Source organism: Clostridium sp. OF09-36 (genome assembly GCF_003481985.1).
Taxonomy (GTDB): domain Bacteria; phylum Bacillota; class Clostridia; order Lachnospirales; family Lachnospiraceae; genus Brotaphodocola.
This window is the reverse complement of the sequence record NZ_QUMD01000014.1, coordinates 1-57,671: the sequence shown is the minus strand read 5'-3', so window position 1 is coordinate 57,671 and position 57,671 is coordinate 1. Positions and strand designations below refer to the sequence as shown.

Annotated in this window: 58 protein-coding genes and 2 pseudogenes (1 of these 60 running past the window's edge); 45 read left to right on the top strand and 15 right to left on the bottom strand. The window is 44.8% G+C overall.

The genetic code is table 11. The features are described from left to right. Together DXA97_RS12175 and DXA97_RS12170 are read left to right on the top strand one after the other, a co-directional pair. A protein-coding gene (locus tag DXA97_RS12175) for a hypothetical protein (protein WP_015528507.1) crosses the window boundary here: on the top strand, positions 1 to 135 show its 3' portion. It extends 174 nt beyond the left edge of the window; the window shows 135 of its 309 coding nt (coding positions 175–309); its start codon lies beyond the left edge, outside the window; the stop codon is at positions 133 to 135. A 54-nt stretch (positions 136 to 189) separates the two neighbouring features. After that, the gene (locus DXA97_RS12170) at positions 190 to 1,605 is read left to right on the top strand and encodes a relaxase/mobilization nuclease domain-containing protein (RefSeq protein WP_118720347.1); all 1,416 of its coding nucleotides are present in this window, start codon (positions 190 to 192) and stop codon (positions 1,603 to 1,605) included. 222 nt (positions 1,606 to 1,827) lie between these two features. Here DXA97_RS12170 and DXA97_RS12160 read toward each other — a convergent pair whose 3' ends face one another. Further along, entirely contained in the window at positions 1,828 to 2,184 is a 357-nt protein-coding gene (locus tag DXA97_RS12160; protein WP_118720345.1) for a helix-turn-helix transcriptional regulator, read from the bottom strand. 170 nt (positions 2,185 to 2,354) lie between these two features. Here DXA97_RS12160 and DXA97_RS12150 point away from each other — a divergent pair, with 170 nt between their 5' ends. From DXA97_RS12150 to DXA97_RS12125, 6 genes are all read left to right on the top strand, one after another. Beyond that, a complete protein-coding gene (locus DXA97_RS12150) occupies positions 2,355 to 2,528 on the top strand; it encodes a helix-turn-helix domain-containing protein (protein WP_002576203.1) in 174 nt (57 codons plus the stop codon). Positions 2,529 to 2,532: 4 nt separating this feature from the next. After that, a complete protein-coding gene (locus DXA97_RS12145) occupies positions 2,533 to 3,243 on the top strand; it encodes a LytTR family DNA-binding domain-containing protein (RefSeq protein WP_117698252.1) in 711 nt (236 codons plus the stop codon). Next, a complete protein-coding gene (locus DXA97_RS12140; RefSeq protein WP_118720343.1) occupies positions 3,240 to 4,523 on the top strand; it encodes an ATP-binding protein in 1,284 nt (427 codons plus the stop codon). Before DXA97_RS12145 ends, DXA97_RS12140 begins: the two co-directional genes overlap by 4 nt. 155 nt (positions 4,524 to 4,678) lie before the next feature. Further along, positions 4,679 to 5,344, top strand: a complete 666-nt coding sequence (locus DXA97_RS12135; RefSeq protein ID WP_002576200.1) for an ABC transporter ATP-binding protein — start codon at positions 4,679 to 4,681, stop codon at positions 5,342 to 5,344. Positions 5,345 to 5,356: 12 nt separating this feature from the next. Further along, positions 5,357 to 7,918: an ABC transporter permease gene (locus tag DXA97_RS12130; protein WP_118720341.1), complete on the top strand. Its 2,562-nt coding sequence runs from the start codon at positions 5,357 to 5,359 to the stop codon at positions 7,916 to 7,918. A gap of 284 nt (positions 7,919 to 8,202) precedes the next feature. Further along, positions 8,203 to 8,754: a coproporphyrinogen III oxidase gene (locus DXA97_RS12125; protein ID WP_227108925.1), complete on the top strand. Its 552-nt coding sequence runs from the start codon at positions 8,203 to 8,205 to the stop codon at positions 8,752 to 8,754. Between the two features lie 53 nt (positions 8,755 to 8,807). Here the strand turns inward: DXA97_RS12125 and DXA97_RS12120 are convergent, their stop codons facing one another. Continuing rightward, the gene (locus tag DXA97_RS12120) at positions 8,808 to 9,164 is read right to left on the bottom strand and encodes a helix-turn-helix domain-containing protein (protein ID WP_009003386.1); all 357 of its coding nucleotides are present in this window, start codon (positions 9,162 to 9,164) and stop codon (positions 8,808 to 8,810) included. A 150-nt stretch (positions 9,165 to 9,314) separates the two neighbouring features. Here DXA97_RS12120 and DXA97_RS12115 point away from each other — a divergent pair, with 150 nt between their 5' ends. Continuing rightward, on the top strand, positions 9,315 to 9,833 hold the full coding sequence (locus DXA97_RS12115) for a nitroreductase family protein (protein WP_002576196.1): 519 nt from the start codon (positions 9,315 to 9,317) through the stop codon (positions 9,831 to 9,833). A 46-nt stretch (positions 9,834 to 9,879) separates the two neighbouring features. Here DXA97_RS12115 and DXA97_RS12110 read toward each other — a convergent pair whose 3' ends face one another. After that, positions 9,880 to 10,197 carry a metalloregulator ArsR/SmtB family transcription factor gene (locus DXA97_RS12110; protein ID WP_002576195.1) on the bottom strand — a complete coding sequence of 106 codons (318 nt, stop codon included), beginning with the start codon at positions 10,195 to 10,197 and terminating at the stop codon, positions 9,880 to 9,882. Between the two features lie 83 nt (positions 10,198 to 10,280). Here DXA97_RS12110 and DXA97_RS12105 point away from each other — a divergent pair, with 83 nt between their 5' ends. After that, positions 10,281 to 10,646 (top strand): metalloregulator ArsR/SmtB family transcription factor, encoded by a 366-nt coding sequence (locus tag DXA97_RS12105; protein WP_002576194.1) that lies wholly within the window; start codon positions 10,281 to 10,283, stop codon positions 10,644 to 10,646. 47 nt (positions 10,647 to 10,693) lie between these two features. Here the strand turns inward: DXA97_RS12105 and DXA97_RS12100 are convergent, their stop codons facing one another. Both DXA97_RS12100 and DXA97_RS12095 read right to left on the bottom strand, forming a co-directional pair. Continuing rightward, positions 10,694 to 12,574, bottom strand: coding sequence for a heavy metal translocating P-type ATPase (locus tag DXA97_RS12100; protein WP_118207867.1), 1,881 nt, complete (start codon positions 12,572 to 12,574; stop codon positions 10,694 to 10,696). Between the two features lie 101 nt (positions 12,575 to 12,675). Then, positions 12,676 to 12,894: a cation transporter gene (locus DXA97_RS12095; RefSeq protein WP_002576192.1), complete on the bottom strand. Its 219-nt coding sequence runs from the start codon at positions 12,892 to 12,894 to the stop codon at positions 12,676 to 12,678. Between the two features lie 41 nt (positions 12,895 to 12,935). Here DXA97_RS12095 and DXA97_RS12090 point away from each other — a divergent pair, with 41 nt between their 5' ends. The 8 genes and pseudogenes from DXA97_RS12090 to DXA97_RS12055 all read left to right on the top strand — a co-directional run bounded on the left by DXA97_RS12090 (position 12,936) and on the right by DXA97_RS12055 (position 21,452). Continuing rightward, positions 12,936 to 13,226, top strand: coding sequence for a hypothetical protein (locus tag DXA97_RS12090; protein WP_147355567.1), 291 nt, complete (start codon positions 12,936 to 12,938; stop codon positions 13,224 to 13,226). A 58-nt stretch (positions 13,227 to 13,284) separates the two neighbouring features. Continuing rightward, positions 13,285 to 15,863, top strand: a pseudogene (locus DXA97_RS12085) (heavy metal translocating P-type ATPase). 10 nt (positions 15,864 to 15,873) lie between these two features. Then, positions 15,874 to 16,137: a metal-sensing transcriptional repressor gene (locus DXA97_RS12080; RefSeq protein WP_044912385.1), complete on the top strand. Its 264-nt coding sequence runs from the start codon at positions 15,874 to 15,876 to the stop codon at positions 16,135 to 16,137. A 207-nt stretch (positions 16,138 to 16,344) separates the two neighbouring features. Next, entirely contained in the window at positions 16,345 to 17,718 is a 1,374-nt protein-coding gene (locus tag DXA97_RS12075; RefSeq protein WP_002576190.1) for an MATE family efflux transporter, read from the top strand. Between the two features lie 13 nt (positions 17,719 to 17,731). After that, positions 17,732 to 17,947 carry a FeoA domain-containing protein gene (locus tag DXA97_RS12070; protein WP_002576189.1) on the top strand — a complete coding sequence of 72 codons (216 nt, stop codon included), beginning with the start codon at positions 17,732 to 17,734 and terminating at the stop codon, positions 17,945 to 17,947. A 6-nt stretch (positions 17,948 to 17,953) separates the two neighbouring features. Next, the gene (gene feoB / locus DXA97_RS12065; RefSeq protein WP_005342311.1) at positions 17,954 to 19,993 is read left to right on the top strand and encodes a ferrous iron transport protein B; all 2,040 of its coding nucleotides are present in this window, start codon (positions 17,954 to 17,956) and stop codon (positions 19,991 to 19,993) included. 140 nt (positions 19,994 to 20,133) lie between these two features. After that, entirely contained in the window at positions 20,134 to 20,277 is a 144-nt protein-coding gene (locus tag DXA97_RS12060) for a FeoB-associated Cys-rich membrane protein (RefSeq protein ID WP_118720337.1), read from the top strand. A 203-nt stretch (positions 20,278 to 20,480) separates the two neighbouring features. After that, a complete protein-coding gene (locus DXA97_RS12055; protein WP_009003391.1) occupies positions 20,481 to 21,452 on the top strand; it encodes an AraC family transcriptional regulator in 972 nt (323 codons plus the stop codon). 79 nt (positions 21,453 to 21,531) lie between these two features. Here DXA97_RS12055 and DXA97_RS12050 read toward each other — a convergent pair whose 3' ends face one another. Then, complete coding sequence (locus tag DXA97_RS12050; protein WP_002576186.1) at positions 21,532 to 21,900, bottom strand: helix-turn-helix transcriptional regulator; 369 nt, start codon at positions 21,898 to 21,900, stop codon at positions 21,532 to 21,534. Between the two features lie 574 nt (positions 21,901 to 22,474). Here DXA97_RS12050 and DXA97_RS12045 point away from each other — a divergent pair. The 5 genes and pseudogenes from DXA97_RS12045 to DXA97_RS12025 all read left to right on the top strand — a co-directional run bounded on the left by DXA97_RS12045 (position 22,475) and on the right by DXA97_RS12025 (position 26,162). Continuing rightward, positions 22,475 to 22,894, top strand: a complete 420-nt coding sequence (locus DXA97_RS12045; RefSeq protein ID WP_347561591.1) for a sigma factor-like helix-turn-helix DNA-binding protein — start codon at positions 22,475 to 22,477, stop codon at positions 22,892 to 22,894. Between the two features lie 403 nt (positions 22,895 to 23,297). Then, positions 23,298 to 23,647: pseudogene (locus tag DXA97_RS12035) on the top strand (type II toxin-antitoxin system PemK/MazF family toxin). Between the two features lie 78 nt (positions 23,648 to 23,725). Beyond that, positions 23,726 to 23,887 (top strand): hypothetical protein, encoded by a 162-nt coding sequence (locus DXA97_RS20205; protein ID WP_002576183.1) that lies wholly within the window; start codon positions 23,726 to 23,728, stop codon positions 23,885 to 23,887. 55 nt (positions 23,888 to 23,942) lie between these two features. After that, the gene (locus DXA97_RS12030) at positions 23,943 to 25,892 is read left to right on the top strand and encodes a recombinase family protein (protein WP_118720335.1); all 1,950 of its coding nucleotides are present in this window, start codon (positions 23,943 to 23,945) and stop codon (positions 25,890 to 25,892) included. 24 nt (positions 25,893 to 25,916) lie between these two features. Beyond that, positions 25,917 to 26,162 (top strand): DUF6061 family protein, encoded by a 246-nt coding sequence (locus DXA97_RS12025; protein ID WP_117484580.1) that lies wholly within the window; start codon positions 25,917 to 25,919, stop codon positions 26,160 to 26,162. A gap of 67 nt (positions 26,163 to 26,229) precedes the next feature. Here DXA97_RS12025 and DXA97_RS12020 read toward each other — a convergent pair whose 3' ends face one another. The 6 genes from DXA97_RS12020 to DXA97_RS11995 all read right to left on the bottom strand — a co-directional run bounded on the left by DXA97_RS12020 (position 26,230) and on the right by DXA97_RS11995 (position 32,183). Further along, the gene (locus tag DXA97_RS12020) at positions 26,230 to 28,053 is read right to left on the bottom strand and encodes a HAMP domain-containing sensor histidine kinase (protein ID WP_147355566.1); all 1,824 of its coding nucleotides are present in this window, start codon (positions 28,051 to 28,053) and stop codon (positions 26,230 to 26,232) included. Next, positions 27,990 to 28,454, bottom strand: coding sequence for a hypothetical protein (locus DXA97_RS12015; RefSeq protein ID WP_118720331.1), 465 nt, complete (start codon positions 28,452 to 28,454; stop codon positions 27,990 to 27,992). The genes DXA97_RS12020 and DXA97_RS12015 overlap by 64 nt, the downstream gene beginning before the upstream one ends. Positions 28,455 to 28,456: 2 nt before the next feature. Continuing rightward, complete coding sequence (locus DXA97_RS12010; protein ID WP_117515285.1) at positions 28,457 to 29,128, bottom strand: response regulator transcription factor; 672 nt, start codon at positions 29,126 to 29,128, stop codon at positions 28,457 to 28,459. 85 nt (positions 29,129 to 29,213) lie between these two features. Further along, complete coding sequence (locus DXA97_RS12005) at positions 29,214 to 30,386, bottom strand: hypothetical protein (protein ID WP_117515287.1); 1,173 nt, start codon at positions 30,384 to 30,386, stop codon at positions 29,214 to 29,216. Positions 30,387 to 30,430: 44 nt separating this feature from the next. Next, entirely contained in the window at positions 30,431 to 31,063 is a 633-nt protein-coding gene (locus DXA97_RS12000; protein ID WP_021683574.1) for a hypothetical protein, read from the bottom strand. Then, positions 31,056 to 32,183: a DUF6076 domain-containing protein gene (locus DXA97_RS11995; protein WP_117552066.1), complete on the bottom strand. Its 1,128-nt coding sequence runs from the start codon at positions 32,181 to 32,183 to the stop codon at positions 31,056 to 31,058. Before DXA97_RS11995 ends, DXA97_RS12000 begins: the two co-directional genes overlap by 8 nt. 223 nt (positions 32,184 to 32,406) lie before the next feature. On the opposite strand from DXA97_RS11995, the gene DXA97_RS11990 reads away from it, so the two are divergent. The 14 genes from DXA97_RS11990 to DXA97_RS11925 all read left to right on the top strand — a co-directional run bounded on the left by DXA97_RS11990 (position 32,407) and on the right by DXA97_RS11925 (position 47,533). Further along, the gene (locus DXA97_RS11990) at positions 32,407 to 33,027 is read left to right on the top strand and encodes a CHC2 zinc finger domain-containing protein (protein WP_117552067.1); all 621 of its coding nucleotides are present in this window, start codon (positions 32,407 to 32,409) and stop codon (positions 33,025 to 33,027) included. Further along, the gene (locus DXA97_RS11985; protein WP_117552068.1) at positions 33,002 to 34,393 is read left to right on the top strand and encodes a phage/plasmid primase, P4 family; all 1,392 of its coding nucleotides are present in this window, start codon (positions 33,002 to 33,004) and stop codon (positions 34,391 to 34,393) included. Before DXA97_RS11990 ends, DXA97_RS11985 begins: the two co-directional genes overlap by 26 nt. Before the next feature lie 380 nt (positions 34,394 to 34,773). Beyond that, positions 34,774 to 36,063 carry a plasmid recombination protein gene (locus DXA97_RS11980; protein ID WP_118720329.1) on the top strand — a complete coding sequence of 430 codons (1,290 nt, stop codon included), beginning with the start codon at positions 34,774 to 34,776 and terminating at the stop codon, positions 36,061 to 36,063. Positions 36,064 to 36,078: 15 nt separating this feature from the next. Further along, positions 36,079 to 36,264 carry a hypothetical protein gene (locus DXA97_RS11975; RefSeq protein WP_007488117.1) on the top strand — a complete coding sequence of 62 codons (186 nt, stop codon included), beginning with the start codon at positions 36,079 to 36,081 and terminating at the stop codon, positions 36,262 to 36,264. Between the two features lie 89 nt (positions 36,265 to 36,353). Next, positions 36,354 to 36,584 (top strand): helix-turn-helix transcriptional regulator, encoded by a 231-nt coding sequence (locus DXA97_RS11970; protein WP_007488123.1) that lies wholly within the window; start codon positions 36,354 to 36,356, stop codon positions 36,582 to 36,584. After that, on the top strand, positions 36,565 to 38,241 hold the full coding sequence (locus DXA97_RS11965) for a recombinase family protein (RefSeq protein WP_118607221.1): 1,677 nt from the start codon (positions 36,565 to 36,567) through the stop codon (positions 38,239 to 38,241). Before DXA97_RS11970 ends, DXA97_RS11965 begins: the two co-directional genes overlap by 20 nt. 119 nt (positions 38,242 to 38,360) lie before the next feature. Continuing rightward, positions 38,361 to 38,870, top strand: coding sequence for a hypothetical protein (locus tag DXA97_RS11960; protein ID WP_049889967.1), 510 nt, complete (start codon positions 38,361 to 38,363; stop codon positions 38,868 to 38,870). Between the two features lie 562 nt (positions 38,871 to 39,432). Further along, positions 39,433 to 41,556 carry a penicillin-binding transpeptidase domain-containing protein gene (locus tag DXA97_RS11955; RefSeq protein WP_118720327.1) on the top strand — a complete coding sequence of 708 codons (2,124 nt, stop codon included), beginning with the start codon at positions 39,433 to 39,435 and terminating at the stop codon, positions 41,554 to 41,556. Then, positions 41,504 to 42,745 (top strand): DUF6070 family protein, encoded by a 1,242-nt coding sequence (locus DXA97_RS11950; protein WP_118720325.1) that lies wholly within the window; start codon positions 41,504 to 41,506, stop codon positions 42,743 to 42,745. Before DXA97_RS11955 ends, DXA97_RS11950 begins: the two co-directional genes overlap by 53 nt. Continuing rightward, on the top strand, positions 42,745 to 44,019 hold the full coding sequence (locus tag DXA97_RS11945) for a DUF6070 family protein (protein WP_118720323.1): 1,275 nt from the start codon (positions 42,745 to 42,747) through the stop codon (positions 44,017 to 44,019). The genes DXA97_RS11950 and DXA97_RS11945 overlap by 1 nt, the downstream gene beginning before the upstream one ends. Before the next feature lie 4 nt (positions 44,020 to 44,023). After that, positions 44,024 to 45,289, top strand: coding sequence for a DUF6070 family protein (locus DXA97_RS11940; protein ID WP_118720321.1), 1,266 nt, complete (start codon positions 44,024 to 44,026; stop codon positions 45,287 to 45,289). Between the two features lie 59 nt (positions 45,290 to 45,348). Then, entirely contained in the window at positions 45,349 to 45,789 is a 441-nt protein-coding gene (locus DXA97_RS11935; RefSeq protein WP_118720319.1) for a hypothetical protein, read from the top strand. Positions 45,790 to 45,805: 16 nt separating this feature from the next. After that, positions 45,806 to 47,035: a hypothetical protein gene (locus tag DXA97_RS11930; RefSeq protein WP_118720317.1), complete on the top strand. Its 1,230-nt coding sequence runs from the start codon at positions 45,806 to 45,808 to the stop codon at positions 47,033 to 47,035. A gap of 57 nt (positions 47,036 to 47,092) precedes the next feature. Beyond that, complete coding sequence (locus DXA97_RS11925) at positions 47,093 to 47,533, top strand: hypothetical protein (protein WP_118720315.1); 441 nt, start codon at positions 47,093 to 47,095, stop codon at positions 47,531 to 47,533. Between the two features lie 95 nt (positions 47,534 to 47,628). Here DXA97_RS11925 and DXA97_RS11920 read toward each other — a convergent pair whose 3' ends face one another. The 3 genes from DXA97_RS11920 to DXA97_RS11910 all read right to left on the bottom strand — a co-directional run bounded on the left by DXA97_RS11920 (position 47,629) and on the right by DXA97_RS11910 (position 50,360). After that, the gene (locus DXA97_RS11920) at positions 47,629 to 49,425 is read right to left on the bottom strand and encodes a BlaR1 family beta-lactam sensor/signal transducer (protein WP_118720313.1); all 1,797 of its coding nucleotides are present in this window, start codon (positions 49,423 to 49,425) and stop codon (positions 47,629 to 47,631) included. A gap of 1 nt (position 49,426) precedes the next feature. Beyond that, positions 49,427 to 49,813, bottom strand: coding sequence for a BlaI/MecI/CopY family transcriptional regulator (locus DXA97_RS11915; RefSeq protein WP_107001152.1), 387 nt, complete (start codon positions 49,811 to 49,813; stop codon positions 49,427 to 49,429). Between the two features lie 310 nt (positions 49,814 to 50,123). Next, complete coding sequence (locus tag DXA97_RS11910; RefSeq protein WP_243107645.1) at positions 50,124 to 50,360, bottom strand: helix-turn-helix transcriptional regulator; 237 nt, start codon at positions 50,358 to 50,360, stop codon at positions 50,124 to 50,126. Between the two features lie 28 nt (positions 50,361 to 50,388). Here DXA97_RS11910 and DXA97_RS11905 point away from each other — a divergent pair, with 28 nt between their 5' ends. The 8 genes from DXA97_RS11905 to DXA97_RS11875 all read left to right on the top strand — a co-directional run bounded on the left by DXA97_RS11905 (position 50,389) and on the right by DXA97_RS11875 (position 57,406). Further along, positions 50,389 to 50,886: an SH3 domain-containing protein gene (locus tag DXA97_RS11905; protein WP_347561590.1), complete on the top strand. Its 498-nt coding sequence runs from the start codon at positions 50,389 to 50,391 to the stop codon at positions 50,884 to 50,886. Positions 50,887 to 50,999: 113 nt separating this feature from the next. Next, a complete protein-coding gene (locus tag DXA97_RS11900; protein ID WP_081021313.1) occupies positions 51,000 to 51,740 on the top strand; it encodes a DUF5986 family protein in 741 nt (246 codons plus the stop codon). A 24-nt stretch (positions 51,741 to 51,764) separates the two neighbouring features. Then, positions 51,765 to 52,949: an XRE family transcriptional regulator gene (locus DXA97_RS11895; protein ID WP_118720309.1), complete on the top strand. Its 1,185-nt coding sequence runs from the start codon at positions 51,765 to 51,767 to the stop codon at positions 52,947 to 52,949. Between the two features lie 161 nt (positions 52,950 to 53,110). Continuing rightward, positions 53,111 to 53,401, top strand: coding sequence for a recombinase family protein (locus tag DXA97_RS11890; RefSeq protein WP_243107644.1), 291 nt, complete (start codon positions 53,111 to 53,113; stop codon positions 53,399 to 53,401). Between the two features lie 114 nt (positions 53,402 to 53,515). Next, the gene (locus DXA97_RS22230; RefSeq protein WP_347561588.1) at positions 53,516 to 53,917 is read left to right on the top strand and encodes a recombinase family protein; all 402 of its coding nucleotides are present in this window, start codon (positions 53,516 to 53,518) and stop codon (positions 53,915 to 53,917) included. 44 nt (positions 53,918 to 53,961) lie between these two features. Further along, the gene (locus DXA97_RS11885) at positions 53,962 to 54,795 is read left to right on the top strand and encodes a recombinase family protein (RefSeq protein ID WP_347561587.1); all 834 of its coding nucleotides are present in this window, start codon (positions 53,962 to 53,964) and stop codon (positions 54,793 to 54,795) included. Next, the gene (locus tag DXA97_RS11880) at positions 54,725 to 56,074 is read left to right on the top strand and encodes a recombinase family protein (RefSeq protein ID WP_347561586.1); all 1,350 of its coding nucleotides are present in this window, start codon (positions 54,725 to 54,727) and stop codon (positions 56,072 to 56,074) included. Before DXA97_RS11885 ends, DXA97_RS11880 begins: the two co-directional genes overlap by 71 nt. Before the next feature lie 93 nt (positions 56,075 to 56,167). Continuing rightward, the gene (locus DXA97_RS11875; RefSeq protein ID WP_243107643.1) at positions 56,168 to 57,406 is read left to right on the top strand and encodes a folate receptor family protein; all 1,239 of its coding nucleotides are present in this window, start codon (positions 56,168 to 56,170) and stop codon (positions 57,404 to 57,406) included. Positions 57,407 to 57,671 lie beyond the last annotated feature (265 nt).

Here is a 57,671-nt window from a genome sequence, read left to right as displayed (position 1 = left end):
AAGGAGCAGATTTCCTGGCTGAAAAACCGAATGAAAGATAAGCGCCCGGAAGTTCGTGCACTGGCAAAAGAACAATACGAGATGAGGTTTCCTCCGAAGCGGTTAGAGGACATCGAGGACGATTTTATAGAATAGCAAAAGCGGTCTGCATCATGCAGGCCGTTTCTTTTTTAGAAAGGAGGCCCTTCTATGGCAACCACACGCATCATGCCCCTGCATATCGGCAAGGGGCGCACTGAGAGCCGAGCAATCAGCGACATCATTGATTATGTGGCAAATCCGCAAAAGACCGACAACGGAAAACTAATTACCGGCTATGGCTGTGACAGCCGGACCGCCGATGCAGAGTTCCTTCTGGCGAAGCGGCAGTATATCTCCGTCACCGGGCGGGTGCGCGGGGCGGACGATGTGATCGCTTACCATGTGCGCCAGTCATTCAAACCCGGTGAAATCACACCGGAGGAAGCCAACCGCCTGGGCGTGGAATTTGCCAAGCGGTTCACCAAGGGCAATCACGCCTTTGTGGTCTGCACCCACATAGACAAATCGCACGTTCATAATCACATCATCTGGTCGGCGGTCAATGCAGATTGTGACCGAAAGTTCCGCAACTTTTGGGGCAGCACCAGAGCCGTCCGACGCTTGAGCGATACCATCTGTATCGAGAACGGATTGTCCATTGTGGAGGACCCGAAACCCCACGGAAAAAGCTACAACAAGTGGCTGGGCGAACAGGCCAATCCCTCCCATCGGGAACAGCTACGGGTGATGATTGACCGAGCGCTGGAGCAGAAACCGGCGGACTTTGATGCGCTGTTGAAACTGCTTACAGAAATGGGCTGCGAAGTATCTCGGCGCGGGAAAGCAATCCGGCTCAAAGCTCCCGGCTGGAAGAATGTAGCCCGCATGGATGACAAGCTGGGGGCCGGGTACAGTGAAGCAGAAATCCGTGCGGTGCTGGCCGGTGAAAAACGGCATACGCCCCGTAAAAATTCCGCCGTGCAGCCGGAGCCGCCCAAGGTCAATCTGCTGGTGGACATTCAGGCAAAATTGCAGGCCGGAAAGGGTGCTGGCTATGCTCGATGGGCCAAAGTTTTCAATCTGAAGCAAATGGCGCAGACCATGAATTACCTGTCAGAGCATAACCTGCTGGAGTATGCGGTTTTGGAAGAAAAGGCTACGGCTGCCACGGCACATCACAATGAACTTTCGGCGCAGATCAAAGCGGCTGAAAAGCGCATGGCAGAGATCGCTGTTCTGCGTACTCACATCGTAAATTATGCCAAGACCCGTGAGGTCTATGTGGCATACCGCAAGGCGGGTTACTCTAAGAAATTCCGGGGGGAACATGAGGAAGAAATTCTGCTCCACCAGGCTGCTAAGAATGCCTTTGATGAGATGGGAGTCAAGAAGATTCCCAAGGTCAAAGAGTTGCAGACGGAGTACGCGAAATTGCTGGAAGAAAAGAAAAAGACCTATGCCGAGTACCGGCGTTCCCGTGAGGAAATGCGGGAGCTTTTAAGGGCAAAGGCAAATGTAGATCGAGTGCTGAAAATGGAGGTAGAACAGGATGTTGAAAAAGAAAAAGACCACGGCCAGCGGTAAGCTGGTCCTGGTCAAAAGCGTTCGCAGAACGCGCAGCCACAGAATGAAATTCTGTGTTCAAAGGGGCTTGGGGGCGCTGCCCTCAACAAGCAAGCGGAGAGGAAAATCACGGAGGGATTTTCTTCTCTGCGGGCCTGTGTGTATTAACACAGGCATTGCTTGCCTCTTTTCTCCGAAAATGAAAAGAACCAGTGAGAGAATCGTTAAATTTCACTCACTGGCTCAATTCGTTTCAAATTTCTCGGACAACTCTGTCAGTTCTTTCACCGTTTCCTGTGTGTGATGTAACAGGGTGTCACGCATTTCTGGCGGACAGGTGGAATAAAGCATTTTCATCTGATTGACACCTTCATCTTCCAGAGAAATATCTGGATTTATAAGCGTATCTAAAGAGATGTGCAGGACCTTTGCCAATGCTCTTAAAATCAAATAAGAGGGATTCATTTTCCCCTTTTCGATATTGGCGATTTGCTTTACATAAACATGGCTCAGATCAGATAGCTCCTGCTGTGTTAGCTCTTTATTCTTTCGGGCTTCCCGCATTTTTTGCCCTAAAGCAGTTAAATCATCAATCGGCATAATCGTTCACCTCAATAATATTGTATTGTTCCGGTTTATATGATGGAATGACCTTATTATGCCTGACAAGATGTACGATTATATCGTTTTTCTTTTTTGACAGCATGGTTGCGGGCTTGTATTCTTCGAGCAAATGAAATATAATAAAATAAATTGTTAGAGGTGTGAACATGGATTACATGACGCTCAAAGAGGCAAGCGAAAAATGGGGCGTTTCGTCCCGTCAGATAAATTATTACTGCACCGATGGACGCATCCCCGGTGCTGTCAAAATGGCCGGTGTCTGGCTGATCCCCAAGGAGGCAGAGAAGCCAAAGGACAGACGGTATAACGAAAGCAGGTGATACAGTGCTGCATATAGCAATTTGTGATGATGAAAAAGACTTTGTTCAGTATTTGACCGACTTACTGAACCAATACAGCAAGGAAACAGGCCGGAACATAAAGATTACCCCGTACTATGACGGTATGGAGCTGATCGAGAAATACGATCCAACCATAGACCTGATTTTCCTTGATATTCAAATGAAGATGGTAGACGGACTTCATGCTGCCGAGCGCATCCGGCAGATGAACGAAACCGTGGGTATTATTTTCCTGACTACTCTTACACAGTATGGGCTTGAGGGATATAAATACCATGCGACGAACTACATCATTAAGCCCATGAAATATGCCCGGCTCAAATCAGAAATGGACAAATTCGTGGAGCGCAGCCAGAAAGAAGATATCCCTTCTCTGGTGATTACCAATGATACCGGCAAATATAAGGTGCCGCTGAAATCCATTCGATACGTTGAAACCTATAACCGCAATCTGATGTTCCATACCGAGCAGGAAAATATTATCTGCTATAAGAGCATGAAAGAGGTGGAACGGGAACTTTGCGACAAAGACTTTGTGCGCTGCCATACCAGCTATATTGTCAATCTGTTCTATGTGAAAGGCATCAAGAAGCTGGATATTGAATTGATTACAGGTGAGGTCATTCCCATCAGCCAGCCCAAACGGAAAGAATTTATGGAACGGCTGACGGACTATTGGGGGGATTTCTTATGATGCGCTTTTTTGAAATCCTCTCTTTTCTATTGGCATGGGGATATACAGCGGTTTTCTTTCTTATTCTGAAATCCTTTCTTCCTCTCCGCAAAAATGTGGTGCTGAAAGTTATAGCGTTTCTGGTTTGTGGCTATTTGGCTGATTCTATTATCTATTCCAATGATGCCGGAAGTCTGTTCGGTACGATGTTGTTGTTTTTTCTCTATGTTCTGCTGTTTTATCGCGGGACATTCATGGAGAAATTATCGGTCATACTTGTTTTTTATCCGGCACTCATTGCCATTAACTACTTAATGCTTGACACCGGGGGCCGATTATTCAAAATCGTAACCCAAGCAAGTTATGAGGAGGCTTTACAATCCTCAACACTCATGCTCACCAGTACAGCCATTCATACGGTGTCCCTTTTGCTGCGGTTACTGTTCTGGATCGGTGCATGGTTGGTTTTGCGGAGGTTTTTGGAAAAAATTCCGTCCCATCTGAACATAAAGACATGGCTGATTATTGATATGCTGATTCTTGCCTCATTTGTGGCAATCTTCACAATTATCTACTTTATGCCTGAAAATACTGTGATTGTTTATCCCATCTGTGGGGCTTCTATTTTTTCCAGTTTCAGTTGTATGTATCTGGCAGCCTATATCTATGATTCCATGCAGACAGCATACCGAGTACAGCAGATGGAAACACAGCGGGATTATTACAAGGAGCGCATTGTCGAAGAAGAACGTGTCCGTTCCATCTACCACGACCTGAAAAACCACCTGCTTGTCATGGAAAGCAGGCAGAATACAGCAGAAACCCGGCAGATGGCCGAAACGCTCCGCTCTCAAATTGCAGACTATGAGGACTATGTGCATACAGGAAACGAGTTTCTTGACATCATTCTAAAGGATAAGGCAGCAAAAGCCCGCGAAAAGCAGATTGATTTCTCGGCTTTGGTTAATTTCAAGGGTATGGACTTCATAGAGCCGTTGGACATCAGCACCATCTTCAGCAATGCCATCGACAACGCTATGGAGGCCAGCGAACGGTTGCCGGAAGATCAACGATTGGTTACTGTCAAGGCCGAGCGTGTTCGGGATATGCTGATTATCACGGTGGAAAACAACACCTTACCGGGGACACGGCCAGCCGAGGGAACCACAAAGAAAGATCGTTTCGTACATGGCTTTGGTATTCCCAATATTAAAAAAGCCGTTGAAAAATACGACGGACAGTGCAGTTTCCATCAGGGGGATGGAACTTACCTGCTGAAAATCCTGATCCCGATTCCTTAACAGATTGACGCCGCTTCTTCACGAAGCGGCGTTTCTTTTTTGTGCAGACTTAGTTTTTTCATTGTAGATGTTAGTTTACGCATTTTCCATTGTGCCTTTCTTTTGCCCGGATATAATGAAAAAAAAACACAAAAAGCAAAGAGAGGTTATAGAATATGAGTATTTTAAGCACCAAACAACTGACAAAGCAATACGGCACCGAGCCGAATATTGTTAAGGCGCTGGACGGCGTGAGCATTTCCATTGAGCCGGGCGAGTTTGTTGCCATCATCGGCACATCCGGCAGCGGCAAGTCAACCCTGCTGAATATGCTGGGGGGATTAGACCGCCCCACTTCCGGCTCTGTCAGAGTAGATAATTACGAGCTGGGCAAGCTGAAAGACGAGGACTTGACTGTGTTCCGCCGCCAGCGGATCGGTTTTATCTTTCAGAACTACAATCTGGTTCCCGTCTTGAATGTGTATGAAAATATCGTTATGCCCATCCAGCTTGACGGGAAAAAGCCGGATCAGAAATTTATCAAAGAGATCGTGGCTTTGCTGGGGCTGGAAAAGAAGCTCTACAATATGCCCAACACTCTTTCCGGCGGCCAGCAGCAGCGCGTTGCCATTGCAAGAGCTTTAGCCAGCAAACCGGCAATCATCCTTGCCGACGAGCCGACCGGCAATCTGGACAGCAAGACCAGTGATGAAGTGATCGAGCTTTTGAAAGTCACCAGCCAGAAATTTCATCAGACCATTGTAATGATTACCCATAACCCGGAAATTGCAGCGCAGGCAGATCGTACCATTCATATCGAAGATGGACGGATTGCAGAGTAAGGCGGTGATACCATGAAAAGACAAAAATCAATGATACGCATATTGACAAACCGCAGTTTCAAGGCAAACAAAACGCGCAATCTGGTTGCCATCTTTGCCATTGTTCTGACAACGGTAATGTTTACATCTCTGTTTGTCCTGTCACAGAGCATGGTTGAAAACCTGCGGAACATGAATTTTCAGCAGGCCGGATATAACAGCCATTTGAGTTCCGGCATCATGACGGACGCGGATGTGGAGAAGATCACCACCCATGAAGCTGTCCGGGACTTTGGCAAAAGCATTGTGGTTGGAATTGCTGAAAACAAGGAATTGACCGGGCGGCAGGTAGAAATCCGCTATGGGGATGAAAACTATGCCCGTTCCAGCTTTTCCTATCCCACCGAGGGAACTATGCCGGTGCAGGAAAATGAGATTGCTTTGGACACTATTACCCTTGATAAAATGGGGCTGCCTTATGAATTGGGGCAGGAAATCACCCTGCAATGGCGTAAGGACTTAAACGGGGAAGAAATCACCACCAGCACCTTTACCCTCTCCGGCTATTGGGATGGAAATTCTGCTGCTATGGCAAGTATGGCATGGGTTTCCGAAGCCTTTGTTCAAAGCCAGTGTGCAAGTATCGACCAAGTGGAACAGTTGGCAAACGGGCAGGTATTAGGAACGGTGATGCTCCATATCGACCTATACAGCGACAGCAATTTGGAAGATGTGGCGGAACAGATTTTAGCCGACACCGGCCTGTCCAATGTGTCCCTTTCTCCCAATGCTGCTTATGATTCCACAATGAACCAGAATATCAACCGTGAAGTTCTGCCGATGGCAATTTGCATGGTTCTGGTATTTGCAAGCGGTTATCTGATTATCTATAACATCTTTCAGATCTCTGTTGCCAGTGACATCCGCTTTTATGGCCGACTGAAAACTTTGGGGACAACCAAAAGACAGTTAAAGAAGATGATTTACGGGCAGGCCAACCGCCTGTCGCTGATTGGTATTCCTATCGGGCTTGTGATCGGGTATCTGCTGGGGGCCGTGCTGGTTCCGGTCATGATAACCGGGACAACGGGAGAAGCCAAAACAGCGGTCAATCCCTATATCTTCATCGGCTCTGCGCTGTTTGCTTATTTGACGGTTCTGATCTCCTGCATGAAGCCTGCGAAAATCGCCGGTAAGGTTTCCCCAATGGAAGCTCTGCGTTACACCGACGCCGGAACGAATAGCAAACGGAAAACAAAGAAAAGCACCGGCGGCGCAAGCATCCCGAAGATGGCTCTGGCTAACTTAGGCCGGAACAAAAAGCGCACCATTACGGTAATCTGCTCCCTGACGCTGGGGCTTGTGCTGCTTTCATGTGTCTATGCGAAAAATGCCAGCTTTGATATTGATAAGTACATGAGCCAGACAGTTATCAGTGATTTTGAGGTAGAGGACAGTTCGATTTCTTCCACCTTTGGCACCTACAATCCCTACGGCACCACCATTTCCCCGGAGCTGGTACAGAACATTGAGGGACTTTCCGGGCTGGAAGCAACAGGGCGTTTGTATTCGCAGGTATTTACGCATAAAATCGGGGCGTCTGCTCTTGAAAATATCCAGACCTACTATAACGCTGATGACCGGCTGACCTATATTGAAGCAACGGATGCAGGGCTGGCAGAAGCCTATCACGACATGATCGACAGCGGCGAATGTACTTCCATTCTATACGGCATTGACGGCCTGATTCTGGACACCTTTGCACAGGACGGCAGGATATTGGATGGCACCTTTGACAAAGAGAAATTCTTGTCCGGGGGCTATGTAGTGATGGAAGCGGCTACCGGTGCAGAGGACAGTGAGAAAGAAACACAGCCGACTTATTCTGTTGGTGATACGGTAGAGTTGAACGGTCAGCAATACGAGGTTATGGCGATTGTGGCGGATATTCCCACCATTACCGAGGGCGTAAACAGCAGCACACAAGATTTCCTTTCTTTCTATCTTCCTGCCGATACATTCCGGGCTATGTACCCGGATAACACTCTGCGGAAGCTGTTCTTTGATGTAGCCGAGGAATACCAGCCGCAGGCGGAAGAAATGCTGATCCAATATCAACAAGACGTGGACAAGAGCCTGAATTATACTGCGAAATCCACTTTGATTGAGCATTATCAGGAACAGACACGGGCGAACACTGTGATGGGCTTTGCAATCAGCCTTATCATTGCTTTTGTGGGTATTCTGAATTTCGTCAATTCGATGGTAACAGCGATTGTTTCCCGCCAGAAAGAATTTGCCATGATCCAGAGCATCGGCATGACAAAACGGCAGCTCCGGCGTATGCTGATCGACGAGGGCTTGTATTACGCGGGAAGCACTTTGCTGGCAGCTTATGTATTAGGCACTGTGGCAGTAGCTGTTGGTGTCCGTATGATGGTGGCCGGTGACTGGACGGCAACATTCCACTTTACACTATTGCCGCTGGTAATCTGTACGCCGATTTTGATTGCGTTTGCAATCGTTATTCCCTATATCTGCTTTAAGAATTTGGAGAAGCAAAGTATCGTGGAAAGACTGCGGGCAACTGATTGATGTGTTCTAACATACGGCCAGTGTCGGTTACACTGGCCGTATGAAAAAGGGACCTAAAATGAAAGAGTACACGCTAATTATCAAGGGAGGAATGGATTTTATCATCTTATCTCCGCAGGTGCTTTCTTCCCTGATTACTCAAATTCATAACAGCCCGGAGCGAAAAGTTGTGGTAAGTATTGAGAGCATCATGCCACCAAAGTTTACCGACTATCTGCTTCGGGTAATCAATAGCAACCGCTTTAGCAATGAACGGTTCCGCTACCGTTGTACGAAGCGGCTGCATGGCAAAAGATGCGGACATGATCTTGTCGGAGTTCATATTGCTGGGGATCGGCGGCAAGGAGCTGTCTGAAGAAAATGCTGCTCAAACAGCAAAGGCGTTGAACATCATCCAGCCTGATTTTATCCGTGTCCACGCCACGGGTATTAAGCTAGAGTCCAAGCTGGGCGAGTTTGTCAGGGATGGCTCGTTTACTCTGCAATCGGAGGAAGAAATCGTTATAGAGCAAAAGTTATTCTTGCAGCAGCTACATGAGATGGACAGTTACTATGTGAATGAACACATCGTCAATCTGCTTCTGGAGGTCAGGGGAAATCTGCGAACAGAGAAACAGGAAATGCTCTCTACGATTGACCGCTTTCTGACCCTGCCACCGGATGAAAGGCTTTTGTTTACTGTCGGCAGGCGGCTCAATATCTTCTTCCGCTTGGACGATCTGAAAAAGCCGAAGCTGCATCAAAAGGCCGGGGAAAGCCTGCAACAGATTTTAAGTAAGAATCCCCATGTTGACTTTGCCGCGCTGTGCAATTACGTCCGGCAGTCACAAATTTAGAGCAGAAAATATAAGCTGGGCATAGCCGTTTTTCGTCAGCTATGCCCAGCCTTTTATTTGCGACTTTGACAGCATGGCGGCTGAACATCCAGGCCGTCCAGATAGTTGTTTCCCCACTGGCACATTGCATCCAGAATAGGAACAATACTCTGTCCAAATGGGGTAAGAGAATATACCGTCTTGGGCGGCTTTTCTGGAATCACTTCACGATGAATCATGCCGTTGTTTTCCAGATCATGAAGCTGCTGCGAAAGCATCTTCGGCGTGGCGTTTGAAATCAGCCGCTGTAACTCCATATAGTGTAATGGATGGTCAATCAGATGCCAGAGGATCAACGGCTTATACTTGCCGCCGATCAAAGACAGGGTTGCCTCAACTGGGCAGTTGAATTGATTTTTTTCACATTTCATAAAATGGCTCTCCTTTCCCGCAAGGTGCTATCTTTTTGGGAAGTATCTTCCGAAAAAGTGCATTCTTGCGGTTTTGTGTTCTAGTGCTACAATTAGGTCAATGGTTGATTTGATATGCTCAAAATAAAAATACTGAAAGGACTATATATTATGGATTTTATCACGATTGCAAAGCAGCGTATGTCGGTACGCGATTACAAGGAAACGAAGGTAGAACCTGAGAAGCTGGAGCAGATTCTGGAGGCTGCTCATGTGGCCCCGACCGCTGCCAACCTTCAGCCGATTCGCCTGATTGCCGTTCAGAGCGAGGAAGGTCTTGCGAAGATCAGTAAAGCGGCCAATATCTACGGTGCGCCCCTGGCTATTATTGTTTGCGCCGATCACGATAAGGCGTGGGTACGGCCTTTCGATCAGAAGCAGACCGGTGACATTGACGCCTCCATCCTGACCGACCACATGATGCTCCAGGCCACAGAGCTGGGCCTTGGAACGGTGTGGGTATGCTACTTCAAGCCCGATGTTCTGCGCAAGGAATTTGACCTTCCGGCCAACCTGGAGCCGGTCAACATTCTGGTTGTCGGCTATTCCGATGAAGGAACCGGCGACCCCAATCGCTTCAATAAGCAGCGCATCCCGATGAGCCAGCTGGTTTCCTACGAAACGCTGTAATTGAATACCCGCGCAGCCCCTGCAAAACAGCACAGGGGCTGCGTTTTTATCTTTCTGAAATATGAGCGTAGGTTTCTTCAAGAATCCACCGGATATGTTCGTCCTGCAAGGAATAAATCACGTTTTTCCCGGCCTTGCGTGATTGCACTAACCGGACAATCCAAAGCGCACGAAGCTGGTGGGATATGGCCGATTCTGTGACCTCCATCTTTTGTGCCAGTTCGCTGACGCAAGAATCTTTCTGCATCAGATACCAAAGTATCCGCATCCGTGTGTAATCGCCCATCGCTTTGTGAAGCTCGGTTAATTGTTCCAATTCGCCAGGGCTTGGAGCGGAAAAAGTTTTTTTCTCTGTTTCGTTCATGTATTTTTCTCCAATCTATAATGAAGCTGTTTGACAGACAAGAATTATGTCAGTATCATAGTCACAGGAAGGAGCTGATTTTTATGCCGCATTACAATCTACCCCATAACCACGGACAGAATATTGAAAAAGTCTTAAATAAGATGCCCTCTGCGGAAGGGTTTAAGGATATATCATTTTTATTTCAGCAGCTTGGCGATCCGACCCGGCTGCGGATTCTGTGGCTGCTGTGCCATTGTGAAGAATGTGTATGCAATCTCGCGGCGGCTGTGGATATGAGCGCCCCTGCTGTGTCACATCATCTGCGGATATTAAAAAAGAGCGGGATCATTTCAAGCCGCAGGGACGGAAAAGAAGTCTATTATTCGCTGTCGGACACGCCGCAGGCAAAGCTCCTGCATCATGCCATAGATGCGTTGTTTGAAGTATCATGCCCGACTGAACAATAAGGAAATGCGCCGCAGCGTGTGAAAGTTGCGGCGCATTTCTATTGCGCTTAACCCTGATTTGTGCTGCCCGCTGGCATATCCGGCAGCTTGACCCGCATGGCGCGGATGGCATTGAGAATCGCAATAATGGAAACGCCTACATCCGCGAACACCGCCGCCCACATATTTGCATAGCCTAGCGCACCTAAAATCAGAACCAGGAATTTCACGCCCAGGGCAAACACAATATTCTGATTTGCGATGCGGATCGTCTTACGGGCGATCTTCATAACAGCGGCAATTTTGGACGGTTCATCCGTCATAAGAACCACGTCAGCAGCTTCAATGGCCGCATCGGAACCCAAGCCGCCCATAGCAATACCGACATCGGCCCGCGCCAGTACGGGAGCGTCATTGATACCATCCCCAACAAAGGCCAACATACCTTTTTCGCTTTTCTGCTTCAGCAGGCTTTCCACGCGGTCAACCTTATCAGCGGGCAGCAGTTCAGTATAAACCTGATCCAGATGAAGCTGCCCTGCGACTTTCTTTCCAACGGCATCTGCATCGCCGGTCAGCATGACCGTTTTGCGGATACCGGCAGATTTCAGCAGCTTGATTGCGGCTGGAGCATCGGCCTTGATCTCGTCCTCAATGATGATACATCCAGCGTATTTCCCGTCACAGGCCAGATAGACCACGGTGCCGACAGCTGAGGATGGCGTGTACTTAATATGCGCTTTCTCCATCAGCTTGGTGTTTCCGGCCAGAATCGTTTTCCCGTCAATCACGGCCTGCACGCCGTGACCGGCAATTTCCTGGACATCGGAAACTCGGCTGTTGTCGATTTTCTGTCCATAGGCGTTTTTAATAGAAAGAGAAATCGGGTGGTTGGAGTAGTCCTCAGCGTATGCGGCCAGCTCCAAAAGCTGCGCTTCCTTCATGCCGACAGGGTGGATCTCGCTGACCGCAAAGGAGCCTTTTGTCAGTGTGCCGGTCTTATCAAAGACCACGACCTCGGTATTTGCCAGAGCCTCCAGATAGTTGCTGCCCTTTACCAGAACGCCGATCTTGGACGCGCCGCCGATGCCTCCGAAGAAACTAAGCGGAATGGAGATGACCAGCGCACAGGGGCAGGAAATCACCAGGAAGGTCAAGGCCCGGTAAATCCAGGTGCTGAATGGCTGCTGGGTAATCAGCGGCGGCAGGATTGCCAGCGCCAGAGCAGCAAATACCACTACCGGGGTATAATACCTGGCAAAGCGTGTGATGAAATTCTCAATACGGCCCTTCTTATCGCTTGCGTTTTCCACAAGGTCAAGGATTTTGGCTACGGTGGATTCCCCAAATTCTTTTGTGGTCTGAATGTTCAGGATGCCGGTCTGGTTGATACAGCCGCTGATGACCTCCATTCCCGGCTCCACCTCGCGGGGCATGGATTCTCCGGTCAGGGCCGAAGTGTCCAGGGTGGAGAAGCCTTTGAGAATCGTACCGTCCAGCGGGATGCGCTCTCCCGGTTTCACAACAATGGTTTCTCCGATCTGAACCTCGTCCGGGTCAACCTGAACCAGTTTTCCGTCCCTTTCGATGTTAGCATAGTCCGGGCGAATGTCCATCAGGCTTGCGATAGATTTTCTGGACTTGGACACCGCATAGGACTGGAACCATTCGCCCACCTGGTAAAACAGCATAACGGCGACACCCTCGGAATGTTCGCCCAAAATGAGTGCGCCGATGGTGGCAATCGTCATCAGGAAATTTTCGTCAAACACCTGTCCATGCAGGATGTTCGTGATTGCCTTCCAGACAATATCCCAGCCGACAACCACATAGCAGACGAGAAAGACCGCCATCTCCGCCAATTCAGGGAGATGGAGCAAGCTGCCTGCAAGAAACAGCACCGCCGCCACGATAATGCGTGTGAGCAAGTGCCTTTGTTTTCGTGTCATAGTGTATTCTCCTTTCGTTGCAGCATAAAGCGTGTCACGCTTTTTCTGTCTATTGATGAAAAACACCGGCTACCTTGTGGCAGCCGGTGTCCAGCTTTTCATTACGCCTTAACAGTCACATCCGGCTCGATCTGCTTAATCAGCGTCTTTGCTTCGGCCAGAACAGCGTCAAACTGATCGTCCGGCGCTTCCAGAACCATCTTCTGACCCAGGAAGTTGACGGATACGCTGGTCACACCATCAATCTTCTTCACGGCGTTCTGGATTTTGTCAGCACAATGGCCGCAGTCCAGGTCAAGCAGTTTAATGGTCTTTTTCATTGAGAAAGCCCCCTTTCATTTTGGTATTTGGTTGGCTTGATATGGCTGAACAATTAAAAGATTGTTTAATCGTTCATGCTGCCAGTATATTCACGAAAACCCTCAAAGTCAATGGATTTGGGAGCGGTTCTGCCCTTTGGATTGGAGAACCTGCCGATTGGATTTGCAGCAAAAAACCTCATTTCTCTTTGGATAAAAAAAGCTCCACTTTGGAGCAGACAAAGGAGAAGCAGGATAAGTATAATGAAAAACGGTCAAAGACCTTGTGCGTAAACTTTATGTTCGGGGCTTTAGCATCTTTCCCCCAAGATGCCAAACGCCCCTTTTCATAACGGTATTTAGTTCCTACGGGGGAGGGGTACTCGCACAAATCTTTATAAGAAAGAAGGGATGATTTTGCAAAAGGAGCAATTTGACATTACGGGTATGACTTGCTCGGCCTGCTCTACCAGAGTGGAAAAGAGCGTGGCAAAGCTACCTGGCATCAAAGAAGTGTCCGTCAACCTGTTAAAAAACAGCATGGTTGCTTCTTATGATGAATCCGTTTTGGATACGGCGGGAATCGTCCAGGCCGTTGAAAAGGCCGGTTATGGCGCGATTCCCAAAGCCTCCGCACAAAACAAGAGCCGCACGACCACACCGGCAGCAAAACCGGAGGTCAGTACGGCGCAGGTAGAATACAAGCAGATGAAACAGCGGCTGCTGCTTTCTGCCCTTTTTACGATCCCACTGTTTTATATTTCTATGGGTCACATGATGGGGTGGCCGCTCCCCAGCTCCTTGCTGGGGATGGAAAATGCAATCAGCTTTGCATTTACCCAATTCCTGCTGCTGATCCCGGTGGTGTTCATCAACTTCAAATATTACCGGATGGGCTTCAAGACCCTGTTCCACGGCTCGCCTAACATGGATTCGCTGATTGCGATAGGCTCCAGCGCCGCAATCGTTTATGGCATTTACGCCATTTACAAAATCGGCATCGGATTCGGTCATGGGGATATGGCTACGGTTCACAGCTTTATGATGGATTTGTATTTTGAATCCGCAGGCATGATTCTGACCCTTATCACCTTGGGCAAAACCCTGGAGGCCCGCGCAAAGGGTAAGACTTCGGATGCAATTACAAAGCTGATGAATCTGGCTCCCAAAACAGCTACCGTGGAGCGGGATGGAAAAGAGCTTCAGGTGCCTGTGGAAGAAGTGCAGTTGGGCGAAACCCTGATTGTCAAGGCCGGTGAGTCTGTGCCGGTGGATGGTATTGTCATCGAGGGCTTTTCCTCCGTTGATGAATCTGCCTGACCGGCGAGAGCATCCCCGTGGAGAAGCATATTGGGGACAAAGTGATCGGCGCGACCACAAGTAAGTCCGGCTATTTCAAGATGCAGGCCACCAAGGTGGGCGATGATACCACGCTGGCACAGATCGTCCGTCTGGTGGATGAAGCGACCAGCTCCAAGGCCCCTATTGCGAAACTGGCTGATAAGGTCAGCGGCGTGTTTGTTCCGGTGGTTATCAGCATCGCGCTGATTGCAGTCATTGTCTGGCTGCTGTTGGGATATGGCTTTGAATTTGCCCTATCTATCGGCATTTCTGTCCTGGTCATTTCCTGTCCCTGTGCGCTGGGCCTTGCAACGCCTACGGCCATTATGGTCGGAACCGGCAAGGGCGCAAGCAACGGTATCCTGATTAAATCGGCGGAGGCCCTGGAAACGGCCCATAACATTGATACGGTTGTGCTGGATAAGACCGGCACGATTACCCAGGGTACGCCCGTGGTGACAAATATGCTCTGCAAAGAGGGTGTTCCACAAAAGGAGATGCTGCAAATCGCTGCTTCGCTGGAAAAGCTGTCCGAGCATCCGCTGGCGGACGCGATTGTGGCAGAGGCCGAAAAAGCACAACTTTCCTTCCTCCCGGTGGATGATTTCAAGCAGATTCCCGGTCAGGGCCTTGTGGGTCAGATCGGAAACGAAACGTGCCTTGCCGGAAACCGCCGACTGATGGTGGCAAATGGCATCAATGGCGGCGCACTCCTTCAGTTGGGCGAGGAAATGGCGGTTGACGGGAAAACACCTCTGTTCTTTGCCCGTGGCGGTCAGCTTATTGGTGTCATTGCCGTGGCGGATGTAGTTAAGCCCACCAGCAAGCAGGCCATAGCGGAATTGACCGGCATGGGCATTGAGGTGGTCATGCTGACCGGCGACAATGCAAAGACCGCAGAAGCGATTCGGCGTCAGGTCGGCGTGGATCGTGTTGTGGCAGAGGTATTCCCCCAGGACAAGGAGAAGGAAATCCGTCGTTTGCAGAGCGTCGGTAAGAAGGTGGCGATGGTCGGTGACGGTATCAACGATGCTCCGGCCCTTGCCAGAGCGGATGTTGGTATCGCTATCGGGGCCGGAACGGATGTGGCGATTGAGTCAGCGGACATTGTTTTGATGAAAAGCGATCTGCTGGATGTGTCCACGGCAATCCAGCTTAGTAAGGCGGTTATCCGCAACATCAAGCAAAATCTGTTCTGGGCGTTTATCTACAACATCATCGGTATTCCGGTGGCGGCAGGCGTATTCTATCTTCCCTTTGCATGGAAGCTGAACCCCATGATCGGCGCTTTTGCTATGAGTTTCAGTTCGGTATTCGTGGTGTCCAATGCCCTGCGTCTGCGGTGGTTCAAGGCGAAGCATCAGGCCAATACAGAACGGGATTCAGTCCCTATGTATGAACAAACAACGATTAAACAAGAACGAAAAGGAGCAATTCACATGGAAAAAGTATTGAACATCGAAGGAATGGTTTGCGGAATGTGTGTAAAACACGTTGATAAGGCGCTGCGGGACATCCAGGGCATCAAGGATGTGGATGTTTCCCTGGAGAGTAAGTCGGCCCAGGTGCAGCTTGACCAGGATGTGCCGGATGCTGTGCTGAAAGCTGCTATCGAGGACGCTGGCTATCAGCTCGTCAGTATCCAGTAACGGGCCGTTTATGAAGGCCAAGAAAGGCGATATTGTTCACAAGCTAAAAATCGCCAGAGGACAGTTAGACGGTATCCTGCAAATGGTTGAGGAAAATCGCTATTGCGTGGATATTTCCAATCAGCTTCTTGCTACGCAGGCGTTATTAAAAAGCGCCAATCAGCAGATTTTGCAAGCCCATATACGAAGCTGCGTCCGGGATGCCCTGCAAACGGACGCTGTAAATCCAAAACTGGAAGAAGCCCTGAAACTACTGGAAAAAATGATACAGTAACAACGGGAGCGGAAAGGGCCTTATGTCCTTTCCGCTCCTAAATTCGTTTCAGATTGGATTGTAAATCCTGCGGTTGGGAGCGTACAAAGAAGCCCGGATTTTATATACTTTAAGTGGTTAGTTAGATATGGCTAATCCAGCAAGGCACGTCACTGGCGCGCTTTGCTGGATACCTCGAAATTAAAATAGACCAGGAGGAATAGAGTGATGAAACAGGCACTTGACACAAGAACAAAGCTCTTAACAAAAAGCCCCTGGCCGCTGATGATTGAACTTAGCATCCCTGCGGTTCTTGGCATGGTGGTCGTTGGGCTTTATAACATGATGGATTCCATCTTTGTCGGCCAGATGGTTGGTGACGTGCAGATGGGAGCCATATCGGTATCCTATCCTTTAACCCTTATCAATGCCGGTTCAGCGGCAATGCTGGGCGTGGGTTCTGCATCGGTACTGTCCCGCGCTATCGGTAAGAAGGACGAGAACACAATTAAGAAGATCATGGGCAACTTGGTTGCGATGGTTCTTCTGTTGTCCGTCATCTACACTGTTGTGGGTATGGTTTTCACCCGCCAGCTTCTGTCCCTGACCGGAGCCAGCGATAACATTCTGAATTACGCTGAGAAATATCTGCGGATCGTATTCGCCGGTTCTCTGTTCGTAAACTTCTTCCAGAGCGCCAACATGGTCATCCGTGGAGAAGGCCAGCTCAAAAGGGCAATGACCATTATTGCCAGTGGCGCTATTTTGAACATTATCCTTGACCCCATTTTTATCAGCATCCTCAACCCCTACGGCATGGGCATTGAAGCGGCTGCTTATGCAACGATTTTTTCCCAGTTTGTCCAGGCTGCGATTACCCTGTGGTATTTCAAGAAGAAAAGCCCCCATGTGAAGATCGGGCGTATCCGCATTGATGGTGAGCTGCTTCCCCAGGTTCTTTCTGTCGGCATCTCTGCTCTGTTAATGCAGATTCTGACCCTGGTGCAGCAGACAGTGATTTATCGTGTGGCATCGAACTATGGCGGTGAAACCTCCCAGCTCCTTTTAGCGGCGGCGCTCCGGTTCTGGAATTTCTCTTTTGTACCTCTATGGGGTATCAGCCAGGGATTCCAGCCTGCCGCCGGTACAAACTACGGTGCGAAAGACTATGACCGGGTAAAGACGCTGACCAGAGTTTTCATTATCGCCGCAACGCTGCTGTCGCTGGTGTTCTATATCCCCGCCGAGCTGTTCCCAGAAAAGATTTTGTCCATGTTCCTGACAACGCCGGGTATCGCCGCATCAGGTTCGACAAACTTCCGTATCATGTTCAGCACCTATATCCTGCAAGGCAGCTTTATGATCGCCGTGACCCTGTTTCAGTCTTTGGGTAAAGCGAAAAAGGCCACCTGGCTTGTGCTGTTCCGTCAGATTATTCTCTTTATCCCGCTTTGTGTGGTTCTGCCAATGATCGGCGGCATGGGTATTCGCGGCGTGTGGCTGGCGATTGCGCTGACCGATGCGATTCTGGTGGCTATTATCGCGTTCATGGTGGCTTATGAGTTCCGCAAACTGCCTGCGACTTCTTCCGTAAATCGGTGAGGAGGGAGCGTTCATGTATCTTTGCGATGGAAAAATAGGAAATGAATATAAAGTTGAGGATATTGATCTGCCTGTCAATATAGAAAAGCGTTTGGAGGCCCTTGGGATGACCCGTGGAACCTCTATCGCTGTTCTGAACAGCAAAAGTCGGGGTGTCCTGATTGTGAAAGTCAGGGGAACACGCTTTGCACTTGGGCGCAATATCACAAAGAATATTTTAGTGGGGTAAATTCCGATGAGAGAAAATTTGACTATCGGCTTCATCGGAAATCCGAACTGCGGAAAGACAACACTTTTCAATGCTTACACCGGTGCAAATCTGAAAGTGGCAAACTGGCCAGGTGTAACCGTTGAGAAAGTAGAGGGTGCCATTAAAGACCATGATCTGAATATTCGACTGGTCGATCTTCCTGGCACTTACAGCCTGACCTCCTACACAATGGAAGAACAGGTATCCAGACAGTTTATACTAAGCGATGAAGTCGATGTGATTATTGATGTTGCGGACGCTTCCGCTCTGGAGCGAAACCTATACTTAACTTTGCAGCTTTTGGAGCTGGGCAAGCCGGTTGTGCTGGCGCTGAACATGATGGACATTGTGGAAAAGCGCGGCATGGAGATTGACACACACAGACTGCCGGAAATGCTGGGCATCCCGGTCATTCCAGTTTCAGCCAGAAAACGGACAGGACTGGATGTGCTGCTTCATGCAGCCGCGCACCATAAAGACTGTAAAGATCCGGAGTGTCTGATTCATCATCATAAATATACTCCAAAACACCGGCACGACCACCATTCAGAATACGCAATGGTTTACAGTGATGCTATTGAGGACAAGATTGATCTTATCATGGCAGAGCTGAAGCGGAAATATCCGAACCTGTCCAATTACCGCTGGCACGCCATTAAGCTGCTGGAGCAGGATAAGGAAATCTCTGCACGTTATCCGGTCAATATGCCGGATGTGATCGACCGGAACTATGAATCCGACATTATCAATGAGAAGTATGATTTTATTGAGGAAATCATCAGGGAGGTTCTGGTCAATAAGGATCGTCAAGACGCTTTGACGGAAAAGGCAGACCGTGTATTGACGCATAAGTTTTGGAGCATCCCGATTTTCCTCGTTGTCATGGCGGCGGTGTTCTTCCTGACCTTTACCATTGGCGATTGGCTGAAAGGATTCCTAGAATTAGGAATTGAAAGCCTGTCGGCATTGATAAGCGATGGACTGATTGCTGTCGGGGTCAATGAAGTGCTGCGCTCCCTGTTGGTAGACGGCATCATCGCCGGTGTGGGCGGTATCCTGACTTTCCTGCCGAACATTTTCATTCTGTTTCTGGCATTGGCTTTTCTGGAGGACAGCGGATATATGGCCCGTGTTGCGTATGTCATGGAAGGGATTATGAGCAAGCTGGGACTTTCCGGACGGGCATTTATCCCCATGATTTTGGGATTTGGTTGCACTGTTCCGGCAATCATGGCTTCACGGTCTTTGGAAAACCGGCGTGACCGTTTTAAGGTCATGTTGATTACGCCCTTTATGAGTTGCAGCGCCCGTCTGCCAATCTACATCTTGTTTGCCGAGATGTTCTTTCAGGAACGCGCCATGCTCGTGGCCTATTCCATGTACCTGATCGGCCTGGTGGTCGCTATCCTGGTAGCGGCGATCATCCATTTGATTGACCGGAGAAAATCGGAAAATTATCTGCTGATTGAGCTGCCGGAATATAAGGCCCCCAGCGCCAGAACTGTGGCAATCTATGTATGGGAAAAGGTAAAGGACTACCTTACCAAAGCAGGTACTACCATCTTTGTAGCATCTATCCTCATGTGGGTGATCCTGAACTTTGGGCCGCATGGCTATACTACGGAAATGGCAGACAGCTTCGGGTCTATCCTGGGCCATTGGCTTGTACCGATCTTTGCACCGATTGGACTGGGATTCTGGCAGATAGCGGTTGCTCTGATTGCTGGCATCTCTGCAAAAGAGGTTGTGGTGTCCAGTTGTGCCGTTCTGTTTGGGATTCCCAATATCAACTCCGGCGCGGGAATGGATACATTGGTCGGCATCCTGGGTGCAGCCGGTTTTGGACAGCTCAATGCGTTTTGCCTGATGATTTTCTGCCTGCTTTACGTTCCCTGTGCAGCGGCCCTAGCTACAATTCGCAAGGAATCCGGCAGTACAAGGTGGATGCTGTTCTCGGCCCTGTTCCAGTTGGTTGTGGCCTGGGCTGTTACTTTTGTGGTTTATCGTGTTGGACTTTTGCTGTGAGGTATGAATATGACGTTTGGAAAAGTGCTTCGTTCAGCGGCCATTTTATCAGTGGTCGCATTTGGACTTTGGATTTTGAAAAGAGGATCGGAGACCCAAAGCTAATAAGTTGTGAGTTTCCAGTCAGAAAGGAGTTTTAGATGCTTGTTACTGGTATAATCCTTATCGGGATTGTTTTCTATGCAATATGGGCTGTGCGAAAAATCCATAAGAACCGCAAAAATGGTTCTTGTTGTAGCGGCAGTTGTTCCGGTTGTGTAGGAAAGGAATGTTGCAGCAAATAAAATCCCGCATATAGCCGATGTTTTCCGTTTTGGAGGGCATCGGCTTTTTCGTATATTTGCACATTCGGCAGGGCTGCACTATAATAGAATTTGCTTTCTGATTGGATTGCACATCCTGCCGATTGGAGTGGTATAAAATGAGAAAAAACTATATAATAAAAGACGCCAGGAGAATCCTGGCAGAACAAATACGAGATAACGGAATGAATACTATGAACAAAAACCCTATCACCAATGCTACGGGGTTATCTGCGATTATTCCAAAAGATAATGACGGATATTGCACCGTCTATAAAATGGACTGTGAGGATGGCCTGGGGCTTATGACAGTCTATCAGGTTTATCCCGGTATCCAGCTTATTTACAATGATTTTGAAGCAACGAGTTGTTATTGGGACGGAACCATTGATAAGAATGTGCTGGAGATCAATCATTGCCGGGAAGGGCGTGAAGGGAGCGTATTGCAAAGCGGTTCCTGCCTGTACCTCGGAGAAGGGGATCTTTCCATTCATACAATGGATAACTGTGCTTCTGAAATGGCCTTTCCTTTGAGACATTATCGCGGAATCTCAGTAGTGCTTGATCTGGAGCTGGTTTCTCAAAATCCGCCTGGAATCCTCGCCGAGAGCGGTATTGGTATTGCAGATTTCAAAAACAAATTTTGTGCCGATGGCGCATGCTTTGTCATGCGGGCCAAGGATGAGATTGAGCATATCTTTTCTGAACTGTATTCCGTACCGGATCGCCTGCAAAAGCCATACTTCATGCTGAAGGTGCAGGAGCTTCTCTTATTCTTGTGTATGGTGGATGTAAATAAAGAAAAGCAGCGAGAGTTATATACTTCTCCCCAGGTGGAGATTGTACGGGACATTCACAAGCGGCTTATCTCCAACTTGCAGGAACGGCCAACGATTGAGGAACTTTCCAAAGAGTATCTTATCAATACGGCAACCTTAAAGGATACGTTCAAGGGAGTTTATGGACAGCCCATTGGAACCTATATGAAAGTGTACCGCATGAAACAGGCCGCTGCTCTGCTTCGCCAGACACAGGCAACCATAGCAGAAATTGCCAGCCAGGTTGGATATGAGAATCAGAGTAAATTTGCAACAGCATTTCGAGATGTCATGAAGATTGCACCGGCTGAATACCGGAAACAAAATAGTGGCGATTGATTGGGCTAGGAAAATTTACGTCTACTGCCGGAGGCAAAATAAAACCAGCAGAAACAAATTGCATTTTGCCCTGCTGGTTTTATTCATAATTTTGCGGATCGGAGGATTTGTAACGTCGGCTGATAAACTGCTCCGCCATACAATCCAGTGTTTTCAAGATAATCTGCCGCTCATCCTCGGTACAGGCCAGAAACTTTCCCATGAAATGCTGTACTTGCTTTTCCTGTTCCGAAGCGTCAGGATAAAACAGCTCATTAGCAGAAATGCCTAATCGCTTGATAAAGGATGCCAGTACATCGTAAGACGGATTTTTCCTGCCCTTTTCAATGTCCTGGAGATGACGAAGCCCTCTGCCGGTTTGATCCGCAAGCTCCTGTTGGGTCAGTCCACATTCTTCTCTTGCATCTCTGAGGCACTGTCCCAAATACACAAATACATCTTCCGGCATGATTGTTCACCTCTATTACATTCTATCGTGCGTAAGAGGAAGTTACCATAACCCAATCACGCGTATTGATATGTGTTTATCATGCACCTTTGAAAGATAAAATATACATAAAAGCTGACGGGAGGCCAATAAAAAAAACGGCCTTTCACGGCAGGGCATATTTCCATTACCGCCCGTGACTGCCGTTTGAGGAGTCTACGATGGGCGGTTATTTATTTCAGCAGAATTATGGTTTTCAGGTAGGTGATTACCTAAAAAAATCAATGACCTACCAAAGAGAAATTATACACACGGACACGCGCAATCAAGCGTAAATAATCCGCACAATCGTACAACATATTATACAAAATGCGTCAGACAGCTATTAAGGCCGTCTGACGTTTTTCTTTGTCGATTTTACGGGAATTTTCCCGAACATCCCCGGTGTCGCTCTCCGCCATAGCCATTTCGGTTGCCCTTTGTCCCTAACAACTGAAATGGAGGAAATTATGACCAAGATCAATCTGCGGGAGCAGTATCCCGATTTTTATAAGACCGATTACATTATTGAGGTCCTGATGAAGTAGCCGCTGTTATGAAAGAGCATGACCGCCTGGAGGCCGCATACCGCCGCCGTACATATTACCACAAGGCGCATTATTCTCTGGATCGCGGAGACGGAATTGAGTATGATGCCCTTTTCGTTTCCATGACCCCTTGTGAGCTGTATGAGCGCAAAGTGACGATGGAGCAGCTTCACGCTGCGATTGCCGCTCTGCCGGACAAGCAGGCCAAGCGCATCTATGCTTACTACTTCCTGGGACTGACAGAATCAGCGATTGCCAAGAGCGAAGGAGTCAGCGTTGCATCGGTCAGCGAATCTATACAGCGCGGCCTCGGAACATGGAGACTTTCCTTAAAAATCGTCTGTAACGCCCCTGAAAGAAAGGCTCAAAGCCTCACGGTTATTAGAAGGACACGCTATCCTCGTGACCTCAAGATCTTTGAAAACTGAATAGACAGCACAACAGGTACATAACTCATGTACGAGCGAATGTGAAACGCCGCGAAGATGGAGCAGTCAGGGAGGTGATGAAAGAACTGCTTCGGAGCGATCTACGATTTCATAAAACGGATTGTGGCAGATCTGGCGCGATGACTGCATGGGGGCTTAAAGATACTTCCTCACGGCCCGCCAAAGACTTGGGGGGAACCCTGTGGCACACGATACGAACGATGCTGCGGAGTTATGACAGCCGCGCCAGCGGAGACCTGTTGTGTTCCCATCGTCAGGGGGCGTGGCAAATATGACGAGTAATCCGAACAGAATAACAGTAGCCGCACCAGGTTTTTATCCGAAGATTTCTTTCAGACTGGTGCGGCTGTTTAAGTATTAAGATATTAGGGAGGCGAGAGTGATGTTTGAAAAATTCCATCGAGGTGACATATATTCGGCTGATTTAAGCCTGGTATCGGCTCTGAACAAAGTGGCTCTCGTCCTGTACTCATTCTTCAAAATAATGTGGGAAATTGTTTCAGTCCTACGATTATTATTGCAGCAATTACCAGTGTAAGCAAAAAAAGCAGAAAGTTCCCCACGCATTACCACTTAAATGACAGATGCGGTTTGGTGAAACCATCTGTTGTTATGCTGGAACAGATCAGAACAATCGACAAGTCGAGGTTAAAAAACTATATTGGTCATCTAAACAAGGATGACATGGAAAACATAAACAAGACGCTCTTGTGCAGTCTGGGGATTACATAAAAGTGCCGAAAGGCGTATCATTTTCAGGCCGTGCAAGTAGAGTTATAATTTCGTTAGGAATTGCGGAGGTGATTCTGAATGGAGAATATCCAGAATAAAAGCGCATTGATTCCTTCAGATGAAATCCGGTCAGAAGAACGTCTGGCGGAACAAAAATTTGAAGCGTTTATCACTTCGCTGGCACATATAATCGAGAAATATGGTATGAGAGTGCTGGGCGAGGTTGACGGAGCTGCGTGAGAATCGCAGCTTTACATAGGGTATTTTCCAAAAGTAAATTTTGGAGGTATGAATTATGAACCGATATGGAAAACGCTGTGTTTTGTATCCGAGGGTCAGCACAGAGATGCAAGTGGACGGATACAGCCTGGAAGGTCAAAAAAATATGCTGACACGATTTGCGGATCGTGAGGAAATGATCGTTGTTGATACTTATGAAGATGCCGGTAAATCCGGTAAATCCATTGAGGGACGGCCTGCCTTTCAAAAAATGCTCAGAGATATTGAGGATGGCTTGGACATTGACTATATTTTAGTGTATAAGCTGTCACGGTTTGGTCGTAATGCAGCAGATATACTTAACTCTTTGGAGTTGGTTCAATCTTATGGTGTAAATCTGATTTGCATAGAAGAAGGGATTGATTCCTCTCAGACAAGCGGAAAACTTTTGATTTCTGTACTATCTGCTGTGGCTGAGATTGAGCGTGAGAATATTATCGAGCAGACGATGAACGGGCGGCGCGAAAAGGCACGGCAGGGTGGATGGAATGGTGGCTTTGCTCCCTACGGATATACACTGGAAGATAACAAGCTGATGATTGAAGAAACAGAGGCTGTGGCAATACGGAAGATTTTTGAATTATATACTTCATCGGAAATCGGTTTGGGTGGTATTGCGAATCAGTTGAACTTACAAGGTATACGGAAAATTCCGAGGCAGAATGGCACATTAGAGGATTGGACAGGACATTTTATTAAACTGATATTGGATAACCCGGTTTATTGCGGTAAAATTGCTTATGGACGGAGAACGAAGGAAAAAGTCAAAGGCACAAAAAACGATTACCAGATGAAAAGAAATGACGATTACATTCTGACAGAGGGACAGCATAAAGGAATCGTTAGTGAGGAGGTATGGGAAAAGGCTCATGCCAAGCGTCTTAGAACCGGAGTAAAGCAACCGTCAAAAATTGGGCGAGATCGAGTTCATTTGTTATCCGGTCTGCTGAAATGCCCGGTTTGTGGAAGTCCCATGTATACGAATAAACACGCATGGACAAATAAAGATGGCACTTACAAAGAAATTTACTATTATGTATGTAGTCGGAATAGGATGGTCCGGGGGAAGCATTGTGAATATAAGGCGATGCTGAAAAAGACCGATATTGAACCGATGGTCATTGAGGCAATTCGTGAGATCGTAAGGAATGAGGAATATGCCCAAGCCATTAAAAAACGGATTGGCGTTCAGATTGACACGAAAGCAGTGGATAAAGAACTGGAGGGCTATCAGGCAAAGCTGAAGGAAGTTGATCTGAATAAAACAAGATTGGAACGGGAAATTGACAGTCTCCCTGCTGATGCAAAATATCGGGAACGAAAGCTCCATGATATGACCTTGCGGTTAGATTCCCTATATGATGTCATTGTTGAGCTGGAGGAAAAAATCGAAGATGCCAGACTTCGGCGAGATGCAATTAAGCAGCAGGCAATTACTCTTGAGAATATTTACAAAATCATGGTGAACTTCGACTGCGTTTATAATATAATAAATGACGAAGAAAAGAGAAATGTGGTCACAGCCTTGATTAAGGAAATTGAAATTTACAGGAATGACGAGTCTGAATATCCGCTAAAGCGGATTGGTCTGAATTTTCCGGTGTTCAAGGATGGCGGGGAAGTTACGGAGCTTTTGTGGGACAAAGGGAATACCGTTGAGACGGTTGTCTTGCTTTCCAAGGGCGAGGTCGACTCGAAAAAGATTCGGGTTGAGTTCTCTTTGGAAGATATGGATATGTCAGAGTTCCAAGATGGAGCTACCTATCCGCAGATCAAGGAGTATGTGTTGGAGCATACCGGGTTAAAGGTGTCCAACCTCTATATCTCACAGATTAAGCGGAAATGCGGGATTGAGGTAGGCAAAAACTATAATCTGCCGAAATCCGAGGATTCCAGACAGCCCCAGTGTCCACCAGAAAAAGAGAAAGCAATCCGAGAAGCATTCAAATATTTTGGGATGATCTAACATCCCGCAGAATGGAGGTTTCTTATGGATAGATTGATTTCTTGTGAGTTCAACATGGATAACGCCTGTGTGGAGCTGAAATTTGCAGATGGCAGCATGATTGCGATTGACACGATTGCCGTGGAGAATGAGGTTGCCGATAATATGTATCAGCGGTCGGAGCTGGACTGGCTAATCTACAACAAGCCGCTGGAATATGCACAGCTTGTGTTTGGCGGTGATTTAGAACGGTTTGTGCAAGGCGTATCGGAACATCAGTTGATGGATTGAACTGAATAAACATAGCGCAGCCCACCGGTCAAAATGATCGGTGGGCCGTGTTGTTTCTAACAAGGTTTTAAATTGTAAACTGGAACTCCACACCCGTCTTCGTGTTTCGGACAGAACACTTGCCGCCGTGCAGTTCCACGATATTCTTCGCAATAGCAAGACCAAGCCCCGTGCCGCCTCCGGAGCGGGATTCATCAACTCGATAGAAAGTGTCCCATACTTTAGCCAAAGCTTCTGCGGAAAGAGGCTTGCTGTCATTTTCGATGGAGAATGTGGTTTTACCACGATTGTTCTGAATCCGTACTGTGACACTGCCACCGGCGGGGGTGTACTTGACTGCATTGGTCGCAAAATTCTCAACCACCTGTGCAATTCGATTCTCGTCCGCAACGATGGTGCTTTGCTCCGGGAACTCGTAGCTGATCTGCAGTTCCTTTGCCTCTGCCGCCATTTGGAGTTTCTCGAAGATGGCTTTCGTAAGATCGGCAAGCGAAAACTCATCCCGTGAGAGCTTCACTTTACCCGCTTCAAGTCTGGACAAATCCAGCATCTCCAAAACCATACCGTCCGTTCGCTCGGCTTCCGCAAGGATCACATCCACATACTTATCACGTTTGTCTTCTGCAATGTGTTCCTTCAGTCCCTCTGCATAGCTGTGAATCACCGCCAGCGGAGTCTTCAGTTCATGGGCAATATTAGAGGTCATCTGACGACGGTTTTCCTCAGCTGCTTTTGCATACTCAAGTGCCGTGTTCAAGCGTGTAATCTCGTTTCTTTGCATCCGGCTCTTATCGCTATGCTTGGCGAAACCCTCTTGTAGCAACTTGCTTTCATACCAAGCTTTTGACATTTCCGGATATAGGTAGTTCTTCTCTTCTTCGCTCATCAGCGCTTCTCCAACCGATAGGACAGGTTGGATTAAATGATTTTTTATTATGGAGCGTAATACGAACACAAGTGCCACTGCAATAAGAAGTGTAATTAAGTACACAACGCTCAGTTCGCCAAATGCGGTGCGCCAAGGAGAGCAGTACACGACACTCACGGTATAAAAATGGAGATCAGGCGCTTCTTCTGCATAGGCAGCCTCCCCATAATAGTATGGGTCATAATAGGTTTCTCCATCGAAGCTGTGACAGTAGTTCACACTTGGGATTAAAAGGTCAAGGCCATCGTAGAAAGTCAAATTCTTTGCTCCGGCAGCCAGTTCCGGTCCAAGTTTGGCAACAAGGGAAGCTACATTTTCATAGTCTGTTCCTTTGTACGAAAAAGCAGGAGATATCTCATTATAGCAAACATCAAACCAATCAGAGTAGAATACAACAACGTCCTCACTGGATAAAGCGTCAGAGGCATCTTCGTACATGGTGTTCCATTGAAGATCGTAATCCTCTACGATGCCGGAAACGGTATACTGACCACTTCCCTTTGAATCTAAGGCATGCTGGAATTCGTCCCAATCGATATATTCAATTTTGATGGGTGTGAACTCGACACCATCAAAAGTCCCGGTAAAGCGCATTGCGGCAGCATCGAATGTCAGAACGCTGTTGCTGAGTATCTCCTTACCTTTCTCAGTAAGCATTTCTCTATCAAAGAAAGCACGGGCATTATTCCCGGATCTTTCCTCTCGATTATCCCATTGGTTTTCTGTCAAATACTCGAAGTAAAAGAAATCCGACCAACTACATTCAAGAAGATTTCCTCCTGCATCATAAACAGCAGTAGCAGAATATACCTTGTTGCTGTTTGGCCGCTTTAGAAATTCATCATCTTCACCAACTATAAATCTCGCACCATAAAAAGTATCTGCATGTCCGCCGTCGTCTACCGCCTCCCACCGGCGATTTGCATCGTAGTTCGCATAACTGGAATCAAAACCTTTCCCCAACCAGTGTTCAAAGCTTCGAGTTGCATGGTAGATGCAAAATCGCGATAGCCATTTAGATATCTTGTGGCGGCATACTCAGCAGTAACGGAGGTCAAGCAGAACATTCCTGCTCCCCAAATTACAAACAATGCGAGGGAAAGTAGGCAAGTAATAGCTGTCAGAGCGGTACGCTGTTTCTTTTTCCTTGCTCTGATTAGACCAACCACGATGATGGCGACAGCCAAAACAACCTTTACAATTCCTTGAAACAGTTTATCCTGTACTAATTCCCAAATAATGCTTTCACCAGAATAATAAGCTACAAGGTCTTTCCCGATTGTTGCATAATTGCGGAAATCAACAATCGCCCAGATTAGGAAAAGAGCTGATGCAATCCGATAGCCTTTGGAGATTTTTTTCATCGTCACCCCTCCAATCTATAACCCGCCTTAATAACGGTCTTGATGCATTCGGCATAGTCGCCAAGTTTTTCTCTCAATCGCTTAATATGGGTATCTACAGCCCGAGATTCGCCCTCGTAGTCGTAACCCCAGCACTTAACCAGAAGTTGCTCACGGCTCATGACAAGGTTTTTATTCTGCATCAGGCAGCGAAGGAGAGCAAACTCCTTCGGCGTCAAAAAGACTTCCTTGCCTCCAGCATAAGCTCTGCCTGCAGTCAGCTCCAGAGTGATCCCGCTGACCTCCATCCGGTCACCGGCAAGGACACTGCGCTGATTACGCTTGATGAGCGCCATAGTTTTTGCATAAAGGACAGACATGGTGAATGGCTTCGTCACATAATCATCTGCACCGAGTTCATAACCCAGCAGTTTGTCCTCCTCGTCGGAAAGGGCTGTGAGGAAAATGATAGGAACATCGTTTGTTCTGCGCACAGCACGGCAGACAGAAAGCCCATCAAGCTCCGGCATCATAATGTCAAGCAAAACTGCGTCAAATTCATTTTCATCAATCAGCTCAAGCGCCTGTATTCCGTTGCTTGCTTCAACAGGCAGTTCTCCCTTGCTGCTGAAATAGTCACACAGGATTTCCCGCAACTTGGCCTCATCTTCTACAATCAAAATCTTACTGTTCATAATACTTTTCCTCCTTTCGCCCTTACTGTACAACACCGATTTGTATTCTCTGTGTCAAAAGAAATGATTTTTAATATTTATAAGCTTATTCAAACGCTACTGTAGTTTCCTTTGGCAGCTTCTCATTCTCGCAGCTCAAAAGGTAGGATATTACCTTGTTGGCAAAGCGGTTTGTTTTCATGGTATCCCAATCGGCAAGTCGGATAATCTCCGCTGTGCCGTTTTCAAAATCCAAGGAAATCTCGCCCCATTCGCCGTCGCAGTCTGCCTGGTATTCGTAGATTGCGGCGGCAATTTTCTTTTTGCGCTTGGTTTTGGACTTCTGTTTCAGCCGGACAGCATGGATTGCGCCCTCGGCAACCAATAATTCCGTCAGCCTGTCCACCGCTTTCCGGTAGGCTCGCTCTGCACCGCTGGCTGTGCTGCCCTCGAACATAACTGCAAGTTCCTCAAAGGTGGGACGACCTTTCCATGAGCCGACACGCCCACAGGTCATGCAGATTGCCAGCCGCTTTTCAAGCAAGGTCTGCTCCCGGTAGTTCAGTTTCTCAAAAGCCCGCTGCACCTTTTCCGCCTGTATGCCGTTCCAGAGAATGTCGGCATAGTTCCAAGTATCATCAAGGGCAACATCTTCGTCGGTTTCCTCGCCGTCCTCGTCTGTCACATAGAAAGGCTGCTGATTGCGGATGCCACGGACAACTTTCAGATATTCTTCCGCAAGGGCAAGATCACAGTTGTACTTCTTGGCAAATTCGCTGACTGCATCCTTGCTGTTATGGTAGAGCCAAGCCATTGACCGCACCATTTTGTAATTGGTCAGGGAGGATACCGACCATTTTTCTTCTCCCATGCGAAAACGTAGCATAGCATCCCGAATGAATGGAAAAATGTATGTAGCATACTTCGCACCCTTGGCAGGATCATAGTCCATCAGCTTTTGGAGCATTTGCTCCCGGCAGGAGAGCTTTATATCTATAAATCGGTCTGTGTCGTACAGATCGCCGCCATCCACACCGAGAAAGTCTTTGATGCGCTTGTTAAGTTGCGGCTCGTAGTGGTGTAGGAAGAATGAGAAATATATCAAATTCTTTTCCTGCAAGGCAGACAGGATATATTCGTTCAGATTGCCCACCGCTGGAGGCTCCGGTTCCAGTTGGAAGATGCGCTCTGCCGCATAAGGAATGATGCCGTCACCGTGCGGATTGACAGCGTGTTTTGGTATGTATCCGGTCATGTCCCATGAAAAATCACTCAGCATAGCGCACCTCCTTTCGGTTCTTTCTCTATCAATATCGACAGTAATTATGCATCGAACTTTTTGTTAGTAGTATTATTTTCGTCGTCCATCATATCGCTTAGCACGGCAAAAGCTTGGCTCAGCGGCACAGCCTTAGAAGTCCAGTTTTTCAAACTAAACAAGTTGGAAGATTCATCAAACACATCAAATTCGTCTGTCCCATCAGTGATTTTCTTCAAGTACAACATTTCTATCAAATACAAAGCTCCCAAGATATTTAGTACATTCTCCTGCTTTGCTTGCTTCAACTGCTCATAGCGGTTGTGCTTGACATCTGTAAATGCTCCCCACCATTGCAACGACTGTGCGGGCTGGGTAATATCCCAATTCATAAACGGTTGTATTTCGATATCGTATTCCTGTACACTGATTTTTTGATTTTTTATATCCGGTGTGTTGGTCAAAATATACTGTGCATAGTCTGCAACCGTTTTTCGATCCGTTGTATTGAAACCGCAAAACTCTTTGAATACAGTATCCAACTCTGCCCCTATGGCTTGAATTAAGAGGGCATATCCGTTAGAAAATGCATCAAAATTGTCCTCATGTAGTTCTACAAACTCTATTGATTCAACAAAACGCTTTTCGAGCATTAAGTAGTATTTCCAATGATTCTGACTAAGTTCTTTTCTATTCATGTTTGTCCCTTTCTTTGTATATTTTTGCACTTGCTTCCTTTTTCAAAGCCGCCTGGTCCATTTCTTTTTCATAAGCTCCCTTGGCATAGGCTACATTGCTCAATGCCCGGAGCATCTTATCTTTTGCCAGCTTTTTCATAACCTCTGCAAGATCAGCGTCCAGAGTACCACGCTTCACATAGCGGTTTATGGTGTTCAGCCGTTTCTCATAAATCTGTTTCACCGGATGATCGTCCGCAAGCTCCCGTTGTTCTCTGCCTTTCAGGTTGCCGATCTGCCGACAGGTGCGGTGCAGCTTGTCCCCCGGTGCATAGCCGCCACAGTATTTGGTGTGCCGTGCGTTGGTGGTCAGAAACCACTTGCCGCAGATTTTGCATTTCTTCGGTGCATGACCAACACACAGGCCCTCAAAGAGATCAGACCGGAACATCCCTACAAAGGATACATAGTGCATCCGCTTGACCAGCTTCGCAACTTTTTCGCCGGGACGGATGACGGATACATACTGAACGGAATTGTTCAGGGTAGACATCCAGGCATTGCCTTCCGTGATGGAAAACTCCGGCGGGAAATAGCTGCCGAACATTTTTGCAAAACCCTCTGCGGTGCGGTCTGCTTCGTTGCCGTCTGTTTTTTCTGCAAAATCAAGCATGGCCGTTTGGTATTCCCCAAGGGAGTATGCCAGATGCCCGAAAACTGCGGTATAGCGTTGGAGCATCATCGCATCGGTAAAGTTCTGGATTTCTTCAAACTGCAAAGAATTGGTTGCGGCTTTTATGGCAAACTCCACATATTTCAGCGTATTGTCCACAGTAAAGACTTTTTCAATCCGTTTTCTGTGCTTTGGTATATCCATATAGGAGAACGGCGGAGTTTCGCTGAGAATATCCAACATCGCCAGAGTAGCTTCCCTTGCAATGGGACAGAGTGCAGAAGCATCCTGTCCGGCGTTTAATGTTCCGAGCAGCAGATTGATGTTCTCGCATTGCTCGTTCATCCTTGAAATGGTATCCGCAGGGACATTCAGCGCATCACAGGCAAGCGTGCCGACAGGAAGTGTTTTTCCCTCATATATAACCGTATCCTGCCAAAAATCCAATGTCATCAGTTCTTGGTTCATGCTTGCCCCTCCTGTCCTGTTTTTCTACTTTCTTGATTGTATCATGCAAATGTAAAGAAATCCATATTCTCTGAAAAGTTGTCCTGTTTTTTGAAACGGGGTTGTCCTCCGATTACCCTGTTTTTTGAAAAATCCGTCATAACCATAATAGAAGGAGCGAAGCACCTGCCAATCACGGCGGCTGCTTCGTGCTTTCCAGAATATTATGAACGGAGGGTTTTCTATGACAATCTATGAAACCATCAAGGCGGCAATCAGCGTCAAGCAAGCCGCCGAACACTACGGGCTGAAAGTGAGCCACAACGGCATGGCTTGCTGCCCGTTCCACAACGACAGGCATCCGAGCTTGAAGCTGAATGAGGACTATTTTTTCTGCTTCGGCTGCGGAGCCAAAGGGGATGTGATCGACCTTGTGGCAAGGCTGTTCAATCTGAGCAGTTATGAAGCAGCGCAAAAGCTGGCTTTGGACTTCGGGCTTGACCCGAAATCGCCCACTGCCGCAGCTATGGTCAAGCCGAAGCGTCCCTATATCCGTCAGTTCCGGGAGGATGAAATGCTGTGCTTCCGGGTGCTGACGGATTATTTGCATCTGTTGGAAGATTGGAAAGTGCGCTATGCTCCCAAGACACCGGAAGATGCTCTGGATGACCGTTTTGTGGAAGCCTGCCAGATGCACTGCCATATCGAATATATGGCAGATGTGCTGACGGTGGGTGATCTGGAAGAACGGGTGGCATTGGTGGACAAGCTGATGCTGGACGGCAAAATTGCTTTTCTGCAAGAGTATACCGCACGAAAGAAAAAGGAGGTGGCGCACCATGGCGAAGAACCGGAAAACGCCTGATATGAACTTGCCCATGTGGTTTGACGGGCAGAACATCAACGAAGCTCTGTTTTGTGAAGAATTTCTGCAAGAGCGCAGGATCATCTTCGCAAACGGAGCTTTTTTCACGCCCGATGGTCGAGTGACGGACGATCTTCCTCTGCGTGGGGAGATTTACGACAAGCTGAAATTCTGTGCCGTGAACAACATCCCCCGGAAGATCACCAACATTCTGGAAGTGCTGAAACTGGAAGCGCAAGTGCCTGACTTTCCACCGGAGCAGGATCGCATCCATGTGTCCAACGGTACGGTGCTGCTGGACGGCACATTTACCAAGGGCAGGCCGACTATCGTGCGAAGCCGTCTGCCGGTTGCCTACAATCCCGATGCTACTGCGCCGGTGATCTGGCTGAACTTTCTGGACGGACTGCTCCATGCGGAGGACATTCCCACCTTGCAGGAGTTCATCGGCTACTGCCTGATTCCCTCCAACAAGGGACAGCGTATGATGGTGATTAAGGGCAATGGCGGCGAGGGCAAATCCCAAATCGGAGCTGTGCTTTCGGCTATCTTTGGCACGAATATGAAAGACGGCAGCATCGGCAAGATTTCTGAAAACCGCTTCGCCCGTGCTGATCTGGAACACATCCTGCTGTGCGTGGATGATGATATGCGGATGGAAGCTCTGCGCCAGACCAACTATGTAAAATCCATCGTGACAGCACAGGGCAAGATGGATTTGGAACGCAAAGGCAAGCAGAGTTATCAGGGCTGGATGTTCGCCCGGCTGCTTGCGTTCAGCAACGGCGATTTGCAAGCTCTTTATGATCGCAGCGATGGTTTTTACCGCAGACAGCTTGTGCTGACCACCAAGGAAAAGCCAGTGGACAGAGCTGACGATCCCGACCTTGCGGAGAAGATGAAAGCCGAATCCGAGGGTATCTTCCTGTGGGCATTTGAAGGCTTGCAGCGGCTTGTTGCCAACAACTTTAAGTTTACGGAGAGTGACCGTATCCGGGAAAACCGGGAAGCGGTCAAACGTGACAACAACAATATCTTTGATTTCATGGATTCCGAGGGATACATCCGGCGTAAAGCGGATGCGTCCATCAGCTCCAAGGATTTCTATGAAATCTATCGGATGTGGTGCGAGGAAAATTCTCTTGCTCCGCTGAAAGTCCGCAGCTTCAGCGACGCCATGATTGCCAATGCCAAGAAATTCAATCTGGAGCATTGCAACAACATCACCAACTCAGCCGGACGGCGGGTGTGGGGATTCATGGGAGTGGAAGCCATTGCACGACCTCATATAAATGGGTTTTACGGAGATTCGCCGTGTACGTACGTACCGGAGGACATTCCGGAGGAATGGCGGCAGGTCGAGTAAATCCCATTGCTGGTATGTATGTACGCAGCAAAAGAGCGTAAAACGCTTGTTATAGAAACAGCACACATCCTCTCGTTCGGGCTGTTTCTATGTCCACAGGCTTTTGAAAAAGTGTCTGTGGACACCGGCTGCAAGAGGAAGTTGACACAGAACAGCTTCATGCAGACGGGCTGACCATGGGAAAAGGCGCAGACATTTTCGCCTTGGTCAGCAGAGGTCACCGCAGTGACCGCATTCCCCCTCGGGAGAGCCCTCGGAGAGCCCACGGCACTTTGCAGCCAGTATGGATGAAAGTGTCATAGTGGGTTATTACACTTTGAAAAAGTGCCTCTCCGTAGCTCCCCACTGTCTGCAAATCTCAAAGAAAGGACAAAAATTCAATGGCAAGAAATGATGGAATAGACCGTACCATAGCCAGAAATCAGGACTTGAAAACGCCTGCGGATGTGGCGAAGGTACAGGAACACAATGAGCGTGAAAAGGACAGCTACAGCAATCAGGACATCGTGCCGGAGCGCACTTCTCTGAACGTTCATTTCAAAGCACCCACGGATGATTATGTGAAAATGTTTGAGCAGATGGAGCATGATAATGTGATCTCCACAAGAGGTCTGAAACCGGATGCTGTGAAATACGGCGAGTTGGTGTTTGATGTGAACTCCGCCTATTTCTACAACCACGGCGGCTATGAATTTGCGAAACAGTTTTATACCGATGCCTATAAAGCCGCTGTGGAGATCGTGGGTGGTGAGCAGTATATCCTCTCCGCTGTGATGCACGCCGATGAGCGCAACCGGGCAATGTCCGAAGCTCTTGGCGAGGATGTGTACCACTATCACCTTCATGTGGTTTATATCCCGGTGGTGGAAAAGCAGATTCTTTGGTCGAAGCGGTGTAAGGATGAAGCACTCCGGGGAACGGTAAAGGAAACAATTACACAGGTCAGCCGAAGTAAGAAATGGGACTCCAAGCCGTTGCTTGATGAAAACGGAAATCCCATGCTCAACGCAAACGGAAAAAAGATTTTGAAGTCGTCCTACAGTGTGTTGCAGGATGACTTTTTTCATTTCATGCGAAATGCCGGATATACCGATGTGGAGCGTGGAGAGCGTGGCAGCACCGAGGAACATCTGACAGTGACACAGTTCAAGGTTCAGGCTGAACAGCAGCGTTTGGAAGCTATGACCGGACAGGTGGCACAGGCGGAGCGGGGGGTGGAGAATGCCAAAGATGCCACGGAGAAACAGAAAAAGAAACTGGAAGCTCTGCAAAAGGAAACCAAAACAGCAAAGACCGTTGCTCTGACGGTGCAGGAGATTGAAACGATGGGAAAGAAAGCCACATTCGGAAATAATATCACGCTGACACCGGATGAGTGCGACACGCTCAAACGCTATGCGGTCAACGGCATTATCGCCAATGCTGACAACAAGCGCTTGAAGGAGAAACTGGCTTCCGCTGAAAAGACGGTTTCCATCTGGAAACAGCGGTATGAAGCAGTAAACGAAAAATATATGGAACTGAAACAGAAAGCCCAGCCTTTTCTGGATGCACTGGAAATTGCATCCGAAAGGGTTCGGGCTTTTATCAATTCTATCCTCATCAGAGGAAAGGAAACGCAGGAACACAAACACCCTGACCGGAAGCGTGGACAGGATATGGAACTTTGATGGAGGAATCGCCTATTGAAGAAATATTATGAGGAAGCGAAATATAATGCGGCATTTGACCGCTGTGTGGATGTTATGAGCCAGATGCTCCAGAAGTACGGGCATCAGGTTTTGGATAAATTAGAGCAGGATACACCGCAAACGGTGGAGTGTTCCAAGGATGATAAGCAAGCGCAGCCTTTGACGGATAAGGCTGCGTAAAAATTTACAATTTACACGTTGCGTACTTGTTGCGGCTATGCTATAATATGTACGCAACGTGTATTTTTGCTTTTTGGGAGAAAAGACGAATGGATTGTAAAAACAGAATTATTAAGTTGCGTGAAAGCACAGGACTGAACCGGAAAGATTTTTGCAAGCTCGTCCATATTCCTTACCGGACTATGACCGAGTGGGAATTGGACAACCGCCATGCACCGGATTATGTGCTTAGACTTTTGGAGTATTATATCCGCAACGAGGGATTGATGGTAAAAGAAATGAGCGAAGGAGGTGGCGATTCTGAAAAAGAAGCAACTTAAATGTTATCTATATACGAGAGTGTCCACCTCCATGCAGGTAGACGGATACAGCTTGGATGCCCAGCGGGACAAGTTGCGGAAGTATGCGGCATACGAGGATATGGTCGTTGCCGGGGAGTATTCTGACGAAGGATTTTCCGGCAAGAACATCCAAGGGAGGCAGGAGTTTCAACGGATGCTGAACGACATCCAGGACTGCAAAGACGGCGTTTCCTATGTGCTTGTCTTTAAGCTCTCCAGATTTGGCAGAAATGCAGCCGATGTTCTGAACTCTTTGCAGCTCATGCAGGATTTTGGTGTCAACCTGATTTGCGTGGAGGATGGCATTGACAGCTCCAAGGATGCCGGAAAGCTTATGATTTCCGTGCTGTCTGCGGTGGCGGAAATCGAGCGAGAGAATATCCGCACACAGACAATGGCAGGACGGGAGCAAAAGGCTCGTGAGGGCAAATGGAACGGCGGTTTCGCTCCCTATGGATACAAATTGGAAAGCGGAAACCTTGTCATTGCGGAGGATGAAGTGGAAGTAATCCGTGTTATTTATGACCGCTACATCCATACCAATGAGGGCGTTGCCGGAGTTGCTAAATATCTCAACCGCAACGGGTTTGTGAAGAAGCTGCGGCAAAATAACACCATCCCCGGATTTTCAAGGAACTTCGTGCAGGACGTACTGGATAATCCCGTTTATATGGGTAAAATTGCTTATGGCAGACGGAGAACCGAAAAGAGGCAAGGTACAAGAAATGAGATGCACGTGGTCGAGCAGTCGGAGTTCCCTGTTTACGATGGTCAGCATGAAGCCATCATTTCCGAAGAAGATTGGTATCTGGCACAGGAAAAGCGCAAGATCAATTCCTTTAAGCGGGAAAAGGTCAACAATCCAGACCACGCACACATCCTATCCGGTATTTTGAAATGCCCGTGTTGCGGAAAGAGTATGTACGGCAATATTGCCAAGGCTCATAGCAAGGACAAGAAAACACGGTATTATTACTACTGCAAAAATACGGTTACGCCGACGGGACATGAGTGCAGCTTCCGGCTGAATATCGAGCAGACGGAAATCAACAAATTTGTGGCGAAGGTCATCTCCGCTATGGTCAGCAATCCCCGATTTATAGAAGCAATTCAAGCGAAAATTGGAACGGCGGTTGATACAGAGGATATGGAAAAGCAGATCGCCGTTCTGCAAGGACAGCTAAAGCAAGCCTTTGGAACGAAAAGCCGCTTGGAGCGTCAGATGGATACTTTGGACATCAACGATGCCCACTATGACAGAAAAATTTTGGATTTGCAGCGCCGATATGATGAACAGTATGATACGATAGAAGAAATCGAAGTTCAGATTGGCGAATTGCAAAGTCAGATACGCAGCATCCAGCAGGAGAAAATCTCCGGCGATAACATTTATCGGCTCTTACTGGCATTTGATGAAGTCTACCATTCCGCAACGGAAGCAGAACAGAAAGAGTTTATGAAAGCCTTTATTGAGCGAATTGAGATGTTCCCGGAAAAGAGAAAAGACGGAAGCTGGATAAAGAAGATTGTATTCAACTTCCCTGTGCCTGTTGATGGCGAGGAAGTGAAAGAACTTCCCTTGGAAACTGAAACAACAGTCGAAACAGTCTGCCTTCTGTCAAGAAAAGCCCAATAAATCAAAGGATTTCGCCATTTTGGGAATAAAATAGATGTGTGTTTCTGTTTCCGCAGAGTGATGATATATCAGGAGGTTTACCCCAGGGGATAGGCTTTGGAGAACGGGAGATATACATTTTGGCGAAAGAATACTTTTTCGCAAAAGCGGTTTTGTTAAAGGAGCGTATGATGAAGGAAATTGAACAGTTCGCAACCCAATTTCGAAGAGCGATTGACTTGGCTTTGGAAGCAGGGGAGTTTGATAACGACAGCATATATCGCAGATTTCCACGTGCTTGCTGCGGAGATACGAGTGATTTGTTAGCTCAGTATTTATTGGATAAAGGTATCAAAACAGATTATGTCTGTGGAACATATTGGGGTAAACCGGATGGAAACGGACAATCTCATGCATGGCTGATGGTAGACAAATATATTATTATAGATATCACAGGTGACCAATTTAGTGGCAAGTCTACTTTTCTTAATTATGACAAATCAGTTTATGTAGGTGAGGGAGATGATTTCCATAGGCTCTTTGAGGTTGAAGATAGAGATGTTCATGAGCATCGTGGATTGAGTGCTTTGGGTGGTTTTTGTGGACCGAGGCTGTGGGATTTATATAGAAAAATTCTAAAATACATTTAGTCAACCACTTTTTATGGGGATAAAACCATTACCCCACTTTGAAAACCTATTGCATACTTTCGCTATGCAGTATAAAATAAATGTTCAGGGGAATATTGAAACCGTATGTCTGCTTTCAAAGAAACCTTGATTTTCTGCGGTTTGTGGGATATTAAGGAACGAAAATGGATATGTGTTTTGTAGCCTTATGAATGAACCATTTGAATATCGCAGCAGTGGGGTGTTTTGAAACTCTGCTGAATAATAGGCTTTTGCTAAAAGGTATCACTTTTGTGAAAATGTATGATACTTCCTGGCAGAAGCCTTTTTATATAAAGATAACTTGACTTCTAAATCTTACTGATGTAATATTTACACAAGTGCAGTAGGATTGCGGACGAAATTTTTTTGTTGCGAAATCTTACGCATGTAATAAAAGGAAGGAGGAATGCATAGTACGATATACCCAGCAAAGAGAAATTTTTTTACTTCAAAATCTTACGAGTGTAATATTTTGAAGATATAGCGTACATTGAAAATAGAATATGACCATATCAGCAAAGCAAAATGAATGGAGGTCAATATGAAGAAAGGAAAAAGCAGAAACAAGCGAAAGAAAACAAGAAGCAGGCTCCTATGGATTGCGATTGCTGTTATAGGAATAGCTGCGGTAATTTCTGCAGTATGTGTGGCAGGAATGTTGGCAACAAAGGAAAATGCCTGGAAGACACCGGAAGAACTTCTGGTGGAGTACATGGATCATATTCCAAAACAGGAGTATGAAGAAATGTATGCAATGCTACATATTGAGGCATCGGGAAATGTCAGTCAGGAGGATTTTGTAACTCGAAATTCAGCTATTTATGAAGGTATAGAAGTCCAGAATATGGCTGTCCAGATTATTGCATATGACGAGGAGCAAATGACGGTAACCTACCAGACTTCTTTCGATACAGTTGCAGGAACTATCAGTTTTGAAAGTGAGGCACTTTTCCTAAAGGACGAAAAAGGATATAAGTTGGTTTGGGATGATTCTATGATTTTTCCGAATCTAACTTCTACAGATAAAGTAAGAGTTTCCACTACACAGGCAGAACGAGGAGAAATTCTGGATAGGAACGGACGTGTCCTTGCAGGAAAAGGTACAGCATCTTCGGTTGGAATCGTTCCGGGCAAGTTGGGAAACCGAGAGGAAGCAATCGCACAGATTGCAGAACTATTGGAAATCACACCGGAAGCGATAGAAAAGAAACTGTCTGCAAAGTGGGTAAAGGATGATTCCTTTGTGCCGATAAAAACCATTCCGAGGGTTGAAGAAATCGAGTTGATGAAGATTGAACCGGACGAAGAGGTGCTGAAAGAAAAGGAAAGACATGAAAAGCTACTGGAAATTCCCGGAGTGATGATATCTGATGTTGAAGTGCGTGAATACCCATTAGGGGAAGCGGCTGCACATTTGGTCGGGTATGTCCAAAGCGTTACTGCGGAAGATTTAGAGGAACATGCAGGAGAAGGCTATACAGCCAATAGTGTAATCGGTAGAAGCGGAATGGAGGGCTTGTTTGAGAGTGAGCTGAAAGGCCAGAACGGTTGCAGGATTTACATTGTAAATTCGGAAGGCAAAGAGAAGGAGGAACTGGCTTGTATCCTGATACAGCATGGGCAGGATATTCAGCTTACGATAGATGCCAATTTGCAGGTTTCCTTGTACGAACAGTTTAAGGAAGATAAAAGCTGCTCGGTAGCCATGAATCCTTATACCGGAGAAGTATTGGCTTTGGTCAGCACACCGTCCTATGACAATAACGATTTTATTATGGGATTGTCCAGTGAACAGTGGACTGCGCTTAACGAGGATGAGAATAAGCCAATGTATAATCGGTTCCGGCAAGTGTGGTGTCCGGGGTCTACATTCAAGCCAATTACCGCTGCGGTCGGCTTGGAATCAGGAGCAATCGATCCGATGGAAGATTACGGGAATGTAGGCTTAAGCTGGCAAAAGGATGCATCGTGGGGTTCTTATCATGTAACGACACTCCATGCATATGAACCAGTCATTTTAGAGAATGCCTTGATTTATTCCGATAATATTTATTTCGCAAAGGCAGCATTAAAGATTGGCTCAGAAGAGATGGAGAGTTCTTTGACTGGACTAGGTTTTAATGAGGAACTGCCATTTGAGATTAAGATGGCAGAGTCGCAGTATTCCAATACAGAGGGAATTGAAACTGAAATACAGTTAGCTGACAGCGGTTACGGACAAGGACAAGTTTTAGTGAATCCGTTACATATGGCTTGTATCTATTCTGCTTTCTGTAATGAGGGAAATGTCATAAAGCCGTATTTGGTATATCAGAACGAAGCAATAGCCGAGTATTGGATTCCGGGGGCCTTTTCTAATGAGACAGCAAGTCGTGTATTGGAAGGAACAAAAAAGGTTGTGAATGATTCTAATGGAACTGGATATGCAGCCCATCGGGATGACATTCTTTTAGCAGGAAAAACAGGTACGGCAGAAATCAAGGCATCGAAGGATGATACTTCGGGTACGGAATTAGGATGGTTTGCAATTTTTACAGCAGAAGATACGGTAGAACGTCCTATATTGATTATCAGCATGGTAGAAGATGTGAAAGGAAGAGGAGGAAGCGGATATGTTGTTAAGAAAGACAAGCTGGTTCTGGAAGAGTGGTTTGGCAGCAATTAGCTTTGTATTAATACTTAGTATTTCGGGGTGCAGTGATGCACCTCCGGAAGAAAATACAGTTTCGGAAACGGTAATAGATGTTCAGGATATTCAGGAAGAATCAGAGGAGGATGCAGATGAAATTATAAACATCTGTATAGATCTTTATGAAAAGGCTACAGAAGAAAATAAGTTAGCTGATTTGGAAACGATTCGAGGCATTGTAAATCGTCTTGGAGAAAATGGATATTCGGCTGTTGACAGCAGAAATCAAGTTAACATGACTGAGGCAGAGCAGGTACTGGAATTTTGCGAAAAGGTGGATGCACAGGAAGAAGCAGAAATAACGATTCTTGAAGTCAGTTATTTGGGTGGATTTGTAAAATACGATTTGCACACAAAAGATGGAAATGTAGATGTGGTCAGAAGCTATTACAAGTATGAAAACGGAAATATGAAAAGAGAGGTAACAGGAAACTATCAAGCGGAGTATTGGAATTATACAGAAGAAGGTTACCTGATGTTTTCCGGTGTTTGGTTTTCAGAAGAATTATATGTTCTTACATTGAGTGGGGCAGAGGAACATACCGCATTACGAGTACTGCCATTGGATGAAACATATAGGGAGTTGAGTCGGAAATATCTCCGACCAATCGGCTTTGAACAAAATAATATGTTTATTGTAGATTGGAGCGAGGAAGATTTCGGGGATTTGAATTTTTATGATATGTATGACATTCTCTATCCAAAAGTGAATGGTCAATATGTTCCCTATGTTGCTGATGACAACTTATCAGTCAGTGCAGTATATCAGATTCCAAAAGAGGAATTCGAAAGCGTTATTATGAAATATTTCAATATTGATAGTGAAACGTTGCAATCAAAAAGCGTCTATTGTTCGGAGAATTCAACTTATGAATATAAGCCGAGAGGATTCGAAGAAGTAGAATACCCGGAATATCCATATTCAGAGGTAGTCGGTTTTACAGAAAACAGCGATGGGACAATTACGCTTACAGCTAATGTAGTATTCCCTTATGCAGGTGATCCAAAGGTATATGCTCATGAGGTTGTTGTCCGCCCGTTAGAGGACGGAGGGGTACAATATGTATCTAACCGCATTATACCATCTGAAGACAATTACAGAGAAACTTGGCATACACCACGGTTGACGTTGGAAGAATGGGAAGAATTGTACGGAGGCGAATAATGGAAGATTTAAAATGGCTGCTTAGAAGATGTGGGCTTCCGATTTTGCTGCTTTTGATTTTGGTGATAGCTGGAGTGTTTTGTTGGGGAAAAATGCACGCAGAAAAGAAAAAGGTGGCAGAAGAAGTATGGGAGCCGCCTGTGGAAATCGAAAATAGCGATGCAGAAACAGAAGAGGCCGAGAATACGGAAACTTCTACAGATTCAGCATATTGGTTCATTCCGCAAGCCAGTGATGATCTCCTTTCAGAAGAGGAGAAGGAGCAGTTGCAGAGTACGGTTTTGTCAGCAGCAGAATCGGTCAGAGAAATCTATAAGGATATTGTAATTGCAGATGCACCAAGCTACTCTTCTGGTATTAACGAATTTACAAACGAGCAGAGGAAAGCCGTGGTGGAGCAATTGGGCAGAAGCGGTTTGGTAAGCGTTGAAGAAGACTCTGCTATGCAGAATCATGAAGCAATTGAAGTGTTTTACGCAGATTACTTGAATGGACAGGACTCGATGGTTACGGTATTTGAAGTGCATAGAGATGGACTGATTGGAGCAGTTACCTTTATTTATCGGAAGGAGCAGTTACAGACCTATTACATAGGAGTTCGGTGGAAGGAAGGCGGTATGCCAGAGATACAGGGAACTTCGGTAAGTAATGTGGCTGAAATTAAACTTACGGAAAAAGGGTATTTTATCTACGCATATGAATATGTGATTGCACATGCAAGTTTGAGACAGTATTGGAGAATAGAACCGCTTCCGGAAGACTGCCGGGAACTGACAGAGAAATACATATCAGGACTAAGCTATGTGAATTACAATGTGCTTGTCACGAACTGGGACAGCAGTAACGTAGAAGATATTCTGATGCCTTGTATGTATGAAGACATCTATCGAATTTATACGGGAGAAAATCTGAAAACGGAAGGTTGGAAAATTCCAGCGGAGGAATACGAAAAGATAATGACCACTTATTTTCCGGTATCTGTAGAACAGTTGAGAAAGCATTGCGAGTATGACGAGAGCAGCAACAGCTATGAACATGAGATGATTTATGCCAGCCCATACCCACCTTTTGGAGAAGTAGTTGACTATACAAAAAATGCGGATGGAACAATTACACTTATTGTGGATGGAGTTTGGCCGGATTACAATTCTGATCTCGCTTTTCGGAATACGGTTGTGGTTCAGCCATTTGAAGATGGAACATTCCGGTATCTTTCCAACTCTATAGAGGAAATAGAATTGGAACTGCCGCCAATAGCAAGAACGAAAGGATGATTTTATGGTATTAATGAAAAAGAGCATTCTACTAATTATAGTATTTTTAATTGGATGTTTTATGTGTGCCTGTGGGAAAGAAGATAGTGTTGCAGGTGAATCTCTTGTGGAAGATACGGAAGAAGTATCTTCCACAGAGGAAACAAAAAGTGCCGAGGAAGAAGCTGCAGAACAGTGGGAAAAGGGCTATGGACTTCCGGTGGACGAACAGGAAGAAAAGGAAGCTGAGAATGACTGCAGAGCGATGATGGAACGTATTTATGAGATTTATAAAGAGGCAGATAAAGGAACTGCATCCAATGTTGTATTAACTGATGAGACCATTCTTGAACTGCAGAAAAAGTTAATGGAAACGGGATATCCGGTTGCTACATTGGTAACCTATTCAAATATGGGAAATTATGAAAGTGTGGATTCTTTTCTTGAGGATTGCACGGCTGGGAAAAGCGGTTCTGTAGTAATTTACGAGATACATGATGATGGTGGTATAGGTAGAATGAAATTCATTTTTGATGGTACAGACATGTATGTTGTAAGTGCAAGAAGCGTATGGAATAAGAATGGTAAGTCGGGAATGTCCTATATATCCTACACCAGAATAAAAGAGTGGAAATATACAGATAAAGGATGGTTCTGCTATGAGTTATGTGTGCCGGAGCCGCCAGAGGTCAGTGAAATCGTGGATGGAAGCTGCCTAATCAGAGTAAAGCCAATGACAGAAGAACAGCGTAAAATGTCTGAACGTTGTGTTCGGGGGCTTGGATATCAAGGACAGAATATTTTGTGTTCTAACTGGAATGCAGAAAACATGAGTGAGTTGGATTATAACGGAATGTTTGAATATCTGTATGGAATGAAATATGGAGAAAAGTTCAATTCTGAAGATTATCCAAATGGCATTCCTAAAGAAGAGTTCGAAAGTCTGATTATGGAGTATCTTCCTGTAACAAAAGAACAGATACGAGAGTACGCAGTATTTGATGAGGAAAACCAGACATATTATTGGGCGCGTCTTGGATGTTTTAATTATGCACCTACTTTCTTTGGAACTTCTCTGCCGGAGGTTGTCAACATCAAAGAAAATGAAGATGGGACAATCACGTTAACAGTTGAGGCGGTTTGTGACATGGTTATTTGCGATGATGCAGTCATAACCCATGAACTTACGGTGCGGTTTGCGGAGGATGGAAGTTTTCAGTATTTGGGGAATGAAATCCTAAATGACGGAATTATGCATATACCAGATTACCAATACCGAATTAAAGAATGATTTGATAATAGCTGTGTTCTATGGTAATCTTACGGATGTAAGAAAAGAAAGGAGGACACATGAAAAAATTAAAATTAGTTGGAATATTGGCAGCAGTTGTATTGATAGGCGGAAGTTTGTCAATTCCACTTATAAATAACCACATTGCCTATAAAGTAGAAAAAGCATTATGTGAAATCCCGCTGCCAGAGGAAACGGAATTGATAGAGTCACTGTCACAGGCAGGGAAGCTGACGGGGAATGGAAATGGGCTGCAGTATTTCGGAGCAATCCTAATTAGGAGTGAATTGTCTTTGGAAGAACTGGATGCTTACTATTCAGATTACAGAGGTAATGAATGGGAGTATTTAGTGGAAACTCAGGAAAGGCAGCCCATTGAGGTGATTGATCACGGGACACTGCAATTTACAGAAGAAATAAAGGACAGTGGTTATTACATTGTATATTCATGGGGAAGCGGAAATTCTCTATTGGAAGAACTGGATATACGTGGACATTAAAAGGAGTGCTATAACAATGAAGAATTTTTTGAAAATTATGCTATGTATTATGGGCTCGCTCATTGCACTGTTTGTAGTATTTTGGTGTTGCATTTCGTATACGGTAAATTACAAGAAGATAACTTGCGATACATCCGTTTCACCAGATAAAAAATATGAAGTGATACTTCAAGCTGTTGGAGAACCGGAATGGCCTTTTGGTTCAGCAAGTGGACGGTTAGTCCTTAAAGAAGGCGAAGATAAGATATCGCAAACAGATTTTGAATTGCACAATGACGGTGCAAGCATCAGTAGCAGCTGTTGGAAGGTTACCTGGCATGAGGATTATGTAGAAATAATTCTATCAGGTGAAGAACAATTTGATGAACAAGTCATTTTATATTTCGATGGTACGAAAGAAATACAGCAATTGACAGATGTAGCAGATATTGAAGTAGAATATCCATCAGGAGAGAGATTAGATGAAAGCCGGGTTATAACTGAACAATCCTTTGATGTAGAATTGAATGATTGGGGTGAAGTACAGTTTGTATCTTATCTGCCGACTTATGAAACGCTCTGGGAAGATGTTTCATTTGTGCTGGCAAAAGACAATCAAATTATATATTATTTTCCGGAGTGTTATGAAAATAATAGTACAGAGAATGATAGTGTAGGAATGTTTGATAGTGTTGAAGCGGTTGGATTTCAGGATATAGATGGAGATGGTGCAAAGGATGTGATTGTCATCATAAACTATGTTACAGGAGCAGGACCGCAGGGAATGATGCCACGAAAGACCATTAGAATATTCAGTTCACAGGATAATGGTTTTGTCATTCAACACGATTTAATGGATGAATTAATGGAAAATATGAAAGAGGATGATATTTCTATTCCTGCGATCTGTGATTATGTGACATTAATGGAAACAAATGAAATATATGATGGATATCGTACTATATATCAACAATACTTCGCAGACGAAGGATGTGATTTTATGATATCATACGGTGCGAATGGAAATTCTAGAGTTATCTTAAATGAGAATGAGGAAATAATAGAATATCTTGTATATGACAGACTTTCGGAGAATGAAAAATGCGAATTATATGTTTTATACAGAAGTAAGAAAAACACAGATGGTTCATGGTATATCTCAGAGGCGGAGATCCTTGATATATTTGCATATAGTATGTCTACAAAAGATGTGGTCAGTAGTGGTAAAACATCATGGTCAGCGACTGGAAGTGAAGAGCATGAATAAATTAAGATAAGCTTTTGATTTTAATTCGATTATCTACATGTGGAGTGAGGTGTTTTTATGAGAAAGTTTGTTAGAACGTATTCTCCATTTTTAGTATATTTTGTATGTGTGGCTTTGGCTTATTTTCTTTGTTTTTATTTATTTCCCAAATATAATGCGGCCTTAGCCTATTTGGGTTTTTTAATTATATATACATATATTGATATTGGGGTTTTTATTTTAGGTTTTTTTATGGGAAAAATCATTGTCAAACGCAGCATTGACATTAGCTTTTTGCTGTGCCTAATATATGCATTAATTTCTTTCGGGTTGATGCTCTTGATAGGTTCTCTGAAATACGTTTTTTATGATTATATGTATAGTAACTTTACGTTTACATTTTCAATCTTCATTGAATCATTAGGTGATAGAGATAGTTTGTTTGTTTCAATTGGGACATTGATATCTTTTTTTATTGGAGAAATTGTAGAATACATCAATAATAAATCTAATTCTTGACGTATAGAACTGGATAGTTGAAACGCTTTTATGCATAAAGTGAAAATAAAAAAACGGGCAAAGGATTATACGACTATGACCTTTACCCGATATTTTTATTTCCAGATATTCATGTCTGACAAGATAGACATGGTTATTTCAGTTGCGTTGCCTCCGGTAGCATCGCTGTCTGCACCAATGTTGGTAGCAAAAAAGTATGTATTATCTGCAGTTTCAATATAACCGATAAACCATCCGTTCACATCCTGGCCGTCCACACGGCCAGTTCCGGTCTTTCCGTAGAATGTTCCGGCATCGGAAGAGGAAAGGCAGATAGCATCTTTTACTGCATTGACGTTTTCAGGGGCGAAGCCAAAACTGTTATTCTGCAGCTTGGTTAAAAGTTCGACCTGTTCTATTGGAGAGATCTCCAAGGATGATTCCATCCAATAAGTGGAGAAATCACCATTCATGTTTTCGTTACCATATCCGATTTCTTGAATATAGCTGTAAACGTCAGAGAATCCAAGTTGTTCATCTACTGACTGGAAGTACCAGTTAACGGAGGAGTTCATTGCAGACTGTAAGGTCTGATCCGCATTCCATGCTTCAAATGGATAGCTTTCTCCATTCCATGCAATAAAGGAGTTTTCTGGTGTAATGACACCTTCTTCCAAGCCGAACAAGGCATCATATATTTTGTAGGTGGAGTTTGGTGCTACTCGCAGGGTAGCATGCTCCTTGTCATGTATGCTCCACGCATCATTTCCCAAATCGTATAAAACAAAGCTGCCTTCGTATTCTCCGAAGTACGTGGAGAGGTCTACATAGGAAACATTCTCAGAAGAGGAGTCCCATTGGTAGTAGTTTTCGTCTGCTGCGTATGTAGAAATAAAAGGAGCAAAACCTAACAGGAGAACAGCAGTCAGTACAAATGCCGTCATACCTTTTAGCCTTTTTGTAAATGTTGGCTTCTCATAAGATGCAATATTGATAATTCTCCGCTTCATCTGCTTCATGTTTCCACCAAGGCCGGCAGCAAACGGAAAAGGAGTAAGAGAAACCTTTTTAGCAAAGTTAATCAGTGTATTGCCATAATCCTCGTAAGCATCCTCTTCAAGCATCTTTAAAACAGAGGTGTCACAGGCAACCTCTCTGTCATTACGCATTTCTTTCAGAGCGTACCAAACAAGAGGATTGAACCAATATACCACTCCTGCAAGGTTCATCAGATAACTGGCAATAGCATCATGGTGCTTGTAATGCTGCAGTTCATGTAACAGCATATACCGCATATCGGATTCGTTATAATCAGAGATCAGATGAATCGGAAGATAAATACACGGTTTCAAAAGTCCAACAATAATCGGGGATTTCAAAAATGCGGTACTGTAGACAGGAATATCTCTGTGAATCCCCATCTCTTCTAAACAGTGATGATATAGTCTGCGGACTTCCTTGTTCTGAAGGGGAAGTGCAGATTTCTCCAAGTTGCGTAAACGGAGAGAGGATTTGATTACCAAAATAATCATTGCAAGAATACCTACAATCCATATCCCTAATAATATGTATCCGGCAATGGATGGAGCTTCGCTATTTACAGAAAGAGTAAAGTCATTCATCCAATTTACATTTCCGGTTGGATCGGCCCCAATGGTTTCTACCATAGCAGTTCCAGTATTGGAAGATGGAGAGCTTCTCAGGCTACCGAGCCACGAGAAGATTTGAGGAAATCCGATTAAACGGAACGGTATAAAGGGAACTACCAACAACCCAAGCAACAGGAACCACAGATTATACTGCATCCGGCTGGAAAGGTTGTTTTTGAATATCCGCTTGGCTATCAAAAGAATTCCGATGATACCGCTGATAAATACATTGCATATTAAAAAGCGTATCATAAAATCAGCCACGTTAATTGCCTCCTTTTTTTGACCTCTTTGAAAGAAGGGAGCGGAGAGTGTCTATTTCTGTTTCAGACAGTCTGTCATTTTCTATATAGGCAGACAGCATGGCAGTGATATCCCCGTCATAGTATCGTTCCAGAAAAGAATTGCTTTCCTGGCCGATGTATTCGCTTTCTTTCACGACTGGGGTGTAAACAAACACTCGGCTCTGTTTTTCATAAGTCAGAGCGCCTTTGGTCACAAGGCGTTTGATTAAAGTCTGTATCGTTTTCGGACTCCAGCTTGTGGTCTGTAATAATTTATCTGTTATTTCGTTTGTACTGATCGGCGCATGTTTCCATACGATTTTCATAACTTCAAATTCAGCTTCAGAAATCTGTGGTAAATCACTCATTTCAAATCCCTCCTTAAATCTTACGGCTGTAATAAATATATTATAGACATTATTTATGTGGTTGTCAATTTCAGAAAAAAGATATTGACTTGAAATCTTACTTGTGTAATAATTGAAATATTACAAGAGTAAGATTTGGAAAAGGCAACAAAAAGAAAAGAACCAGAATCACAACGGATTAGCTGGTTCCTTTAATTGTTTGAATTACCTCTTTTATGTATGAGTGCTAAGAGGTATTCAATTGCTGGAAGAATCTCGGCTGCCTCTTGCTCATCACATTCCTGTAGCATCAATAACAGTTTTTGTTTTTTCAACCCGTCCGTGGCAGTGCAGGGTGGAAAATCCGGTCTGCAGGAATGTGTAAATAAGCGATGATCTGGCACAATACTTCGAACTTGGGATTCTCACGGTCATTTTCAATATTCAGTATTGTACGTTCATCACAACCTATTTGTTCAGCTAATGCTGCTTGAGATAGATGGGCTTCTTCTCTGGCAGCCCGAACTACCTTCGCAAGATTTTTTATATGCGTTGATCCACGCTTCAAATATGTCGCAAGAGGCTGTGCGGAATATGTGGAGTGGCTTGGACAGAAAGAAAATCCAGCCGGAAAAGGATGGGCAGCAGGAGCCGGATATGGTGCAAAGATTATTACAATCTTAAATGCTATGATTGGAATTAAGAGCGAGGCAGCAGAACCGGAGGAAGTCTGGTACCGTGTGCGTAAGACATGGGCAGATTTTGACACGCAGAAAGGTGCATTCCATAGTTTGGAAAATGCCAAGAGGTGTGCAGATGAAAATGAAGGATATTCCGTATTTGATGAATCCGGTAAAGTGATTTATTCCAATGATACATTTACACCGTATCTTGTGAGAGTATCCATCGAAGATTTGAACATCCGCAAGGGTCCGGGAACAGACTACGACAAAACAGGTAAGTACACCGGAAAAGGTGCTTTCACTATTGTGGAAGAAGCAGAAGGCAAGGGTGCGAGCCTTTGGGGGCTTCTGAAATCTTATCAGAAAAATCGTGATGGATGGATTTCACTGGATTATGTTCACAGGATTTAGTTATTAACATTGGAATATACAAATTAAAAAGAAAACGAAGTACCACTTGACAAAAATAATATTTTATGTAAAAATTAAAAACAGAATAAAGTCAGGAGGTAATTTCGTTGGACGTGAATAGAAATACTCAAATTGTAATCAATGATGATTTACTCAGAAAAATTGTTTATTGCATAGAGAAAGCTATCGGGGATGATTTGCAACAATATTTAAGAGAAAATCATCGGGAAACTAATAATGCGATTATACTTCTAAGAGGGGACAATATCAATACAAACTTAAGAACACATGTGGTGAAAGATGATATTGATCTTGTTCCTTTCCAGAGGTATGGTTGGTCTGGAAGAATGGTCATTGATCGAAAAGAGCATATTACCTATTCGATAATGACAGAAGGTACATTGTCTGGCGTTCCCAAAAAGAAAAATCGTGAAAATCCACACTATTTACAATCAGTTCTTTATGTCGAAAATAAGGATTGTATTGCGAAAGAAAGACAAATGACATTAGAAGATTTTGGAATCACGATTTTTGATACAGATGTGTTGGAACAGGATTTTGAAAAAATTAGTCAGGGAATGATTAATGTAGAAGAAGATTATAAACATTATATTATTGCATATAAAGCGGAGAATGGGGAAATCAAAGATATTAAACTGAGGTTTTTAGATAAAGATTTTAATATTGTAGATGAAGCGTCTCTTATGCAATATATTAAACCAGACTTTGCACGGCTTACAGATATTGGGCCTTCAGAAGATACAGACGAAGATGCGAAGCCGGATAAGAAGGGCTTAGTTGCTATAAAGAGTGGTATAAAGCCAAAACTTCGGGAAATCGAGAAAAAGGCCTGAAAATAAATTCAGGAGATATTGATTATGATAGAAAAAAAGTTTTACGGTGAGAGATTAAGAAGTGCAAGAATGTATAGAGGGTTGACGCTTACTGAATTAGCGAAGCGGACCGAAATCAGTAAGCAGTCAATTTCCTTATATGAGAATGATAATAACACACCAGATTATATGAAAGTTAGGCTCTTGGCATCAGAGCTTAACTTTCCGTATGATTACTTTTTTCAAAAGGATAGTTATGCTGCAAAAACAGAAACAACCTATTTTCGTTCATTGGCAAGTGCTACAAAGAAAGATAGAACAGCGCAGAGTATTAAGTTGGAATATGTAGCAAAAATGTATGAGATACTTCTGGAATTCATTTCATTTCCTGAAATGAATTTACCAAGTGTTGATTTTGTAGGATGTGATGATGTATTTGAGTGTGAGAACGAGGATGCAATTCAAGAAATAGAGGATATTGCTGCTCAGGTAAGAAAATATTGGAATATTGGTACTGGACCAATAAAGGATTTACAGTATCTTTTAGAAAAAAATGGAATAATTGTAACGGGATTTGATACCAACGAAGATAAAATAGATGCGTTTAGTCAGCGAACTATAGTGGCGGGAAATGATATTTATTTTATTGCAGTTGCATTAGGAAACAGACCAGAAGGCAGAATTCGCTTTGACATGGCTCATGAGTTGGGACACATATTATTGCATCCATGGAGTGAGGATCTGGAAGCTATAACAAAAGATGAGTTTAAAGCAAGAGAACGTCAGGCGAACATGTTTGCGAGTGCATTTTTGTTACCTAGAGACAGCTTTGGTAAAGACATTGCTTCATATCCTACAGATTTAAAATATTATCAGTTCTTAAAAAATAAGTGGAAGGTATCTATTCAGGCAATGATTTACCGGACACACCAGTTGGGCATTATGTCTGATAACCAGTATCAGTATTTAATGCGTCAAGTTTCAAAAAATGGGTGGAGAATTAAAGAACCTGGCGATGTACCATATTCCTTGAATGAAAATATATTTCAAGGAGCCATTGATTTACTGATAGAGCAAAATGTACTTACGGCGAAAGAAATATTGGATTTATTCAAAAAAAATGGAGTGACTTTATATCCAGAAGATATGGAGGAACTTCTTCATTTGCGTCCAGATACCTTAAAGGTAGAGGAAAAAGTTGTACCAATATTGCAGTTGCGAAAAAAATAAGTGATTAGTATGAAAAGATCAGGCGAAATGTCTGGTCTTTTTTTATTGAATAAGTTTGGACAGAGTGGAAAAAGAGTGGGTGGAAACCGCAGAATTGCTTGACTTTACAGGGGTTTAGAGTGATTTATACACTACCAAAAACGAAAGGAGTACTTATTTATATGGTGATTGCAGGAACGATAAATAGGGTGGCTTTTTACTGCAGAGTCAACCATCGTGACAGAGACTATGAAAAATATCTGGACGATGTAATGAGGCGGTTGGAAGAAGAATATGGAAAACAGAAATGGGATTTGCAGATATTCTTTGAGGAAGCTTCAGGAGCCGACCCGAACAGAAAAGAATTTAATCGTCTGAAAGCGGAAATCGCAGCAAAGAAGATAGATGTGGTGGTTACTATGAGGCTGCCACGATTGCCCGTAACTGGGGACAGTTTATGGAGTTCATGCTGATTTGCAGTAAGAAAAATGTGGATGTGGTGTGCATTGACAAGGTAGAGGATGCACAAGCCATTTTCCGAAGGTTCAGGAGTTCCAGAAAAGGTTTTTTGAAGGAAGTGATGTAACGTGCGAGTAAAAGTGATTAACAAACGACCAGCTTCGGTCTTACAAAAGAAAAGGGTTTGTGCTTATGCCAGAGTTTCCACAGATAGCAGAAGACAGGAAGACTCTCTTGAAAATCAGATGGAAACCTATGAGAGACTGATTACCGGAAATCCAGAATATGAATTTATCGGAGTATTTGCTGATCAAGGCATATCCGGTTATTGTGAGAACCGACCACAGTTCCAGAGAATGATGGAGAAGGCAAGGGCAGGAGAGATTGACCTGATTATTACAAAATCTATATCGAGGTTTGCGAGAAATACCGTCACCGTTCTAAAGTTCGCAAGAGAACTGAAGGAACTGGGTGTCGGTATTTTTTTGAAGAACAGAACATTAACACTCTATCAGAGGACGGTGAGATGATGCTTGCCGTCCTCGCTTCTTTTGCTCAGGAAGAAAGCAGAAGCATGAGTGAAAACAATAAATGGTCCATTCGGATGAAGTTTGAGAGAGGGGAAGTGATGATTACCACTTCCCGCTTCCTCGGTTATGACAAAAACGAATATGGGTATTTGATTGTAAACCGAAAGGAAGCAGAAATTGTCAGTCTGACTTTTGACCTTTATCTAATGAATGTTGGCTCGTCAAGGATTGGCGAGCTGCTTGATTACCTGGGCGTGAAAACGGTGACGGGAACTACATGGGAAAGCGGGACCATCAATGGGATGCTTTGCAATGAGAAATACAAAGGGGATTTTCATCTGCAGAAGTATTACACCCCTGAAAATAAAAGAAACCATACAAGGAAAAACAATGGGGAAGTGCAGAGTTATTACATTTCGGAAAATCACGAGCCAATTGTATCGCCGGAGATATGGGAAAAGGTGCAGGAAGTCAGGGAACAGAGGAAGCGTGACAGGAATATCGGGCAGGACAGCACAATGAAGTTCCAAAACCGCTATCCCCTAAGTGGAATGTTGATTTGTCCTTACTGCGGAAAAACGCTCCGGCGCAGACAGGTTTACAAGAAGAAAATCCAATGGCTTTGCAGCACCTACATTGAAAAGGGAGTCAAGGCGTGTAAAGGGATAAGGATTGATGATGTCGAATTGCAGGGCTTGAACATTACGGAACAGACAGTGATTGAGGAGGTGGTTAAAAATGGCAAGAAGCATTACTGTTATACCAGCAAAGCAGATTTCGACTGCGGAATCAGGAACAGCACAGTCAGTGCAGAAATTGAAGATGGCAGCGTACTGCCGAGTGTCAACCGACCAAGAAGAACAGTTATTAAGCTATGAGAATCAAGTCAATTATTACACAAATTACATCAGTGAGAATCCACTCTATGAATATGCAGGAACTTATGCAGACGAAGGTATTTCAGGAACCAATACCAAAAAGAGGGATGAATTCAACCGTATGATTGCTGATTCCAGGGCGGGGAAAATTGACATGATTATTACCAAGTCCATTTCCAGATTTGCAAGAAATACGCTGGATTGCTTGAACTATGTGCGAGAGTTGAAAGATTTGGGGATAGGGATTATTTTTGAAAAGGAAAATATCAATACTCTCGATGCAAAGGGTGAAGTGCTGCTTACCATTCTTTCCTCACTGGCACAGGACGAGAGCCGATCCATTTCAGAGAACTGCACATGGGGAATCCGCAGAAGGTTTGAGACAGGGAAGCACAAAATGAGTACAAAGCGTTTTCTTGGCTACGATACGGATGAAACGGGGAAGCTGGTAATCAATAGGACACAGGAGCCGATTGTGGTTCGGCTGTATCAGGAATTCTTGGACGGAAAAACAACCGATTACATCAAGAGGATTTTTGAACGGGAAGGTGTGAAAAATTGGGATGGCGGTACGAAGTGGCAGTCCACAACCTTAATGAGTATGTTGGAGAATGAAAAATACAAGGGTGATGCCTTGCTGCAGAAAAGTTATACGGTGGATTTCCTCACCAAGAAACGTACACAGAACAAAGGGGAAATTCAGATGTTTTATGTGGAGGATGACCACGATGCCATCATTTCAAAGCGGATATGGGAATGTGTACAGCTTGAAATAAAACGCAGGAAAAAGTATCTGGAGGAGCATGGGACAAACTCCTATTCCCACCGGCCGGAAAGCAATCCATTTGCATCCAAGATAATTTGCGGAGACTGTAATAAAGTATTTGCACGGAAAGGCTGGCGGAGCAGTACGGGAGTTGACCGTAAGGTATGGCAATGCAGTGAACGCTACAAGGTCAAAGGAGTTATGGGATGTGCCAACCGCCACGTAGAGGAAGAAACGCTGATAAAGGCTTATCTGATGGCTTGGAACGCATTGGTGGAGAACCGAGAGGACTTTATGGAGCAGTGGACGGAACAGCTGCAGAGCGAGAACCTCTTGGAAAGTTATCGGGCGGAGAAGTTCATAGAATATACCGATGGGGCAAAGCCTTTGACGGAGATGGATACGGACTTCATGCTGAAAACACTGGACCACATCAAGGTTTTTGAAGATGGAACATTGTTGGTGGTCTTCCTGGACGGAACGGAGATTGAATGTAAAAATGAAGAGGAGTAAGAAAAGATGTCGATTGGGAGTTGCGATTCCTGATCGGCTTTTTTCTTGCACTTTTTCCAGATAGTAAAATGTAGATTGATGTGGTAAAATATAATGAACGGAATAAGATTTTCTTGTCAAGAAGGGATGAGTATTTTGATTCAAATTGATATAGTGGATTATGATAATTTATCAAGTCTTGGGATGCGGATAACAAAGTACGTTAATAGTAATTTGCGGGATATAGTACGGGTATTAATAGATATTCTTGAAACAGATCCGGAGTTTGATTTAGATGGATTTTTTCCAAGAGATTATCTTATGAGAAAACCGCAAGAGTGTAGAAATGCCGTCAATGAATTATATGAAATTATCTGTTCAAAAAATATCAGGGATTTTATTAAGCCTAAATATGAATATTTGCTATATGCAATATTATGCTGGTGGGAAGATTGTACAGATGATGAAGATGATTTAATAATAAATCCCATAGACGATGAGCTTAAAAGAGATTTAAATAATGATGATGGAAAGAATAGTTTAAAATTGATACAGGATTTTGAAGAATACTATTATATTTGTTTTCAAGATCATGATTTTTTACCAGAACAATTGAGTAGTATGGTTATGTTATATCTTAGAAATCCGAAGTTGCTAGAAATGTTCTTTCAACATGATAATCTTGATGATTACATTGATTTAATGGAATGTGATTTGCGGGATAGATATTTGGAGACGCAGAGCGAGAAAAATAGAGGTTTGTGTAATTCATTGTCCGAGAATATTGTAATGGAATTGATATCTGTGATTAAACGTTTCCAGAAACGTATTGTCCATTTTGAAAATCGAGATGAAGTGGAAATTACTGCAGATATCCAAGATGCTATTGCAGGAAGTCTGAATAGTAAGTATGATTTGCACATTTCACGTGAATTTACAATGGGGCGAGCTATTAAAAAATTGGGTGAGACAGATTTATATATATACGCAGAGAAGGACGGACATGTTACAGATTATGCAGTGCTTGAGAATAAATATATCGAAAACTTTACAAATCAATATAACCAGTTGATGGGATATTTAAACCCTAATTTCGAATTTGGTATTACGTTATCTATGAATAGAGAAATGTCCCTAAAAAAAGGATTTGATGAAATAGAGAATAAGTTGAAGAGTATCAAAGGGGATTTTCAGCCAATCAGAATTCAAAGAATCGGGGAGAGGGATACTTTAATGATTACTAGCGAACATATTGTTCCTGAAACCGGTAATAAGATGAAAGTATTTCATATGATTTTTCAACTGAACGATAAAGAACGGAAAGAGGCGGCAGCATCAGCAAGAAAAAGGTAAAATGTATTTCGGTTGACATATTTTTAGCATATATTAAAAACTTCTGTCTTGTACATAGATATTAGGGAGGATTAGATGTCTGACTTGAAAAAAGAGATAAGATTCAAAAATTTACCATTATTGTTAAAAGATATGGAAATAAAAAAATGGGTTATTGATTCTTTTTTCTTTCCATATAAAATAAGAATTATATTGTTATCTTAAAATTGTAAAATAAGAATTATATTGTTATCTTAAAATTGTATAGAGAAAACGAAAAAAGACC

Bases quoted from the DNA above. Each gene is read 5' to 3' on its own strand.
- DXA97_RS12170 (WP_118720347.1), top strand. From the start codon at position 190: ATGGCAACCACACGCATCATGCCCCTGCATATCGGCAAGGGGCGCACT.
- DXA97_RS12160 (WP_118720345.1), bottom strand. From the start codon at position 2,184: ATGCCGATTGATGATTTAACTGCTTTAGGGCAAAAAATGCGGGAAGCC.
- DXA97_RS12150 (WP_002576203.1), top strand. From the start codon at position 2,355: ATGGATTACATGACGCTCAAAGAGGCAAGCGAAAAATGGGGCGTTTCG.
- DXA97_RS12140 (WP_118720343.1), top strand. From the start codon at position 3,240: ATGATGCGCTTTTTTGAAATCCTCTCTTTTCTATTGGCATGGGGATAT.
- DXA97_RS12135 (WP_002576200.1), top strand. From the start codon at position 4,679: ATGAGTATTTTAAGCACCAAACAACTGACAAAGCAATACGGCACCGAG.
- DXA97_RS12130 (WP_118720341.1), top strand. From the start codon at position 5,357: ATGAAAAGACAAAAATCAATGATACGCATATTGACAAACCGCAGTTTC.
- DXA97_RS12125 (WP_227108925.1), top strand. From the start codon at position 8,203: ATGGCAAAAGATGCGGACATGATCTTGTCGGAGTTCATATTGCTGGGG.
- DXA97_RS12120 (WP_009003386.1), bottom strand. From the start codon at position 9,164: ATGAAATGTGAAAAAAATCAATTCAACTGCCCAGTTGAGGCAACCCTG.
- DXA97_RS12115 (WP_002576196.1), top strand. From the start codon at position 9,315: ATGGATTTTATCACGATTGCAAAGCAGCGTATGTCGGTACGCGATTAC.
- DXA97_RS12110 (WP_002576195.1), bottom strand. From the start codon at position 10,197: ATGAACGAAACAGAGAAAAAAACTTTTTCCGCTCCAAGCCCTGGCGAA.
- DXA97_RS12105 (WP_002576194.1), top strand. From the start codon at position 10,281: ATGCCGCATTACAATCTACCCCATAACCACGGACAGAATATTGAAAAA.
- DXA97_RS12100 (WP_118207867.1), bottom strand. From the start codon at position 12,574: ATGACACGAAAACAAAGGCACTTGCTCACACGCATTATCGTGGCGGCG.
- DXA97_RS12095 (WP_002576192.1), bottom strand. From the start codon at position 12,894: ATGAAAAAGACCATTAAACTGCTTGACCTGGACTGCGGCCATTGTGCT.
- DXA97_RS12090 (WP_147355567.1), top strand. From the start codon at position 12,936: ATGGCTGAACAATTAAAAGATTGTTTAATCGTTCATGCTGCCAGTATA.
- DXA97_RS12080 (WP_044912385.1), top strand. From the start codon at position 15,874: ATGAAGGCCAAGAAAGGCGATATTGTTCACAAGCTAAAAATCGCCAGA.
- DXA97_RS12075 (WP_002576190.1), top strand. From the start codon at position 16,345: ATGAAACAGGCACTTGACACAAGAACAAAGCTCTTAACAAAAAGCCCC.
- DXA97_RS12070 (WP_002576189.1), top strand. From the start codon at position 17,732: ATGTATCTTTGCGATGGAAAAATAGGAAATGAATATAAAGTTGAGGAT.
- feoB (WP_005342311.1), top strand. From the start codon at position 17,954: ATGAGAGAAAATTTGACTATCGGCTTCATCGGAAATCCGAACTGCGGA.
- DXA97_RS12060 (WP_118720337.1), top strand. From the start codon at position 20,134: ATGCTTGTTACTGGTATAATCCTTATCGGGATTGTTTTCTATGCAATA.
- DXA97_RS12055 (WP_009003391.1), top strand. From the start codon at position 20,481: ATGAATACTATGAACAAAAACCCTATCACCAATGCTACGGGGTTATCT.
- DXA97_RS12050 (WP_002576186.1), bottom strand. From the start codon at position 21,900: ATGCCGGAAGATGTATTTGTGTATTTGGGACAGTGCCTCAGAGATGCA.
- DXA97_RS12045 (WP_347561591.1), top strand. From the start codon at position 22,475: ATGAAAGAGCATGACCGCCTGGAGGCCGCATACCGCCGCCGTACATAT.
- DXA97_RS20205 (WP_002576183.1), top strand. From the start codon at position 23,726: ATGGAGAATATCCAGAATAAAAGCGCATTGATTCCTTCAGATGAAATC.
- DXA97_RS12030 (WP_118720335.1), top strand. From the start codon at position 23,943: ATGAACCGATATGGAAAACGCTGTGTTTTGTATCCGAGGGTCAGCACA.
- DXA97_RS12025 (WP_117484580.1), top strand. From the start codon at position 25,917: ATGGATAGATTGATTTCTTGTGAGTTCAACATGGATAACGCCTGTGTG.
- DXA97_RS12015 (WP_118720331.1), bottom strand. From the start codon at position 28,454: ATGAAAAAAATCTCCAAAGGCTATCGGATTGCATCAGCTCTTTTCCTA.
- DXA97_RS12010 (WP_117515285.1), bottom strand. From the start codon at position 29,128: ATGAACAGTAAGATTTTGATTGTAGAAGATGAGGCCAAGTTGCGGGAA.
- DXA97_RS12005 (WP_117515287.1), bottom strand. From the start codon at position 30,386: ATGCTGAGTGATTTTTCATGGGACATGACCGGATACATACCAAAACAC.
- DXA97_RS12000 (WP_021683574.1), bottom strand. From the start codon at position 31,063: ATGAATAGAAAAGAACTTAGTCAGAATCATTGGAAATACTACTTAATG.
- DXA97_RS11995 (WP_117552066.1), bottom strand. From the start codon at position 32,183: ATGAACCAAGAACTGATGACATTGGATTTTTGGCAGGATACGGTTATA.
- DXA97_RS11990 (WP_117552067.1), top strand. From the start codon at position 32,407: ATGACAATCTATGAAACCATCAAGGCGGCAATCAGCGTCAAGCAAGCC.
- DXA97_RS11985 (WP_117552068.1), top strand. From the start codon at position 33,002: ATGGCGAAGAACCGGAAAACGCCTGATATGAACTTGCCCATGTGGTTT.
- DXA97_RS11980 (WP_118720329.1), top strand. From the start codon at position 34,774: ATGGCAAGAAATGATGGAATAGACCGTACCATAGCCAGAAATCAGGAC.
- DXA97_RS11970 (WP_007488123.1), top strand. From the start codon at position 36,354: ATGGATTGTAAAAACAGAATTATTAAGTTGCGTGAAAGCACAGGACTG.
- DXA97_RS11955 (WP_118720327.1), top strand. From the start codon at position 39,433: ATGAAGAAAGGAAAAAGCAGAAACAAGCGAAAGAAAACAAGAAGCAGG.
- DXA97_RS11950 (WP_118720325.1), top strand. From the start codon at position 41,504: ATGTTGTTAAGAAAGACAAGCTGGTTCTGGAAGAGTGGTTTGGCAGCA.
- DXA97_RS11945 (WP_118720323.1), top strand. From the start codon at position 42,745: ATGGAAGATTTAAAATGGCTGCTTAGAAGATGTGGGCTTCCGATTTTG.
- DXA97_RS11940 (WP_118720321.1), top strand. From the start codon at position 44,024: ATGGTATTAATGAAAAAGAGCATTCTACTAATTATAGTATTTTTAATT.
- DXA97_RS11935 (WP_118720319.1), top strand. From the start codon at position 45,349: ATGAAAAAATTAAAATTAGTTGGAATATTGGCAGCAGTTGTATTGATA.
- DXA97_RS11930 (WP_118720317.1), top strand. From the start codon at position 45,806: ATGAAGAATTTTTTGAAAATTATGCTATGTATTATGGGCTCGCTCATT.
- DXA97_RS11925 (WP_118720315.1), top strand. From the start codon at position 47,093: ATGAGAAAGTTTGTTAGAACGTATTCTCCATTTTTAGTATATTTTGTA.
- DXA97_RS11915 (WP_107001152.1), bottom strand. From the start codon at position 49,813: ATGAGTGATTTACCACAGATTTCTGAAGCTGAATTTGAAGTTATGAAA.
- DXA97_RS11895 (WP_118720309.1), top strand. From the start codon at position 51,765: ATGATAGAAAAAAAGTTTTACGGTGAGAGATTAAGAAGTGCAAGAATG.
- DXA97_RS11890 (WP_243107644.1), top strand. From the start codon at position 53,111: ATGGTGATTGCAGGAACGATAAATAGGGTGGCTTTTTACTGCAGAGTC.
- DXA97_RS11885 (WP_347561587.1), top strand. From the start codon at position 53,962: ATGAGTGAAAACAATAAATGGTCCATTCGGATGAAGTTTGAGAGAGGG.
- DXA97_RS11875 (WP_243107643.1), top strand. From the start codon at position 56,168: ATGAACGGAATAAGATTTTCTTGTCAAGAAGGGATGAGTATTTTGATT.